53 protein-coding genes and 1 riboswitch (1 of these 54 only partly in view) are annotated in these 56,910 nt (G+C 56.3%); of the genes, 25 read left to right on the top strand and 28 right to left on the bottom strand.

Translation table 11 applies throughout. The features are described from left to right. Positions 1–356, bottom strand: partial view of a sensor domain-containing diguanylate cyclase gene (locus PQR63_RS20590; protein ID WP_408169812.1) — the beginning only. The gene continues 1,210 nt to the left of window position 1, outside the view; only the first 356 of its 1,566 coding nucleotides appear in the window; the start codon lies at positions 354–356; the stop codon falls past the left edge of the window. A 309-nt stretch (positions 357–665) separates the two neighbouring features. On the opposite strand from PQR63_RS20590, the gene PQR63_RS20585 reads away from it, so the two are divergent. Continuing rightward, on the top strand, positions 666–890 hold the full coding sequence (locus PQR63_RS20585) for a hypothetical protein (RefSeq protein ID WP_408169811.1): 225 nt from the start codon (positions 666–668) through the stop codon (positions 888–890). Positions 891–1,197: 307 nt separating this feature from the next. Continuing rightward, entirely contained in the window at positions 1,198–2,898 is a 1,701-nt protein-coding gene (locus PQR63_RS20580; protein ID WP_408169810.1) for a methyl-accepting chemotaxis protein, read from the top strand. A gap of 194 nt (positions 2,899–3,092) precedes the next feature. Here the strand turns inward: PQR63_RS20580 and PQR63_RS20575 are convergent, their stop codons facing one another. After that, positions 3,093–3,569, bottom strand: a complete 477-nt coding sequence (locus PQR63_RS20575) for an Lrp/AsnC family transcriptional regulator (protein ID WP_408169809.1) — start codon at positions 3,567–3,569, stop codon at positions 3,093–3,095. A 139-nt stretch (positions 3,570–3,708) separates the two neighbouring features. On the opposite strand from PQR63_RS20575, the gene mdeB reads away from it, so the two are divergent. Next, the gene (gene mdeB / locus PQR63_RS20570) at positions 3,709–6,405 is read left to right on the top strand and encodes an alpha-ketoglutarate dehydrogenase (protein WP_408169808.1); all 2,697 of its coding nucleotides are present in this window, start codon (positions 3,709–3,711) and stop codon (positions 6,403–6,405) included. Between the two features lie 336 nt (positions 6,406–6,741). Continuing rightward, complete coding sequence (locus PQR63_RS20565) at positions 6,742–7,500, top strand: SDR family oxidoreductase (protein WP_408169807.1); 759 nt, start codon at positions 6,742–6,744, stop codon at positions 7,498–7,500. A 60-nt stretch (positions 7,501–7,560) separates the two neighbouring features. Here PQR63_RS20565 and PQR63_RS20560 read toward each other — a convergent pair whose 3' ends face one another. From PQR63_RS20560 to PQR63_RS20520, 9 genes are all read right to left on the bottom strand, one after another. Then, on the bottom strand, positions 7,561–8,175 hold the full coding sequence (locus PQR63_RS20560; RefSeq protein ID WP_500862133.1) for a UbiX family flavin prenyltransferase: 615 nt from the start codon (positions 8,173–8,175) through the stop codon (positions 7,561–7,563). 4 nt (positions 8,176–8,179) lie between these two features. Continuing rightward, complete coding sequence (gene grxD, locus PQR63_RS20555) at positions 8,180–8,491, bottom strand: Grx4 family monothiol glutaredoxin (RefSeq protein WP_408169805.1); 312 nt, start codon at positions 8,489–8,491, stop codon at positions 8,180–8,182. Positions 8,492–8,811: 320 nt separating this feature from the next. Continuing rightward, positions 8,812–9,165, bottom strand: a complete 354-nt coding sequence (hpf, locus tag PQR63_RS20550) for a ribosome hibernation-promoting factor, HPF/YfiA family (RefSeq protein ID WP_408169804.1) — start codon at positions 9,163–9,165, stop codon at positions 8,812–8,814. Positions 9,166–9,267: 102 nt separating this feature from the next. Continuing rightward, the gene (locus PQR63_RS20545) at positions 9,268–10,749 is read right to left on the bottom strand and encodes an RNA polymerase factor sigma-54 (RefSeq protein WP_408169803.1); all 1,482 of its coding nucleotides are present in this window, start codon (positions 10,747–10,749) and stop codon (positions 9,268–9,270) included. 17 nt (positions 10,750–10,766) lie between these two features. After that, positions 10,767–11,510, bottom strand: coding sequence for an LPS export ABC transporter ATP-binding protein (lptB, locus tag PQR63_RS20540; protein ID WP_050476521.1), 744 nt, complete (start codon positions 11,508–11,510; stop codon positions 10,767–10,769). 1 nt (position 11,511) lies between these two features. Continuing rightward, positions 11,512–12,069 carry a lipopolysaccharide transport periplasmic protein LptA gene (gene lptA / locus PQR63_RS20535; RefSeq protein WP_408169802.1) on the bottom strand — a complete coding sequence of 186 codons (558 nt, stop codon included), beginning with the start codon at positions 12,067–12,069 and terminating at the stop codon, positions 11,512–11,514. 48 nt (positions 12,070–12,117) lie between these two features. Then, the gene (lptC, locus tag PQR63_RS20530; protein ID WP_408169801.1) at positions 12,118–12,720 is read right to left on the bottom strand and encodes an LPS export ABC transporter periplasmic protein LptC; all 603 of its coding nucleotides are present in this window, start codon (positions 12,718–12,720) and stop codon (positions 12,118–12,120) included. After that, entirely contained in the window at positions 12,717–13,268 is a 552-nt protein-coding gene (locus PQR63_RS20525; protein ID WP_408169800.1) for a KdsC family phosphatase, read from the bottom strand. Before PQR63_RS20525 ends, lptC begins: the two co-directional genes overlap by 4 nt. Then, on the bottom strand, positions 13,268–14,296 hold the full coding sequence (locus PQR63_RS20520; protein ID WP_408169799.1) for a KpsF/GutQ family sugar-phosphate isomerase: 1,029 nt from the start codon (positions 14,294–14,296) through the stop codon (positions 13,268–13,270). The genes PQR63_RS20525 and PQR63_RS20520 overlap by 1 nt, the downstream gene beginning before the upstream one ends. A 252-nt stretch (positions 14,297–14,548) precedes the next feature. Here PQR63_RS20520 and PQR63_RS20515 point away from each other — a divergent pair, with 252 nt between their 5' ends. From PQR63_RS20515 to PQR63_RS20505, 3 genes are all read left to right on the top strand, one after another. Further along, complete coding sequence (locus tag PQR63_RS20515; RefSeq protein ID WP_408169798.1) at positions 14,549–16,537, top strand: monovalent cation:proton antiporter family protein; 1,989 nt, start codon at positions 14,549–14,551, stop codon at positions 16,535–16,537. 13 nt (positions 16,538–16,550) lie between these two features. Then, positions 16,551–17,471 carry an AEC family transporter gene (locus PQR63_RS20510; protein ID WP_408169797.1) on the top strand — a complete coding sequence of 307 codons (921 nt, stop codon included), beginning with the start codon at positions 16,551–16,553 and terminating at the stop codon, positions 17,469–17,471. Positions 17,472–17,577: 106 nt separating this feature from the next. After that, positions 17,578–19,317, top strand: coding sequence for a methyl-accepting chemotaxis protein (locus PQR63_RS20505; RefSeq protein WP_408169796.1), 1,740 nt, complete (start codon positions 17,578–17,580; stop codon positions 19,315–19,317). A 122-nt stretch (positions 19,318–19,439) separates the two neighbouring features. Here PQR63_RS20505 and PQR63_RS20500 read toward each other — a convergent pair whose 3' ends face one another. The 3 genes from PQR63_RS20500 to PQR63_RS20490 all read right to left on the bottom strand — a co-directional run bounded on the left by PQR63_RS20500 (position 19,440) and on the right by PQR63_RS20490 (position 25,002). Further along, a complete protein-coding gene (locus PQR63_RS20500) occupies positions 19,440–20,204 on the bottom strand; it encodes a phytanoyl-CoA dioxygenase family protein (RefSeq protein WP_408169795.1) in 765 nt (254 codons plus the stop codon). Between the two features lie 28 nt (positions 20,205–20,232). Next, positions 20,233–23,088, bottom strand: a complete 2,856-nt coding sequence (gene uvrA / locus PQR63_RS20495; protein WP_408169794.1) for an excinuclease ABC subunit UvrA — start codon at positions 23,086–23,088, stop codon at positions 20,233–20,235. A gap of 147 nt (positions 23,089–23,235) precedes the next feature. After that, the gene (locus PQR63_RS20490; RefSeq protein WP_408169793.1) at positions 23,236–25,002 is read right to left on the bottom strand and encodes an ArnT family glycosyltransferase; all 1,767 of its coding nucleotides are present in this window, start codon (positions 25,000–25,002) and stop codon (positions 23,236–23,238) included. Between the two features lie 307 nt (positions 25,003–25,309). Here PQR63_RS20490 and PQR63_RS20485 point away from each other — a divergent pair, with 307 nt between their 5' ends. Both PQR63_RS20485 and ssb read left to right on the top strand, forming a co-directional pair. After that, complete coding sequence (locus tag PQR63_RS20485) at positions 25,310–26,506, top strand: MFS transporter (RefSeq protein ID WP_408169840.1); 1,197 nt, start codon at positions 25,310–25,312, stop codon at positions 26,504–26,506. Positions 26,507–26,547: 41 nt separating this feature from the next. Continuing rightward, the gene (gene ssb / locus PQR63_RS20480) at positions 26,548–27,051 is read left to right on the top strand and encodes a single-stranded DNA-binding protein (protein WP_408169792.1); all 504 of its coding nucleotides are present in this window, start codon (positions 26,548–26,550) and stop codon (positions 27,049–27,051) included. Between the two features lie 136 nt (positions 27,052–27,187). On the opposite strand, the gene PQR63_RS20475 is transcribed toward ssb, so the two are convergent. Beyond that, positions 27,188–28,150: a GlxA family transcriptional regulator gene (locus PQR63_RS20475; RefSeq protein WP_408169791.1), complete on the bottom strand. Its 963-nt coding sequence runs from the start codon at positions 28,148–28,150 to the stop codon at positions 27,188–27,190. A gap of 126 nt (positions 28,151–28,276) precedes the next feature. Between PQR63_RS20475 and PQR63_RS20470 the strand changes: the two genes are divergently transcribed. Further along, positions 28,277–28,684 (top strand): MAPEG family protein, encoded by a 408-nt coding sequence (locus PQR63_RS20470; protein WP_408169790.1) that lies wholly within the window; start codon positions 28,277–28,279, stop codon positions 28,682–28,684. Positions 28,685–28,791: 107 nt separating this feature from the next. Here the strand turns inward: PQR63_RS20470 and PQR63_RS20465 are convergent, their stop codons facing one another. Continuing rightward, the gene (locus PQR63_RS20465) at positions 28,792–29,097 is read right to left on the bottom strand and encodes an ArsR/SmtB family transcription factor (protein WP_408169789.1); all 306 of its coding nucleotides are present in this window, start codon (positions 29,095–29,097) and stop codon (positions 28,792–28,794) included. Between the two features lie 92 nt (positions 29,098–29,189). Further along, positions 29,190–29,954 carry an SDR family NAD(P)-dependent oxidoreductase gene (locus tag PQR63_RS20460; protein ID WP_408169788.1) on the bottom strand — a complete coding sequence of 255 codons (765 nt, stop codon included), beginning with the start codon at positions 29,952–29,954 and terminating at the stop codon, positions 29,190–29,192. Between the two features lie 189 nt (positions 29,955–30,143). Here PQR63_RS20460 and PQR63_RS20455 point away from each other — a divergent pair, with 189 nt between their 5' ends. From PQR63_RS20455 to PQR63_RS20430, 6 genes are all read left to right on the top strand, one after another. Next, positions 30,144–31,058 carry a LysR family transcriptional regulator gene (locus PQR63_RS20455; RefSeq protein WP_408169787.1) on the top strand — a complete coding sequence of 305 codons (915 nt, stop codon included), beginning with the start codon at positions 30,144–30,146 and terminating at the stop codon, positions 31,056–31,058. 321 nt (positions 31,059–31,379) lie between these two features. Beyond that, a complete protein-coding gene (locus PQR63_RS20450; protein ID WP_408169786.1) occupies positions 31,380–32,012 on the top strand; it encodes a glutathione S-transferase family protein in 633 nt (210 codons plus the stop codon). Positions 32,013–32,023: 11 nt separating this feature from the next. Further along, positions 32,024–32,278, top strand: coding sequence for a Clp protease/crotonase-like domain-containing protein (locus tag PQR63_RS20445; RefSeq protein ID WP_408169785.1), 255 nt, complete (start codon positions 32,024–32,026; stop codon positions 32,276–32,278). A gap of 117 nt (positions 32,279–32,395) precedes the next feature. Continuing rightward, positions 32,396–33,031, top strand: coding sequence for a hypothetical protein (locus PQR63_RS20440; RefSeq protein WP_408169784.1), 636 nt, complete (start codon positions 32,396–32,398; stop codon positions 33,029–33,031). Between the two features lie 11 nt (positions 33,032–33,042). Beyond that, positions 33,043–33,657, top strand: a complete 615-nt coding sequence (locus PQR63_RS20435; RefSeq protein ID WP_408169783.1) for a cytochrome b/b6 domain-containing protein — start codon at positions 33,043–33,045, stop codon at positions 33,655–33,657. Continuing rightward, the gene (locus PQR63_RS20430; RefSeq protein ID WP_408169782.1) at positions 33,654–34,430 is read left to right on the top strand and encodes a molybdopterin-dependent oxidoreductase; all 777 of its coding nucleotides are present in this window, start codon (positions 33,654–33,656) and stop codon (positions 34,428–34,430) included. Before PQR63_RS20435 ends, PQR63_RS20430 begins: the two co-directional genes overlap by 4 nt. Before the next feature lie 46 nt (positions 34,431–34,476). On the opposite strand, the gene PQR63_RS20425 is transcribed toward PQR63_RS20430, so the two are convergent. The 6 genes from PQR63_RS20425 to PQR63_RS20400 form a co-directional block, all read right to left on the bottom strand. Then, the gene (locus PQR63_RS20425; protein WP_408169781.1) at positions 34,477–34,698 is read right to left on the bottom strand and encodes a hypothetical protein; all 222 of its coding nucleotides are present in this window, start codon (positions 34,696–34,698) and stop codon (positions 34,477–34,479) included. A 51-nt stretch (positions 34,699–34,749) separates the two neighbouring features. Then, complete coding sequence (locus PQR63_RS20420; protein WP_408169780.1) at positions 34,750–36,183, bottom strand: efflux transporter outer membrane subunit; 1,434 nt, start codon at positions 36,181–36,183, stop codon at positions 34,750–34,752. Between the two features lie 8 nt (positions 36,184–36,191). Beyond that, positions 36,192–39,296, bottom strand: coding sequence for an efflux RND transporter permease subunit (locus tag PQR63_RS20415; protein ID WP_408169779.1), 3,105 nt, complete (start codon positions 39,294–39,296; stop codon positions 36,192–36,194). Then, the gene (locus PQR63_RS20410; protein WP_408169778.1) at positions 39,293–40,414 is read right to left on the bottom strand and encodes an efflux RND transporter periplasmic adaptor subunit; all 1,122 of its coding nucleotides are present in this window, start codon (positions 40,412–40,414) and stop codon (positions 39,293–39,295) included. The genes PQR63_RS20415 and PQR63_RS20410 overlap by 4 nt, the downstream gene beginning before the upstream one ends. A 117-nt stretch (positions 40,415–40,531) precedes the next feature. After that, on the bottom strand, positions 40,532–40,954 hold the full coding sequence (locus PQR63_RS20405) for a MarR family winged helix-turn-helix transcriptional regulator (protein WP_408169777.1): 423 nt from the start codon (positions 40,952–40,954) through the stop codon (positions 40,532–40,534). A 191-nt stretch (positions 40,955–41,145) separates the two neighbouring features. Next, positions 41,146–41,760 carry a TetR/AcrR family transcriptional regulator gene (locus PQR63_RS20400; protein ID WP_408169776.1) on the bottom strand — a complete coding sequence of 205 codons (615 nt, stop codon included), beginning with the start codon at positions 41,758–41,760 and terminating at the stop codon, positions 41,146–41,148. A gap of 206 nt (positions 41,761–41,966) precedes the next feature. Here PQR63_RS20400 and PQR63_RS20395 point away from each other — a divergent pair, with 206 nt between their 5' ends. Genes PQR63_RS20395 through PQR63_RS20360 form a run of 8 tightly spaced genes read left to right on the top strand, consistent with a single transcriptional unit; the run spans position 41,967 to position 48,929 of the window. Then, entirely contained in the window at positions 41,967–43,250 is a 1,284-nt protein-coding gene (locus tag PQR63_RS20395) for an NAD(P)/FAD-dependent oxidoreductase (protein WP_408169775.1), read from the top strand. Beyond that, the gene (locus tag PQR63_RS20390) at positions 43,247–44,068 is read left to right on the top strand and encodes a DUF1365 domain-containing protein (protein ID WP_408169774.1); all 822 of its coding nucleotides are present in this window, start codon (positions 43,247–43,249) and stop codon (positions 44,066–44,068) included. The genes PQR63_RS20395 and PQR63_RS20390 overlap by 4 nt, the downstream gene beginning before the upstream one ends. Before the next feature lie 11 nt (positions 44,069–44,079). Next, the gene (locus PQR63_RS20385; protein ID WP_408169839.1) at positions 44,080–45,300 is read left to right on the top strand and encodes a class I SAM-dependent methyltransferase; all 1,221 of its coding nucleotides are present in this window, start codon (positions 44,080–44,082) and stop codon (positions 45,298–45,300) included. Next, the gene (locus PQR63_RS20380; protein WP_408169773.1) at positions 45,269–45,850 is read left to right on the top strand and encodes a chalcone isomerase family protein; all 582 of its coding nucleotides are present in this window, start codon (positions 45,269–45,271) and stop codon (positions 45,848–45,850) included. Before PQR63_RS20385 ends, PQR63_RS20380 begins: the two co-directional genes overlap by 32 nt. Next, on the top strand, positions 45,847–47,160 hold the full coding sequence (locus PQR63_RS20375) for an MFS transporter (protein ID WP_408169772.1): 1,314 nt from the start codon (positions 45,847–45,849) through the stop codon (positions 47,158–47,160). The genes PQR63_RS20380 and PQR63_RS20375 overlap by 4 nt, the downstream gene beginning before the upstream one ends. Further along, positions 47,157–47,681, top strand: a complete 525-nt coding sequence (locus PQR63_RS20370; protein WP_408169771.1) for a DUF3833 domain-containing protein — start codon at positions 47,157–47,159, stop codon at positions 47,679–47,681. Before PQR63_RS20375 ends, PQR63_RS20370 begins: the two co-directional genes overlap by 4 nt. Positions 47,682–47,709: 28 nt before the next feature. Beyond that, positions 47,710–48,492 (top strand): SDR family NAD(P)-dependent oxidoreductase, encoded by a 783-nt coding sequence (locus PQR63_RS20365; protein WP_408169770.1) that lies wholly within the window; start codon positions 47,710–47,712, stop codon positions 48,490–48,492. Next, the gene (locus PQR63_RS20360; protein WP_408169769.1) at positions 48,489–48,929 is read left to right on the top strand and encodes a nuclear transport factor 2 family protein; all 441 of its coding nucleotides are present in this window, start codon (positions 48,489–48,491) and stop codon (positions 48,927–48,929) included. Before PQR63_RS20365 ends, PQR63_RS20360 begins: the two co-directional genes overlap by 4 nt. Before the next feature lie 5 nt (positions 48,930–48,934). On the opposite strand, the gene PQR63_RS20355 is transcribed toward PQR63_RS20360, so the two are convergent. The 3 genes from PQR63_RS20355 to PQR63_RS20345 all read right to left on the bottom strand — a co-directional run bounded on the left by PQR63_RS20355 (position 48,935) and on the right by PQR63_RS20345 (position 54,074). Beyond that, positions 48,935–49,795, bottom strand: a complete 861-nt coding sequence (locus PQR63_RS20355; RefSeq protein ID WP_408169768.1) for a phosphate/phosphite/phosphonate ABC transporter substrate-binding protein — start codon at positions 49,793–49,795, stop codon at positions 48,935–48,937. Between the two features lie 71 nt (positions 49,796–49,866). Beyond that, positions 49,867–52,209 carry a bifunctional diguanylate cyclase/phosphodiesterase gene (locus PQR63_RS20350; protein ID WP_408169767.1) on the bottom strand — a complete coding sequence of 781 codons (2,343 nt, stop codon included), beginning with the start codon at positions 52,207–52,209 and terminating at the stop codon, positions 49,867–49,869. Positions 52,210–52,448: 239 nt separating this feature from the next. Next, complete coding sequence (locus PQR63_RS20345; RefSeq protein ID WP_408169766.1) at positions 52,449–54,074, bottom strand: OpgD/OpgG family glucan biosynthesis protein; 1,626 nt, start codon at positions 54,072–54,074, stop codon at positions 52,449–52,451. A gap of 307 nt (positions 54,075–54,381) precedes the next feature. After that, a riboswitch (yybP-ykoY riboswitch) is annotated at positions 54,382–54,562 on the top strand. Positions 54,563–54,564: 2 nt separating this feature from the next. Here PQR63_RS20345 and PQR63_RS20340 point away from each other — a divergent pair. Next, the gene (locus PQR63_RS20340) at positions 54,565–55,140 is read left to right on the top strand and encodes a TMEM165/GDT1 family protein (RefSeq protein WP_050476549.1); all 576 of its coding nucleotides are present in this window, start codon (positions 54,565–54,567) and stop codon (positions 55,138–55,140) included. Positions 55,141–55,428: 288 nt separating this feature from the next. On the opposite strand, the gene PQR63_RS20335 is transcribed toward PQR63_RS20340, so the two are convergent. Together PQR63_RS20335 and PQR63_RS20330 are read right to left on the bottom strand one after the other, a co-directional pair. Further along, entirely contained in the window at positions 55,429–55,950 is a 522-nt protein-coding gene (locus PQR63_RS20335; protein WP_408169765.1) for a hypothetical protein, read from the bottom strand. A 22-nt stretch (positions 55,951–55,972) separates the two neighbouring features. Further along, positions 55,973–56,908 carry a glycoside hydrolase family 19 protein gene (locus tag PQR63_RS20330; protein ID WP_408169764.1) on the bottom strand — a complete coding sequence of 312 codons (936 nt, stop codon included), beginning with the start codon at positions 56,906–56,908 and terminating at the stop codon, positions 55,973–55,975. Between the last annotated feature and the right edge of the window lie 2 nt (positions 56,909–56,910).

Raw genomic sequence — 56,910 nt, 5'->3', positions numbered from 1 at the left:
TCTTTGTCGAAAATGGCGAGACCCTGGAGCTGTGGTAACTCTTTGACACGTAGCATCAGCAGCCTGTGCAGCCGTTCCAGCGCCGCAGGCGAAGTACCGTCGACGAGGACGCGCTCGGACAGGCCGAGCAAAGACGTATCGGCGGCTTTGAAAGTGTCGTCGGCGTGGCGGGCCAGTGAGCGCGACATGTTGTCGGAGGTGACTTCCGACTCACTGAGCTGGTCGGCGCGTTCTTCCCAGATGGTCCAGGCGATCAGGCTGGTGAGCGAGATGCACACAAGGAGCAGGAAACTGATGGCTGTGGACGCGACCGTCGCATTTTGTGTCGGTGTCAGAACAGTTGGTGTGGGACGCATTGCCTGTGCTCAATAGAGGGAGTTTTCGGCCGGGTGATTCGTCGGGCTCATTATGTTTATTCTGTCGTATGCCGGTGTTGCGACGCAGTGTTGTGACTCTATCATGCCAATCTGCCACGTCGAACGATGAAAATAGACGGTAAATCTCCGTCTCCAGCCGCGAATCGGCAGATCTGTGGCGAAAATAGCTGTGACAATTTGCCACATTCGCTTTTCGATCGAGTATTTATATACTTGGAGGCTCATTCTGGCTGGCTGTGCATACTGTTTAGCCTCTCTATCTCTGACACCGCTCTTAGGCATTCCCCCATGCAACACAACCCGACCAAAAAAGCACGACCCTCATTCAGCTTGTCGAATTTACAGGTAACGCTGCTTCTGTTGATCGCCGGCGTTTGTCTGATTTCGGCAACGTGGGTGTTTGCCGTCGACATCGGTCGTGTTCCTGTTTCGCTTTGGGATATCTGCACCACCGCACTCTCTTCCACGCCGACGGAAGCTGTGCCATCCAGCACGAGCGCACCGACGAAATAGTGGTCGGTTTGTCTCTCGTGGTATATCCCCTCGCAATGTATTAACCCTCTCTTCCCAGCTGTACTCCCCTTCAGGCTCGTCTTCCGGCGAGCTTTTTTATTGCCTGATTGCATTTCGTTGTCTGCCCGCAATCCTTTGTGCACACTGGGATACGCAGGAGTTCACGCTAAATATTCGTATCATTTTCCCTACTCAGGAAAACCCCGATATTCGCGCTTGAAGATTTGGCAGAAGATTCGTTCACCCACTAGACGTACCCAAAGAAGTACCCACTGAAGTACCTCACTTACCCCACAGGGAGAACAACATGAAAAACTGGAAAATTGGCTTACGTCTCAGTCTTGGTTTCGGTGCAATCCTGGCGCTGCTGGTTGCAGGCGCGGGCTTCGGTCTGAGCCAGGTGTCGAAGTTGAATGATCGGGTGGAATTTCTGACTTCCGTTGATGAAGGCAAGTTGTTGGCATTGAGCAAGGTGCAGTTCGCCATCGGCCTGCGTGCCATCGCAGCACGCAACCTGGTGTTGGTTTCTGATCCTGCAGCACAGAAGGGTGACATCGAATTGGTCACCAAGGCACAAAAAGATATCGATAGCGGGCTGGCGGAATTGTCCAGTCTGATGAAGAACCCTGCGGACTCCAATGAACAAGAACGCAGCATGCTGGCGCAACTGACAGCGCTGGAAGCGAAGTATTTACCGATTGCCAACAACATCGGAAACTTGGCAACAACACGTCAGAATGAAGCGGCTAAAGCTGCGTTGATCGCAGACTGCATGCCGCTGCTCAAGCAAGTCATTGCTCATATCGCTGAATTCAACAGCATGATGCGCGCCAACAGCAAAGCGAATCTGGTTAGTGCACAGGCTGCGTATGAAGTCTCCAAATGGACCATGTTCGCCATCACAGCGCTGTCGCTGGTACTCGGTTCGCTGATTGCCTGGATGCTGACCCGCTCGATTTCCCGTCCGCTGAAAGAAGCTGTTGCCATCGCTCAAAACGTGAGTGCCGGTGACCTGACCAGCGACATCAAGGTGCAAAGCAAGGATGAACTCGGTCAACTGATGCTGGCACTGAAAGACATGAACGACAATCTGCTGCGCATCGTCGGCGATGTTCGCCACGGTACCGACACCATCGCCGCCGCATCGACTGAAATCGCTTCGGGCAATCTGGACCTGTCGTCCCGTACCGAACAACAAGCCGGCTCGCTGCAAGAAACTGCTTCGGCGATGGAAGAACTGACTGCCACTGTCAAGCAAAACGCCGAGAATGCCAAGGAAGCGAATCAACTGGCAGAAACTGCATCGAACATCGCCATCAAGGGGGGCGCCGTAGTGTCCCGAGTAGTTGACACCATGGCTTCGATCAACGAATCGTCGAAGAAGGTTGTAGACATCATCGGCGTGATCGACGGCATCGCATTCCAAACCAACATCCTGGCATTGAACGCCGCTGTTGAAGCAGCCCGAGCTGGTGAACAAGGCCGCGGTTTTGCGGTGGTCGCATCGGAAGTCCGCAGCCTGGCACAGCGTTCTGCTTCGGCTGCAAAGGAAATCAAGGAACTGATCGGCAATTCTGTTGCGAAGGTCGATGCAGGCACCGCACTGGTGGACGAAGCAGGGTCGACCATGGGTGAGATCTTGGAAAGTGTGAAGCGCGTCACCGGCATCATGGGTGAAATCAGCTCGGCCAGCGACGAACAGACTCGCGGCATCGAACAGATCAATCAAGCGATCGCTCAGATGGATCAGGTCACACAGCAAAACGCTGCACTGGTTGAAGAAGCTGCTGCTGCTGCCGCATCGATGCAACAACAAGCCGGCAACCTGGCTGACGTGGTCGCAGTCTTCAAGCTGGATGAGCAACATCAGCACGCTGTCGAAACCAATGTCGTCAACGCAGTGAGCCCGGCACGTGTGAGCAAGACATCGACAGCACAAGTGCATCGTCTGCCGAAGCCAGTCAGCGCACCGGCTCTGGGAATGGAAGAGTTCAGCTATGCAGCCTGATCAGATCCGATCAGAACCATTAACGAATTTGTTGTGGGGGTAGTAAGTAGTGGGGGTGAGGGGATGAGGTGCAGCATGCGCAAGCAAGGCCTCATCAGTTAATGCGAAAGCATTGACGTACAGGCGGTTCACAGCAATGTGAATCGCCTTTTTTATTTTTGTGAAATTTGTGGATGATAGGTGGCGGATTTGATTTAGCGCGGCAACGAATCGCCGATGGGCAGCGCCGTTTTATATTTGACCTGCTTGAGCGCGAAGCTGGAGCGGATATTCTTGATGCCGGGGATTTTGGTCAGGTGATCAAGGATGAAATGTTCCAGCGCCTGCAAGTCGGCCACGACAATGCGCAACAGATAATCTTCGTCGCCGGTCATGAGGTACACCTCCATGACTTCGTCGAAAGCACTGACGGCCGCCTCGAAATTTGCCAGCGCAATCGACTCTTGTTTTTCCAGGCTGACTTTAACGAAGACGTTGACCTTCAAGCCCAGCAGGTGAGGATTGCCGAGTGCGACATAGCGCGAGATGATGCCCTCATTTTCCAGCCGCTTGACACGCGCAAGCGTGGGCGACGGCGACAGGTTAATCTTGGAGGCGAGCTCCAGATTGCTGAGGGCGCTGTTTTCCTGAAGGATGCTCAGGATGCGCAAATCAATGGTGTCCAGTTCCATATGTGGAATTTATCTCCGTTAATTTTTAATTGGCGGCATATTGTGCTGAATATTGTATGTTAAACCATCTATTTCAGTGACTCATTTTGTTTCATCCGGCGTACATTGGTCGTATTGATCAAGGAGATAGAACGTGGAAATGTCATCAGCAAGCGGATTCGCCAAAGACATCGATATCGACGCAGAAGAAACCCAGGAATGGTTGCAGGCGTTGCAAGGCGTACTACAGGAAGTCGGTCCCGATCGTGCGCGCTTCTTGCTGTCGCGTTTGTCGGCGGCCGCGCAGCAATGGGGCATCAACTGGCGTGATGCGCGCAATACGCCCTACATCAATACCATCCGGCCCGAGCAGGAGCCGCCTTTCCCTGGTGGATCGGACGCGCAAGCCATCGAAGAACATCTTGCCACCGTCATGCGCTGGAACGCGCTGGCGATGGTGGTGCGGGCTAATCGCGCCTACGGCGAGCTGGGCGGCCACATCGCCAGCTACGCTTCGGCAGCGGATTTGTTCGAAGTCGGTTTCAACCATTTCTTCCGCGCGCGTGATGCGCAGTTTGCGGGCGATCTGGTGTACTTCCAGCCGCATTCGGCGCCTGGTATCTATGCGCGGGCGTTCCTGGAAGGTGCGCTGAGCGAAGACGACCTCAGTTTTTATCGTCGCGAAATCGAAGCCAAGAAGCACGGCAAGCAGGGTTTGTCGTCGTACCCGCATCCTTGGCTGATGCCGAACTTCTGGCAATTTCCGACAGGTTCGATGGGCATCGGCCCGATCAATGCGATTTATCAGGCGCGCTTTTTGCGCTATATGGAGCACCGCGGTTTGCTGCAGGATCAGGGGCGCAAGGTGTGGGGCGTGTTCGGCGACGGTGAGATGGACGAGCCGGAATCGCTGGCCGCATTGAGCCTGGCCTCGCGCGAGAAACTCGATAACCTGATCTTCGTCGTCAACTGTAATCTGCAGCGTCTGGATGGCCCGGTGCGCGGCAACGGTCACATCGTCGACGAGCTGGAAACACTGTTCGCCGGAGCCGGCTGGAACGTCATTAAACTGCTGTGGGGCTCGGACTGGGATGGCCTGTTTGCGCGCGATAAGGACGGCGAGCTGATCGATGCGCTCAATCGCACCGTCGACGGGCAGTTGCAAACTTTTGCCGCCAACGATGGCGCATTCAACCGTGAGCATTTCTTCGGCCAGACCGCAGGCACGCGCAAGATTGCCGAGACGCTGACCGACGAAGAAATCAATCGCCTGCGTCGTGGCGGTCACGACATGAAGAAGATCCACTCGGCTTATCACGCGGCGGCCAACCATCGCGGCCAGCCTACGGTGATTCTGGCGCAGACCAAGAAGGGCTACGGCATGGGCGCGGCCGGTGAAGGCAAGATGACCACGCACCAGCAAAAGAAGCTGGATGAAGAGGTGTTGATCGCTTTCCGCAATCGCTTCAAACTGCCGATCAGCGATGAGCAGTGCAAGAACCTGGCATTCTACAAACCGGCCGCCGACAGCGCCGAAATGAAGCATCTGCTGGGCCGTCGAGCTACACTCGGTGGTCATATGCCACGTCGTGTCGCCGGCGACGCCAAGCGCACTGTTCCTTCGATCGAAACGCATGCCAAGTTTGCGCTGGATGCCGAAGGTAAGGAAATGTCCAGCACCATGGCGCTGGTGCGTATGCTGAGCAGCATGCTCAAGGATGCCGATTTCGGCAAATACGTGGTGCCGATCGTGGCCGATGAGGCGCGTACTTTCGGCATGGCAAATCTGTTCCGCCAGGTCGGTATCTATTCTTCACAAGGCCAGTTGTACGAGCCGGAAGACATCGGTTCCATCTTGTCCTACCGCGAAGCCAAGGACGGCCAGATTCTGGAAGAAGGCATTACCGAAGCGGGCGCGATCTCATCGTGGACTGCTGCGGCGACCAGCTATTCGGTGCATGGTTTGCCGATGCTGCCGTTTTATATCTACTACTCGATGTTCGGCTTCCAGCGTATCGGTGATCTGATCTGGGCGGCTGCCGATCAACGTGCGCGCGGCTTCCTGATTGGTGCCACATCCGGCCGTACGACGCTGGGCGGCGAAGGTTTGCAGCATCAGGACGGCAGCAGCCACGTGACCGCTGCGGGCATTCCGAACTGCGTGTCTTACGACCCGGCGTACGCTTATGAAATGGCGGTGATCGTTGACGAAGGCATGCGTCGCATGCTGGAACGCAACGAGGACGTGTTCTATTACGTTACCGTCACCAACGAAAACGAAGCACAGCCGAGCATACCGCAAGACGTCGGCCTCAAAGGCGGCATCAGGGACGGTATCCTGCGCGGCATGTATTGTCTCGACGCGAAAGCCGATGCTCAGGTACGTTTGCTGGCGGCAGGTCCGATGCTGAAGGAGGCGTTGTCGGCGGCGCGCATGCTGCTGGATCAATTTGGTGTCATCGCAGAAGTCTGGAGCGTTACCAGTTTCACCGAGCTGGCGCGTGATGGTATCGCCGTCGAGCGTCAGAACCGCCTGACGCCATCGGCACGCACGCAACCCTATGTAACGCAACAGCTGCAAGCCGGCAAGGCGCCTGTCATTGCCGTCAGTGATTACGTGCGCACCTTGTCGGAGAGTATTCGTGCGTATGTGCCTGCACGTTACGTCACGCTGGGCACTGACGGCTTTGGCCGTAGCGATACGCGCGCCAATCTGCGCGACTTCTTTGAAGTCGATGCCCGCTGGATCGCCTATACGGCATTGACTGAAGTATTCGGCGACGATGCCGGGAAATTGCAGGCCGCTGCCGAAAAGCTGGGTATCGACCTGACCAAGCCGCTGTCGACATCGGTCTGATGTAAAGAATCCACTGTTGAGGTCGCCGCCGGACACTGATTGTGCAGCGATAAAAAAGCGCCATCTCCCGTCACAAGCGGGGATGGCGTTTTTGTTTGTTTTGTTTGTTTTGTTTTACTTGATGTGAGGGAATGCATCGTCGCGAAAGTCGGGGAAGAATCCGCTTGCTTGAAAATATCTCATCCGCAGCCGACATCTCAACTGCTATATTGATGATCCGCAAGATGTAGGCGCTATGCGTGCATTTTGCATAAGCACAATCATAAGAATTGAAATACAGACGTTCATCCCGAGCGCATCGAATTCATCAAGTTACTAAATAAAGGAGCGACACAGATGGCAGCACCGAAAAGAATCGCCTTGGTCACCGGCGCAGGTTCCGGTATCGGCAGACAGATCTCGTTAGCGCTCTTGCGTGAAGGCTATGCGGTTGTGCTGGCAGGACGTCGCGCAGAGCCCTTGCAAGAGACCGTGAAGGCGGCCGGCGAATTTGGCGGCAATGCGCTGGTTGTTCCCGCCGATGTGAGCGACCCGACTTCAGTGAAAAATCTGTTCGCAAAGACGAAGGAAAAATTCGGTCGCCTCGATCTGCTATTCAACAACGCCGGTATTTTTGCACCACCGATGTCGATTGAAGAACTGAGCTATGAACAGTGGAAGTCTGCTGTGGATATCAATCTGACCGGTGTATTCCTGTGCACGCAGGAAGCGTTCAAGATCATGAAGGATCAATCCCCGCGCGGCGGTCGCATCATCAACAACGGCTCGATCTCGGCGCACGCGCCACGTCCGTTTTCGGCGTCTTACACCGCGACCAAGCATGCGATTACCGGACTGACCAAGTCGACATCACTCGACGGCCGTCGCTACGACATTGCCTGCGGCCAAATCGATATTGGCAATGCGTCAACCGACATGACCGAGTTGATGAAGAAAGGTACGCTGCAAGCCGATGGTTCGACGCAGGTGGAGCCGACCATGGATGCCGGCCATGTGGCGAAGGCAATTCTTTATATGGATAGTCTGCCGCTGGATGCCAATGTGCAGTTCATGACCGTGATGGCGACCAAGATGCCATTTATCGGTCGTGGTTAAAGACGATTAAGTCACTGAGTACAAAGCAGAACGCGCTACCTGTAACGGAAGCGCGTTTTTTTATGTCTGCGGATTCTTGAGACCATTCCAGCGCGGCGTCAGCGTATGCTGAATGGCGAACAGATCCAGCACGCGACCCAGAGTGTGATCGATCATTTCATCGATGGATTGCGGGCGGTGATAAAAACCGGGCAGCGGGGGGAAGACGATACCGCCCATTTCGGTGACGCTGGTCATGTTGCGCAGATGCGCAAGATTGAACGGCGTTTCGCGCACCATCAGCACCAAGCGGCGGCGTTCTTTCAACACTACATCAGCGGCGCGGCTGATGAGATTGTCGGACAGGCCGTTGGCGATGGCTGCCAGCGTTTTCATGGAGCAGGGGGCGACGATCATCCCGGTGGAGGTGAACGAGCCGCTGGCGATCGATGCGCCGACGTCGCGTACGGGATGCACGACATCTGCCAGCGCTTCAACGTCTTTACGGGTCATGTCGAGCTCCTGGTGCAGATTGAGCACACCAGCTTCCGACACCAGCAGATGGGTTTCGATCTCCGTGTCGCGCAGCACGCGCAACAGGCGCACACCGTAGGCAACGCCGGTGGCGCCGGTGATGGCGACGATCAGACGTTGTGGTTCCGATGCCTTGGGTGCGGCTGTCGTCGCGGCGGACAGAGGATCAGCCCTTGAACAGGGTTTGCAGTTCGCCGGCTTCGTACATTTCGTTCATGATGTCGGAGCCGCCGACGAATTCGCCGTTGACATACAGTTGCGGGATGGTCGGCCAGTTCGAATATTCCTTGATGCCCTGACGGACGTCCGCGCTTTCCAGTACGTTGACGGTGACGATGTTTTCAGCGCCGCTGGCCTTGAGCAGTTGAATCGCTTTGCCGGAGAAGCCGCATTGCGGAAATTGCGCCGTGCCCTTCATGAAAAGGACGACAGAGTTTTGGGTAACGGTTTCTTTGATCCAGGATTGCACTTCGCTCATGACTACACCTTCAAAAAGTTCTCAATGCCGACATTATATGAAAAAGCGAGCCATCGCGTTGAGGTCTGCTGATTCTGCGGATGGAGTGTTGTGAAACGGAAAGCTGTTTTTTAGGCAACTTGAAAAATAAGAAGAAAGATACAAGGAAGAAAAGTAGGTAAATTATTTATCGTTGTCTTGCCGGCAAGAAAAGAAGGGCTGGAGAGAAGCAGAAGCCGCGGCCGCAGAAGGCCGGGAAAGACGTAAATAATATAAAAACAAGAAAGGGCGCTGATGCGCCCTTTTTTTGTTGCCGGTCCAATCCGCCGGCTAGTTGGATATCACGAGGCAGCTGCGGGCGTTGGTTCTTCCGGCAGGCGCTTTGCCATCGAGTGATGGTTCTGTACGCGATCCTTATGCTTGATGACCTGGCGATCCAGTTTGTCGATCAGCATGTCAATGGCGGCATACAGGTCATGTGCAATGCTCTCGGCATGCAAGTCCTTACCCTTAATGTGGACGTTTATTTCTGCTTTCTGGCGTTTTTCTTTTTCTGTCAGCTTATCGACGCTGAGGATCACACTGATGTCGATGACGTGATCGAAATGGCGCTTAATACGCGTCAGTTTGTTTTGCACGTATTCGCGGATTGCAGGGGTCAAATCGAGGTGATGGCCACTAATGGTCAGATTCATACAGCACTCCTATCGTGAGATTGCTGGAGGTTCTTACGCATTGTCCGGTTGTTTGTGGAGCATTACGCCGGAACACAGCAACAGGTGCTACTACAGAAAAACTTACAGAGATTTGCGGAGATTAACTGGCGGTATCTTGAGCACTTCGCGGTATTTGGCGACTGTACGTCGCGCTACCACCATGCCCTGTTCCGCCAACATGTCTGCAATCTTGCTATCAGAGAGTGGGTTCTTAGGGTCTTCTGCTCCTATCAGTTGTTTGATGAGAGCCCGTATCGCGGTGGAGGATGCTTCACCTCCTGCTTCCGTTGCGACGTGGCTGCCAAAGAAGTATTTCAACTCAAACATGCCATGCGGGGTCAGCATGTACTTCTGAGTCGTTACACGAGAAATAGTGCTCTCGTGTAGACCCAGTGTATCAGCTATTTCACGCAACACAAGGGGTCTCATGGCAACTGCGCCATGAGAAAAAAAGTTGCGTTGCCGTTCAACAATTGCCTGAGCGACACGCAAAATTGTGTCGAAGCGTTGTCGCATATTTTTGATAAGCCACTTGGCTTCCTGCAACTGCGAACCCAGCGAACCGTCGCCCTTGGTTTGCTTCATTGCATTGGCGTACATTGCATTGACGCGCAGGCGCGGCATGACGTCGTGATTGAGCAAAACCTGCCAGCCGTCTTTGGTCGCTTTGACAATGACGTCGGGGACGACATAGTCAGAAGTTTCCGACGCGAAAGCGGAACCGGGATGCGGGTTGCACTGACGGATGACGGCTTGTGCTTCTCGCAAGTCTTCATCGTCGCAGCCGAGTGCCTTCTTGATTTTATTGAAATCTCTTTGGGCAAACAGAGGCAGGCATTCTTCCACAATTGTCAGCGCGAGGCGGCGTGTGACAAAGGCAACTTTGGGCAGGCGTTTGATTTGCAAGGCGAGACATTCCGATGCGCTGCGCGCACCGATGCCGGCAGGGTCAAAACTTTGCAGCAGCTTCAGCGCAATGGAAAGTTCTTCCAGCTCGATTTCAAGTTCTTCCGGCAGGCGCGCGAGAATATCCTCCAGCGGCTCTTCCAGATAGCCGTGATCGTCCAGCGCATCGATGATCAGTTCCACCAGCGCGCGGTCGCGCAGCATGCGTACGGTCAGGCGTGCCTGCTCCGCCAGATGTTCACGCAGCGTGACGGTATGCGCTTCCAGTTGGGGGCGCGCATCTTCATCGTCCGGCGTTTTTCCGGTGCGTGCAACGTCGTCGAAACTCCATTCGGCGTCGCCGCTGACATTGTTGTCGTCGCCACCGAGACTGTCGGTGTGTTCAGTCGCCTCTGCTTCGGTCGGTGCGCTGCTGACGACGTTCTCAGCCGGATTGGCCTGCTCGGCGGGCGTCGAACTGATGGCGCCATCGGCCAGCAGACGCACCGAATTGTCGAGCGCGTCGTCGAGGCGTTCCAGCAATGGATTGTCAGAGAGGATCTGCTCCAGTTCCTGATGCAATTCCAGCGTCGACAATTGCAGCAGACGGATCGACTGCTGCAACTGCGGCGTCAATGCCAGATGCTGGGATGTGCGTAACTGGAGAGATTGTTTCATTCAGGTGGCCTGGGGCACTACATGCGGAAGTGTTCGCCGAGATAAACGCGGCGGACGGATTCATTGGCAATGATGTCATCAGGGCTGCCGCTGGCCAGCACGGTGCCCTGATTGATGATGTAAGCGCGGTCGCAGATACCGAGCGTTTCGCGCACGTTATGGTCGGTGATCAACACGCCGATGCCGCGTTCCTTGAGGAAGCGCACGATGCGTTGAATTTCGATGACCGCGATCGGATCGATACCGGCGAAGGGTTCGTCCAGCAGGACGAAGCGTGGGTCGGTCGCCAATGCGCGGGCAATTTCAACACGGCGGCGTTCACCACCGGACAGCGACAACGCCTGGCTCTCGCGAAGCTTTTCGATTTGCAGTTCATGCAGCAAATTGTTGAGGCGGCCTTCGATCTCGTCGCGGCTCAGCGGCTTGCCGTTTTCCCGGCGCAATTCCAGCACGGCGCGGATATTGTCTTCCACGGTCAGCTTGCGAAATACCGATGCTTCCTGTGGCAGATAGGACAAGCCCATCGACGCACGCTGGTGAATCGGCAGGCGCGAAATGTCAGCGCCGTCCAGATCGATTTCACCGCCGTCCGAAGGCACCAGGCCGACGATCATGTAAAACGACGTCGTCTTGCCCGCACCGTTGGGGCCGAGCAAACCGACCACTTCGCCGCTTTCCACTTCAAGCGAAACGTCGCGCACGACCTGGCGCGCACCGTAGCTTTTTTGCAGTCCGCGGACGACCAGAGAACTTGTCGCCATCTTATGGTCCCTTCGGAGAATCAACGCGTGGCTGAATGATCGCAGTGATGCGACCGCCACCTGGTTTGCTTTCGCCGGTGTTGGTGTTGTTGACCGAGTAGAACTCGGCACGGCTGTCATAGGAGATGAACTCGCCGTTGACTTCATCCGTGACGCGGGGGCCGTCCATGCGCTGCATGTGCGCGCGTGTAAACAATTTGGAGATTTCGGTCTTTTCGCTGTACTCGATGCGTTCGGCCTGGCCTTCGATCCATAGGTTCGGGCCACCGTCACGCTTTTGGCGGAAGCTGGCAAGCTGCCCCGGCGCCGCGTACAGGATTGCAAATTCATAGCCGGCCGGATCGGTCGTCAGCACAACCTTGCCGGCTTTGATCAGCAGCGTGCCGCGCGTGAGGATGACGTTGCCGGTGAAGGTCTTCACTTGTTTGACATCGTCGTAGACCATCTGCTCGGCTTCGATGCGTGTCGGCTTCTCGGTGTCCGCTTTTTCAGCGCGGACGATGCCGCTCGCGGTCATCAGAACCAGAGTCAACAGAGGCAATAAAAGATTCGTTTTCATATCATCCTGCGCAAGTATCTCGCTTGGTTATGCCAGCTGGCGGTGAGGCTAGCGTGGACGCGGCTGGTAGGTGCCGCGCACATTGTGTAGTAACTGGAATTCTTGTATTGCATTGTTGGCGATCATGCCGGTGCCGGTCATGATTGATGAACCCATAGTCAGCTCTACCGGTTTGTCCGTCTTTGCAATATCGTCGTCCGGCAGCAGTAGCAGGTATTCGGTTTTCAGATGCATGTTTTCGGACTTGGCGGTAGCGGCGCGATTGCCGTTGACGTCGCCGTACATGTGAATCTTGCTGTTGTCGTCTTCGATTCTTGCCCGTTGTGAATACAGCTTCATCGGGGGCTTATCTTCCGACAGGGTCGTGATGACGGGCAACGTCACCTCGAACGAATCGTCGTCCGGGAAGTGGACCATCTTGGTGCCGGTAATGTCATAACGCGGCTGGCCGGTTTCCGACATTTTGACGTAGCTGAATTGTTCGACGTAATAGTCGGGCTTGCTGTGCGGACGCGGCGCGAGCGAACCGTCGCTATTGCTGCGCAGGACTTGCAACACCCAGAAGCTGGCCAACGCCAGCGCCGCGAGGACGGCGACGATGATGGCCAACCGGATGCGCTGCGCTGCGCGTTCGCCGCTGTGATTGCTCATGCAAGATAACCGGCCAGCGCCGTCTCGTAGTGGCCTTGCGCCGTCAGGATGAAGTCGCACAGTTCGCGTGCCGCGCCATTGCCGCCGAAACCTTCGGTAATGTAGTCAACGCGTTGCTTGACGTCATGGTGACCGTTAGCCACGCAGGCAGTGAAGCCGACTTTGGTCAACACCGGTAAATCGATGACATCGTCGCCGAGATAGCCGCAGGCGGATGCCGGGATGCCGGTCTGCTCCAGCAACTGCGCAAAGGCGATGCGCTTGTCGTGCACGCCCTGGAACACATGAGCGATGCCCAGATCCTTGGCGCGGCGTAATACGATCGGGGACTGGCGGGCAGTGATGATCGCGGTGGCGATGCCGCCAAACTGCTGCAGCATCTTGATCCCGTGGCCGTCGAGCGCGTTGAAGCGCTTGACAGGTTCGCCGTCCGGCCCGTAATACAAGCCGCCATCCGTCAATACGCCATCGACGTCAAAAATCATCAGCCGTACTTGCTTGGCTTTGGCAATGGCGGCGGCGCTGGCCGTACTGAATCGGTCGGCCATCAGATCACCTTGGCGCGAGTCAGATCATGGATATGCAGCGCGCCGACCAGCTTGCCGGCGGCATCTGCCACCAGCACCTGGTTGATACGGAATTCTTCCATCAGTTGCACAGCGTCTACTGCCAGTTGATCCGGCGTGATGGTGCGTGGACCGCGATGCATGACGTCGGCAATCGACGACTTGGTGAAATCGTCACCGCGTTCCAGCAAACGGCGCAGATCGCCATCGGTGAACACACCGATCGGGCGGTAGTCGTCATCGACCACGGCCGTCATCGCCATGCCCTTGCGGGTAATTTCCATCAGCGCGGCCGACAGCGATACATCGGACGTGACCGCCGGGATGGCGTCGCCGGTGCGCATCACGTCGCGCACATGCGTGAGCAGGCGGCGACCGAGGGCACCACCGGGGTGGGAGCGGGCGAAGTCTTCTTCCATGAAGCCGCGCGCATCCAGCAGCGACACCGCCAGTGCGTCGCCCATGGCCAGCGTGGCCGTAGTGCTTGCGGTAGGCGCCAGATTCAGGGTGCAGGCCTCTTTATCTACACCGACGTTCAGATGAATCGCCGACAGTAATGCCAGGCTGGAGTCGTCGTTGCCGGTCATTGCGATCAGATAGGCGCCCATGCGTTTGATGATCGGTACGATCGCCATCAATTCCGCGGTTTCGCCCGAGTTGGAGATGGCAATGAAAACGTCATTCGGCGTGACCATGCCCAGGTCGCCGTGCGCGGCTTCCGCTGGATGCATGAACAGCGCCGGCGTGCCGGTCGAGGCGAAGGTCGCGGCAATCTTGCGGCCGATATGGCCGGATTTGCCGATGCCCGACACCACAACGCGTCCTTTGCATTCCAGCAAGACGCCTACGGCGCGAGCCAATGGTTCATCAGCGTTATCCGACATCCGGGCCTTCATCGCCAGGATGGCGTCGGCTTCGATCTGCAGGGTTTGACGGGCGAGACTCAGCGCGCGCTGTGCGCTTTCGGTAGAAAAAGCTTTTGGCAAGATTTTATGTTCGGTTACACTCATAACCGAAGTATAAACGAATTACGAAAGCAAAAAACTTGCCAGATGTAACCTCGTGTAGCGCCATGGATGAATTTGGTGAACACAACGGTCCAAATCGGCCCTTCCGGTAACCGGATATGAGGCTGAAACGCAGGCGGGACAGGCGTGTCGCGATTATGCACCAAATCAGATCAGTGGCCGCAAGGCAGGCATGGTTCTGGCTTAATGGGTCGTATGGCCTCCACCTATAAAAATTGCTTCGTTTTCTAATCCATGTTTTCTGGTCTAGAGCTCACACTATTTTTACTCGGCGCCGCTGTGCTTGGCGTCGTTGTTTTTCGAATGTTTCACCTGCCGCCGATGCTGGGCTATCTGGTCGTCGGCATCGTCATCGGCCCGCACGGCCTCGGTTTTGCTGAAGATAACGAAACCACTCATGCCCTGGCCGAGTTCGGCGTGGTCTTCCTGATGTTCTCCATCGGGCTGGAATTTTCCCTGCCCAAGCTATCGTCGATGCGGCATATCGTCTTCGGGCTGGGTGTGGCGCAGGTATTGGCGACCATTGCGGTGGCCATGGTGTTCGGCTGGAGCACCGCTTACATTCTTCCGCAACTGCACAATATCAGCTGGCCCGCCGCCTTTGCCCTGGGTGGTGCGCTGGCCATGTCGTCCACCGCCATCGTCTCCAAACTGCTGACTGAACGCCTGGAATTGGAAACCGAACACGGCCGCCGCATCCTCGGCATCCTGCTGTTCCAGGATCTGGCGCTGGTGCCGCTGCTGATCATCGTGCCGGCGCTGGCCAAGAACACCGGCAATCTCGCAGTCACCCTGGCTTGGGCAACCACCAAAGCGGTGGTGGTGCTGGCCTTGCTGTTGTTCTTTGGACAAAAGCTGATGCGCAGTTGGTTCCAGATCGTCGTCAAGCGGCGTTCGCAGGAACTGTTCATGCTCAACCTGCTGATGATCACCTTGGGTGCTGCCTGGATTACCGAAAAAGCCGGCCTGTCGCTGGCACTGGGCGCTTTCATCGCCGGCATGTTGATTTCCGAAACCGAGTACAAGCATCAGGTGGAAGAAGACATCAAGTCCTTCCGCGATGTCTTGCTGGGCTTGTTCTTCATCACCATCGGCATGCTGCTCAACGTGCATCTGGTACTGGAACACTGGTGGCTGGTCCTGTTGCTGCTGATCGGCCCGGTGCTGCTCAAATTCGTGCTGATTGCGGGACTCGCCAAGTTGTTCGGATCAACCACCGGCGTCGCCTTGCGGACAGGCCTCGCGCTGGCGCAGGCCGGCGAATTCGGCTTTGTGTTGCTGAATCAGGCCGGAGGTCTGCAATTGATGGATCCGCTGCTGATTCAAGTGATTCTGGCGTCGATGGTGTTGTCGATGCTGGCGGCGCCCTTCATCCTCGCCAAGTCCGACGCCATCGTCATGAAGTTGTCTGCCAATGAATGGATGCTGCAATCGCTGGCGCTGACGCAGCTCGCCACGCGCACCATGTCGAGCCGCAAGCACGTCATCATTGCCGGCTTCGGCCGTAGCGGCCAGAGTCTGGCCAAGCTGCTCGACGAAGAAGGCATCCCCTATCATGCGCTGGAGATGGATCCGGATCTGGTGCACGACACGCAGGTTGCCGGTGCCAACGTCTCGTATGGCGACGCCGCCCGCCGCGAAAGCCTGGTTGCCGCCGGTATCCACCGTGCCGCCGCGCTCGTGGTGACCTATGCCAGCACGCCGTCAGCGTTGAAAGTCTTGCATCATGCCAACGAGCTGGTGCCGACCTTGCCCGTGATCGTGCGTAGCCACGACGATGCCGATCTCGACAAACTGCTCGCCGCCGGCGCGACCGAAGTTGTTCCCGAAGCGCTGGAGGGCAGTCTGATGCTGGCATCGCACGCGCTGGTGATGCTGGGTGTTCCGCTGCGCCGTGTGGTGCATCGCGTGCAACGAGCCCGCGACGAGCGCTACACCTCATTGCGCGGCTACTTCCATGGCGCATCCGATGTGCCTGAAGACAATGACAACCTTCATGTGCGGCTTGAGTCAGTGGTGCTTGGCGAAGGCGCCAGCGCCATCGGCAAGACCTTGTATCAGGTCGCGCTGGAACAATTCGATACGGAAGTCACCATGCTCCGGCGCGGCAAGTTGCGTGTCGAGTTCGCGCCGGATACGCAGTTGCAGACGGATGACATCCTGGTGTTGCGCGGCACGGCGGAAAATATCCTGAAAGCGGAAAAGCGCTTGCTGAAGAAATAAACAATGGAAATCAATGGAAATTATTGATCGCATCACCGGCATTATCCTTCCCGTTTTCGCCATCATCGCCATCGGGTATGGCTATGCGCGCTGGCGAGGTGAAGTGGTGCGTTCCGACATGGCATCGGTCAACCGCGTATCGATGGAAGTACTGGCGCCGCTGATGGTTTTCAGCGCGCTGGCCGCCAAGGATTTCGACATGGTGCACAACGCCTGGCTGATCCTCGCCAGCGTTTTGATTTCTTTGGGATCGGGTTTGCTGGCATGGCCGGTCGCGCGGCTGTTCGGCTATGACAAGCGCACCTTTCTGCCACCGATGATGTACAACAACGGCGGCAATATGGGCGTGCCGCTGATGCTGCTGGCCTTCGGGCCGGAGAGCCTGTCGGCGGCGGTCGCGTTGTTCACGGCGGCGACCTTCGTCTATTTTTCGTTGGGCATCAAAATGCTGCAGCATGGGCGCGATACCCGGCCCGGCTCATTGCTGCGTTTGTTCAAGAGTCCGATCATGATCGCCATGGTGTTGGGCGTGCTGTTTGCGGCGTTTCATGTGCCTCTGCCTTCGCCGGTTTTTTCTGCAATGAAACTGCTGGGTGAGGCCAGCATCCCCATCATGCTGTTTGCGCTGGGCGTGCGGATGATGGACATCAGCTTCAAGAGTTGGCATATCGGGTTGGTCGGCGCGGCGACGTGTCCGCTGGTTGGTTTGATCGTTGCGTTGTTGTTGGATCAGATCCTTCCGTTGACAGCCGGACAACGTGGCCAGATGTATTTGTTCGCTGCCTTGCCGCCGGCGGTTTTGTGTTTCATGGTGGCCGAACAATATCGTCAGGAGCCGGACAAAGTTGCCTCGATCGTGCTCATTGGAAATCTCGCTGCATTGATTTTTGTGCCGCTTGGTTTATGGATGGGACTGCCACCGTCGATTCGTTGAATTGCGCCCCGAGGAGGGCTTTATTCCGCGCACCTTGGTATGAGAAATGCTTAGAAACTAATAGGGCGCTCTGTGTGCTCAAAAAAGTTATCCTAAGGATGTTTCCATGCTAAAAAATCTCTCCATCAAAGCGCGCCTGATCTTTGTTGTCAGCTTTCTTTCAGTCTTGCTAGCCATCTTTGGCATGGTCGGCCTGGTCAGTTTGCAAAAAACCAATACTGATCTCAAGTCCCTTTATGAAGATCGCGTCATCGCATTAATCCAGCTCGGGCAGGTGACCGATGCGGTGGACGCAGGCCGCTATACGATTTCGACTGCGATCGTCGGCGATTCCGGCGAAATCGACAAGAGCATGGATAACCTTGAAAAGGTTCTGAAGGAAGGCGATGCGGTATGGAAAGCCTATCTGGCGACCTACATGACGCCGTCAGAAACCAAGCTCGCAGAGCAATTCACCGCGCAGCAAAAGAAATTCATCGCCGACGGCGTCAAGCCGGCTATTGAAGCTTTGCACAATCGCGATTTTCAGGGCGCCACCGATCTTTACAACGGACCGTTGCTAGAGCTGTTCAAGCAGATCAACGTCACGATGAAGCAACTGGTGACCTTGCAGCAGAATGTCAGCAAGGATTTGTACGACCAGTCGCAGGCCCGTTATCAAACTTTTCTGACGATTACCATTGCTGCGATCGTTGTCGGCATTGCGGTCGCTATCGTCATGGGCATCTGGCTGGTGCGCGCGATCTCAGGCCCGCTCAATGAAGCCGTCAAGGTCGCCCGCGGCGTTGCTGAGGGCGACCTCACTCAGACGATTGAAGTACATTCGCGCGATGAAGCCGGCCAGTTGATGGAAGCATTGCAAACCATGAATGGACGTCTCCAACAGATCGTCGGCGAAGTGCGTGTCAGCACCGACACCATCACGACGGCATCGAGCGAAATCGCCACCGGCAATCTCGATCTTTCTGCGCGCACCGAGAGCCAGGCAGGCTCGTTGGAAGAGACCGCATCGGCGATGGAAGAACTGACCTCCACCGTCAAGCAAAATGCCGACAACGCACGCCAGGCCAATCAACTGGCGGCCTCTGCATCACAGATCGCCGAAGAGGGCGGCAACGTCGTGAGCAAGGTGGTGGTCACCATGAACAACATTAATGATTCGTCGAAGAAGATCGTCGACATCATCAGCGTGATCGACGGTATCGCTTTCCAGACCAATATTCTCGCCTTGAATGCCGCAGTGGAAGCCGCGCGGGCCGGTGAACAAGGACGTGGTTTTGCCGTCGTCGCCAGCGAAGTGCGCAGTCTGGCGCAACGCAGTGCCGCCGCCGCCAAGGAAATCAAAACGCTTATCGACGACTCCGTACAAAAAGTCGGCGAAGGCAGCAAGCTGGTCGAGCAAGCCGGCGTTACGATGGACGAAGTAGTTGCCAGCGTCAAACGCGTGACCGACGTCATGGGCGAGATCACTGCTGCGAGCCAGGAGCAGAGTTCGGGCATTGAAGAAGTGAACCGTGCGATCACGCAAATGGATGAAACCACGCAGCAAAATGCCGCCTTGGTTGAGCAGGCCGCCGCTGCCGCGCAATCGCTGCAGGATCAGGCGCAGCGTCTGACGCAGGTGGTGAGCGTGTTCAAGCTGGATGGTGCGCAACAGCTGGCCGTTGCTCCGGCGAGAACGGTCAATATCACACCGCGTCCTGCGGCTGTTTCTTCCGCGTCGACGACTGCCGCAACAAAGAAAGTGGTCGCCATTAAACCGGCCAAGTCGACTGCTCCGGCCTTGACAACAAGTAGCGTGAGCCAGGGCGGCAAGCCCAGCGATGACGACTGGGAGCAGTTCTGAGCGTTGCAAGCCCGTCACCGACATGGCGGAAATGAGGACGTAAAAAAGGGGATTGCCGTAACGGTGATCCCCTTTTTCATTTTGCGTCGAAGCAAGCTTCAGATCAACACTTGGTTCAGCACTCAGTCCAGCAAGACATCTTCCGAAGCCGCCGAGCGCGAGCCGGGCACTGGTGGATTGCTTTGACCGTGATAGGCGAACACCACCGATGATTTGATCTGCGCCGAATTGTTCTTGCCTGCGGCATGGAACAAGCCGCTGTGGAATAGCACCACATCGCCTTTTTCCAGCGGTACCGAAATACCTTGTTCGAACAATGCCTGATTGGCCGCGACTTCCGGACGCAGGAAGTCGAGTTCATCCATCTGCTCCGGCTGCAATTGCAACAGATGCGATCCAGGGATGAACTTGAGACCGCCGTTGTCTGCATTTTCCGGACCCAGCGCCAGCCAGACCGAAATCAATTCATTGCGGGGGAACGACCAATAGCGAATATCGCGATGCCAGCCGGTCGCCGTGCCGAAGGTCGGATGCTTGGTCATCACGCAGTTGTGATGCGACAGCGTGATGCATACAGGCTCTTTAAACAACTGATGCAGTGCTGCCACCAGACGCGGATTCGACGCCCACGCGCGAAAGTGATCGTCGCGTTGCCACGCCGCACGCAAGCGGCGGGCAGTGCGGCCGCCCGGCGCATCCAGCGACGACGGTGCGCCGGCATAACCGACGTCGGCTTCGTACTCCAGCGGCGCAACGGCTTGCTGTACATGCTCGCGCGTGACAGCGAGCATGTCGTCACATGCGTCGGCTGGGACAAAGCCCTTCAGCAGCAGATAACCGTCTTTGCGGAAATCCTCAATCTGGGCTGAGGAAAGCAGCGTTTCCATGGCAATCAATCCTAATTTCTAATTCGTTCTATTTTTTCTTTTTGAGCAACGGCGCCAGATAATGCCCGGTGATGCTTTCCGGATTCTTGGCCACCTCTTCCGGCGTACCGGTCGCGATGATCTTGCCGCCGCCTGCACCGCCTTCAGGGCCGAGATCGATGACCCAGTCGGCGGTCTTGATGACGTCGAGATTGTGTTCGATGATGGCCAGCGTATTGCCCTGGTCACGCAGACGATGGATCACCTTCAGCAGCAGGTCGATATCGTGGAAATGCAGACCAGTGGTCGGCTCGTCCAGGATATACAGTGTACGCCCGGTGTCGCGCTTGGACAGTTCCAGCGACAGCTTGACGCGCTGTGCTTCGCCGCCCGACAGCGTGGTCGCGCTCTGGCCCAGCTTGATGTAGCCGAGACCGACGTCGAGCAGGGTTTGCAGCTTGCGCGCGATCAGTGGCACCGGCAGGAAGAAGGTGTGTGCGTCCTCCACCGTCATCTCGAGGATCTCGGTGATGTTTTTGCCCTTGTATTGCACTTCCAGCGTCTCGCGGTTGTAGCGCTTGCCGTGGCAGACATCGCACGGCACGTAGACGTCCGGCAAGAAGTGCATCTCTACCTTGATCACGCCATCGCCCTGGCATGATTCGCAGCGGCCGCCCTTGACGTTGAACGAGAAGCGTCCGGCGCTGTAGCCGCGTTCCTTGGCGGCAGGCACGGTCGCGAACAAGTCGCGGATCGGCGTGAACAGGCCGGTATAGGTCGCCGGGTTGGAGCGCGGTGTGCGGCCGATCGGCGCCTGGTCGACCGAGATAACTTTGTCGAAATGTTCCAGACCGCTGATCGATTCATGCTCGGCCGGTTCGGTTTGCGAACCATACAGATGGCGCGAAGCAGCGAGGTACAGCGTGTCGTTGACCAGCGTCGACTTACCCGAACCTGATACGCCGGTTACGCAGGTCAGCAAGCCGACCGGCAGGTCGAAGCTGACATTCTTCAGGTTGTTGCCGGTGGCGCCGGTGATGGTCAACTGACGCTCAGGATCGGACGGCGTGCGCTTCTTCGGTACGCTGATTTCCAGCGAGCCGTTGAGGTATTTTGCGGTCAGCGATTTCTTGCTCTTGAGGATGTCCTCCAGCGTGCCCTGGGCGATGATGTCGCCGCCGTGCACGCCTGCGCCCAGACCCATGTCGACCACGTAGTCGGCGGTACGGATCGCATCTTCGTCATGTTCCACCACCAGCACGCTGTTGCCGATGTCGCGCAGATGCTTGAGTGTGCCGATCAGGCGATCGTTGTCGCGTTGATGCAGGCCGATCGACGGTTCGTCGAGCACGTACATCACGCCGGTCAGGCCGGAGCCGATTTGCGATGCCAGGCGAATACGTTGCGCTTCTCCACCGGACAGCGTATCGGCGCTGCGTTCCAGCGACAGATAATCCAGGCCGACGTTGTTGAGGAAGGTCAGGCGCGAGATGATTTCCTTGATGATGCGGTCGGCGATTTCTTTCTTGGATCCGGTCAGCTTCAGGTTCTCAAAGAAGGACAAGGTTTCGCGCAGTGGCGTGGCGGCGACTTCATAAATCGCGCGTTGCTGGCGGCCGGTGCCAATCTTGACGAAGCGCGCTTCCACGCGCAGACGCGCACCCTGGCAGGATGGGCATTCTTTTTCGTTGATGAACTTGGCCAGCTCTTCCTTGACCGCCATCGAATCGGTTTCGCGATAACGGCGTTGCAGGTTGACGACCACGCCTTCGAAGGTATGCTCCTTGATCACGGTGCGGCCACGCTCGTTCACGTAAGTGAATGGCACGGTCTGACGGCCGGAACCGTACAAGATCACTTGCTGCGCTTTTTCGGGCAACTGTTCAAACGGGATATCGATGTCGAACTCATAGAACGCCGCCAGATTCGACAGCATCTGGAAGTAGAACTGATTACGGCGATCCCAGCCCTTGATCGCGCCGCTGGCCAGCGACAGATTGGGGAAGGCGACGATGCGCTTTGGATCGAAGAATTCGATATGGCCCAGACCGTCGCATTCCGGGCAGGCGCCCATCGGATTGTTGAACGAGAACAGGCGCGGCTCCAGTTCTTGCAGCGAATAGCCGCAGACCGGGCAGGCGAATTTGTTGGAATACAGATGTTCCTTGGCGGTATCCATCTCCAGCGCAATGGCGCGGCCTTCGGCGATGCGCAGTGCGGTTTCGAAACTTTCCGCCAGACGTTGCTTGATCTCGTCCTTCACCTTGACGCGGTCAATGACGACGTCGATGGTGTGCTTCTCGGTTTTCTTCAGCTTGGGCAGGTCATCGATTTCGTAGACCTTGGCGGTACCCGTACCGCTCTGGATGCGAAAGCGCACAAAGCCGTGCGCTTGCATCTGTTCGAACAGATCAACGTGTTCGCCCTTGCGATTGGCAACCACGGGTGCCAGGATCATGAGCTTGGTGTCTTCCGGCATGGCCAGGACGGCGTCGACCATTTGCGACACCGATTGCGCCGCCAGTGGGTTTTCCGGATGGTCGGGGCAGTACGGCGTACCGACGCGTGCGTACAGCAGACGCAGGTAGTCGTGGATTTCGGTGACGGTGCCGACGGTCGAGCGCGGATTGTGCGAGGTGGCCTTTTGCTCGATCGAGATCGCCGGCGACAAGCCTTCGATCATGTCGACATCAGGTTTTTCCATCAACTGCAAGAACTGACGCGCATAGGAAGACAGCGACTCGACATAGCGTCGCTGGCCTTCTGCGTACAGCGTATCGAATGCCAGCGACGATTTTCCCGATCCCGAGAGGCCGGTGATCACGATCAGTTTGTTGCGTGGTAAGTCGAGGCTGATGTTCTTCAGATTGTGCGTGCGTGCGCCGCGAATGCGAATTTCTTCCATGGATGCCTTCAGCGTAAGTTTTCCATTCCAGGTTCATATGAACATGGAATGGAGGATCAACCTATTACTATATCAGGACTCACCATTTGCGGCTGATGTCGTCAGGCTGGAAGAGATCCCTCCCTATGCAGCGCGTGAGCGGCAAGACTAGTTTGTTGCGGCGGAGGACACAGTTGCAGGCGCAGCTGCCGGCAATTGACGCTCGTAGACGGTGAAGGTTTGTTCATCGCCGTCGCGTGAGCCTTTCCAGAACTGCGTCCATTCGCCTTCCGGCGTGCCTGTGCCGAACGGATGCTGGACGATGACCCAGCGGCAATCGGTCTTTCGCGTCTTGTCGATGGGTTGATGCAGAATCCCGGTGTAATAGAGCAGCATAGGCGCTTCTGTCTCACCCAGGCTGATGCTTGCCATGCAATCGCCCTGACGCCACGCCGGTGTCAGCTCGGCTTGCAGGTCTTCATAGACATATTCATAACTCTTGGCGTAGTCGCCCCACGGCAGGATGAGCGTGAAAGCGATGCCCCACATCATCGTGATGCCCGCAAACCAGCTGAAAGCGCCGCGCCATTTTCCGCAAAGCCGGATCTTTGGCAGGCAGGCCAGCCAGGTCAGTGTGATGACGATGGCGCCGGCCAGCGCGAAGGGTTGCATCGGTGTTACGTAGGCCAGTGGCAGCCATTTGCCGAGATAGGTGAGGTGGTAGTGATATTCCGGCGGCCCGATCGAAATCAGATAGATGGCCCATAGCAAGCCCGTCACGATGCCGAAGAACAAGCGCGAGAACCAGTCCCAGGTCAGGGAAATCCAGAACGGCAGGCGCTCGACGACACCCGAACCCAGCAGGCAAAGCGGCAAGACCAGCGGCAGCAGATATAGTTGGCGAGCCGTCGCGGAAGCTAGCAGGATCGCGATGCAGATGGCGCAAAAGATCACTGGAATGGCAATGCGTGGCTGCCGAACAAGACGCCAGTCGCCAGCGAGCAGCGCCAGGATGGCCAGCGGCGTACCTGGCATGGCGAAGCCGGATAACGCCCGGAAAATCACCGTCGAATCGTTGTCCGATCCCAGCTTGCGGACGGAGAAGCCGAAAAAGCGGCCGACATTGTTGTCCCAGAACCATTCCATGAACAGCGGCATCGCGTGATGCGCCAGCAGCGCCGGCCAGATCAGCAAAAACGGCAGCGCTACCAGAACGGCCAGGCCGACCATGCGCAGATACGACCACGAACGGCATTCGCGCACCAGGATGGCGACCCAGAACGCCGAGGCGGCGTAAATGATCGGTACAAACAGTCCCTTGGACATTTCCGCAATGCCGACACCCAGGCCGAACCAGAGCGCTGCAGACAGCCGGGGCGTGCGCGTCTGTTCGTTGAGTGCAATCCGCAGCAGGCCATACATGGCGATCACGCCGCCGCATACCAGCGATACGTCGGTAAACATATCGTGTGCGTGTTTGACCATGCCAGCTGTCCCCGCAAACAGAGTCAGGGTGCCGAGTACGCGCAAGTTGAAGAAACTGTCTTCGCGCCATGCGGTTTTGGCGATCAAGGCCACGAAGTGAAACGTGACCAGCATGTAAAACACGCTGGTCATGCGTGCGCCATCGGCATAGCTCAGCCACGGATAGAGCGCTTTGGCGAAGATGACTGCCGTCCAGTAATACAGCGGCGGCTTTTCCATGAACGGCTGACCGGCATTGGTCGGGACGAGGTACTCGCCCGTCATCAGCATATGGTGAATCACGCCAAAGCTGTATCCCTCGTCCTGTTTCCAGGGACCGTGACCGACAATGCCGGGAAGCAAGTAAATGCAGGTGATCAGGGCCAGTAGTGACCAGGCGGACCAGGCTGTGCGCGACGCCAGTCTGGTCTGATAGGGCTGTTGATAGGGAGCGCGAACTGGCGAAAGCATAAATGGAAAAACGAGTAAAAACGGAATCAGACCGCGTGGATTAACCCGATATTGTTACATAAACGGCATCTTTGATACATATTGTTACAAATCAAAATGTCTATAAAAGTGCCGAAAACAGTCTTATCTTGCGTGAATAGTTGCCCTGAAGATATGACTTAAAACGCGGTCGGGAGTTTGATTGCTGATACCATATCGGGTTTGGATATTTGCCAAAGCAAGCTGACATCCTTGCTTCGCCCGCTTGCCCAGCCGTCATCTCAAACTCATGAACTCCACCGCTTCCGAATCCATCCAGAAAGCCGGCATGTCCGGCGCTGAAGTCCGCGCCAGTGCGTCGCTGGCGTCGATCTTCGCTTTGCGCATGCTGGGCTTGTTCCTGATCCTGCCGGTCTTTGCCGTACACGCAAAAGGTTTGTCCGGCGGTGAAAACGCGGCGATGGTCGGCCTGGCCATGGGGATCTACGGATTGGCGCAATCCTTTGGCCAGATTCCGTTCGGTATTGCCTCCGATAAATACGGACGCAAGCGCATCATCGTTATCGGACTGATTTTGTTTGCACTTGGATCTTTTGTCGCGGCAGGAGCCAATGATATCGCCTGGGTGATTGCCGGCCGTGCGATTCAGGGCGCGGGCGCCATTTCTGCTGCGGTCACGGCGTTCATCGCCGATTCGACACGGGAAGAGCACCGTACCAAGGCCATGGCCATGGTGGGCGCCTCGATCGGTTTGACGTTCGCGGTATCGCTGGTGGCTTCACCGGTACTGTATAAGCTGATCGGCATGGGCGGCATTTTTTCGCTCACTGGCGTACTGGCATTGGCGGCAATCGGCGTGGTCTTGTTTGTGGTGCCGGATGCGCCCATGGTCAAGGCCAAAAGAGTGCCATTCGGCGAAGTGCTGCGCCATGCCGAACTGATGCGGCTGAACTTCGGCGTGTTTGCGCTGCATATGACGCAGATGGCGATGTTTGTGGTGTTGCCCGCTGCGCTGGTGCAATACGCAGGCCTGCCGGTCGCCGAGCATTGGAAGATCTACCTGCCGGTCGTCCTGGCGTCCTTTGTCTTCATGCTGCCGCCGGTATTCATCGGTGAAAAGCGCGGCATGATGAAGCAAGTTTTTGTGGCCGCCATCTCGCTGCTTTTGATCGTTCAGATCGGCATGTGGGCAACACTGTCGCATTTTGCCGCCCACTGGGGTGTTCTGGTGTTCCTGTTGTTCGCGTTTTTCATCGCCTTCAACATCCTGGAAGCCTGCCAACCGTCGCTGGTGTCGCGCATCGCACCGGCCGCCGCCAAAGGCACGGCATTGGGCGTCTACAACACGCTGCAAGCGCTGGGCTTGTTCTGTGGCGGTGCTCTGGGTGGATGGTTGAAGCAAAACGTAGGCGCATCGTCGGTGTTCGTCATGTGTGCGGTGGCGACCCTGACCTGGCTTATAATCGCGTCTAACATGAAAAATCTGCCGCGCCGTGGAATGCAACCGGCGAGTGCAACTGCTTAGTATTATTTAGTGAAATTATTTAGTGAAATCCAGGAGAAACAATGGCATCGGTCAATAAAGTCATCATCGTCGGCAACCTCGGACGTGACCCGGAAACGCGTTACATGCCCAATGGCGAAGCCGTCACCAACGTCGCCGTCGCTACGACCGAGAGCTGGAAAGACAAGAACAGCGGTGAGAAGAAAGAACTCACCGAATGGCACCGCATCACCTTCTATCGCAAGCTGGCAGAAATCGCCGGTCAATACCTGAAAAAGGGTTCGCAAGTCTACGTCGAAGGCCGTCTGCAAACACGCAAATGGACCGACAAAGACGGCGTTGAAAAGTACACAACTGAAATCATCGCTGACACCATGCAAATGCTCGGTAGCCGTCAAGGCATGGGCGGTGGCGCATCGATGGATGATGGCGGCGGTAGCTACGGCGGCGGTGGTGCGCCGGCACGTCAAAGCAGCGGTGGTGGCGGAGGCGGTGCAGCGCGCCCCCCGGCAGCAGCGCGCCCGGCGCCTAACTTCTCGGATATGGATGACGATATTCCGTTCTAAAACCCGAGTGATCGGATGTTTTAGAAATAGATAAGTAAGACAAGAAGCCCGTAGTCGAAAGATTGCAGGCTTTTTTATTGTTGCCTTTATGTCGATTTGAACGCATTTTGTCGCCAGACATCCAGCGCTCAAGAAATCATCGAATTTCAGCGCGAAGTTCACGCACTCCACGACCCAGCCTGCGACGCAGCAAGGTGCGAAGTGTCGCCGTGTCCGCATAACCTACCTCGCTCGCAATTTTCTCCATACCGACGCCAACGGAAACCAACTGTTGTGCGCGCTCGATTCGCAGGTCTTGAAAAAAGGTCAGTGGAGATTTGCCAAGCACTGCCTCGGTGCGACGCTGCAGCGTTCGTGTGCCAACTGACAATGCTTCGGACGCACCCTTTAAAGAGAATCCCTTTGAAAGATTATCGCGAGCCCAGCGTTCGAATCGTTCAATCAAGGGATCTGCATGCGCGAGATAATCCGGGATGATGTAATGCGCTTGCGAGGCACGCGTATCAATCAACATGAATCGCGCAACCAGTGTCGCCAGCTCTGGGCTGGTTTGCTTCAGCAGCCAAAGTGCAAGGTCAAGATGACCCATGGCGGCACCGGCTGTCACTACACCGTGCGAGGCGACGATCATACGTGAATCGTCCAGCTTGACGGTCGGATAGCGTTGACGGAAAAAAGGCGCCAGCGACCAGGTAGTCGTTGCTTCGCCATGATCGAGAACACCGGCCTCGGCAAGCAAGAACGTCCCAATGCACGCAGCCGCCATACCGATGCCTTCCGCACGCCAGGTCTGCAGATGCGTAATGGCCTTGCGCACGTCACGCCTCGCCAGCGCTTCGGTCAACGGTTCTGGTTGTTTGGCGTTCAGCGCCGGCACGATCACCCAATCAGATCGATGCACTGTATCCGCTGATTCGACCTCAATAGAGAATCCCTGCGCGGTGCGGATGCGCTTGCGTACACCAACAAGTTTGACCTCAAAAGGAGGTGGGGCAGAAGTTTGGGTCGCAGCCAGTTCGTTTGCCGTCGAAAATGTATCCAGCAGAACGGTGAGACCCGTATCAAAAACGCCATCAAGTACGAGAACAGATAGTTTCATGTCACAAATGCCTCTATTAATGTCGTTTGCGACTATAGCGCGCTGAAGATGCGGCGTCTACACTGCGCAGCAATGCAGCCGTGTCGAGACATCGGCCAAGCATTCAATTCACCTGGGCGACTACCGATGAAACTTACCTCCGAACTCTACTATCTGACATTGATATCTCTCATGACGGCCGTGATGTGGATGCCTTATACGGTCGCAAGAATCCTGACCAGAGGCCTGCGTCTGTCATTGGCCAATCCTGATCCATCGCATCCGCCGGATCCCGCCTGGGCGCAACGGGCACAGCGCGCACACGCCAACGCAATCGAGAATCTTGCCGTCTTCGCGCCCTTGGTGTTGATCGCAGCGGCTATGGGGATAAGTACGCCATCGACCGTTTTCGCGGCCAAACTTTATTTGTTCGCAAGGTTGGTGCACTACTGTGTCTATGCCGCGGGAATCCCTGTTGCCAGAACCTTGGCCTTTGTCACCGGATCAGGCGCAACATTGGTGTTTGCGTTTGTTATTCTGGGATTCATTGCGTAGCTCCATCGACGGCAAGTGCTGGAGTCGAGTGCTTGCCGTCAATGCTCCGATACCAATCTCATTGCTATCATCGTTGCCGGACATAACATCTGGGGGGGCGAAATTTTCTACCAGGCTGGAAACTCTTTCAATCCCAGTAGACAGTTTTTAACCAGAAAATCGATCACTTGACCCATCGTTTCAGCCACTGCCGAATAATAAATAGAGGTTCCCTCCCGACGAGGAGAGATCAGGCATGCCCGTGACATTTCTTTAAGATGAAATGAAAGGCTGGACGGCGCAATCTTCAACTGATCGGAGATATCACCGGCGGAAAGTCCGCTTGGTCCCGCCGCTACGAGCACCTGAAAAATGGCAAGCCGCGATTTATGCGCAATCGCGATCAAAGCCACCATCGTGGTGTCCGTATTCATATTGTGGTTCGTCATGATCAATCAGAAGAGCGAAAAAATTCCTGGGCGCCGTGTTCCCTGGGGTATACGGCGCCGTGGCAGAACAGACGAACTTACGCGTTCCAGCCGCCGTCGACGGTCAGATTTTCACCGTTGATAAACGAAGAATCAGGGCGAACCAGGAAGGCAATGGCTGCTGCAATTTCTTCCGGTTTGCCAAAACGTCCAACGCTGGTCAGCTTCTTCATCACATCAGCACCAGGTGCATCTTCAGGGCTTAGTTCCGTGTTGATGGGGCCTGGCTGTACGCCATTGACCGTAACGCCGGTACTGCCGAGTTCACGTGACAGACCTCGAGTGAAGCCGTGCAGCGCAAATTTCGTTGCGATGTACATGGTTACGCCGGCCAGAGGTGCGGCCTCGCCAAACGCAGAACTAATGTTGACGATGCGACCCGAACTGGCTTTCACCATGCGCTTGGCAATCAGTTTGGTCAGTTCGATCGGGGAGCGTACATTCAGGTTGAAATGCTTATCGTAGGATTCGTCAGACGATTCCAGAAACGGGCCAAACTCCACCACACCCGCATTGTTGACCAGGATATCGATACGACCACCGAATTCGCCACCAAAGGCTTGGTCGATCGCTGCATTGAGCGTTTTGACACCTTCAGGCGAGCTCAGGTCTGCGCTAACAGCTTCAGCGCGGCCGCCGGCTTTTTTGATTTCATCAACGACGGCTTTGGCGCGATCAGGGCTGGCCGCATAGTTCACGATGACGGAAGCGCCGTCGGCAGCCAGACGGATAGCTGTCGCCGCGCCAATACCGCGAGACGATCCTGTTACCAGTGCAAGTTTGTTTTCGAGTGGTTTAGACATGTGATTACCTTTAAGTGAGAGTAAGTGCCGACGCCGAACGCGTCGTGGCTCAAACAAGGTAATGGCGAGACATGATCTGCGGTAGACAAGAAAAATGCATACTGACTATTCCAAAATGGAATGTCATGATGCAGAATCAGTATCAGATAATGTCGATACGGGAATTCCCCTCACTACAAAGAGAAGGTTATGGGACGACTTGTTGCCATGGAGGTATTTGTACGCGTGATAGAAACCGGCACTTTTTCTGGTGCGGCCCGTCAGTTGCGCATTGGGCAGCCGGCGGTTTCAAAAATCATCGCGCAGTTGGAAGAACGACTCGGCGTGCATTTGCTTTTGCGTTCGAATCGGGGATTGACGCCGACATTGGCCGGACAGAATTTTTATGAGCGGGCCAAGCGCGTGGTGGAAGATGCCAACGAGGCCGAACTGGTTGCGCGTGGCACAGGTACTGCGCTCTCTGGCCGTCTGAGAGTGTGTGCAACGGTATCTTTTGCGAGACTGCACATCATTCCGCATTTGCCTGCTTTTCTTGCAGAGCATCCTGAGCTGGACATCGAAGTGGTCATGGATGACCGTGCCGTCGACCTGGTCGAGGAAGGTATCGACATCGCGCTGCGCATGGGGCCACTCAGTGACTCCACCTTGACTGCGCGCAAGATCGGGCAGTGCAAACGATTGGTGCTCGGCACCCCGGCGTATTTCAGTCGTGCGGGAATTCCCCTGACGCCTGCCGATCTTGTCACGCATCAGGCTATTGTGTTGGCGCAACCGGCGTTGACATCAGTGTGGAACTTCAAACAGGGAACAACCGAAACATCCGTTACCGCGCAAGGCCGTGTAAGGGTCACCGCAGGAGAAGGAGTTCGCGCAGCCGTGCTGGCGGATATCGGATTGTCCGTGACGTCGGAATGGCTCTTTGCGACGGAGTTAAAAGAGGGCATCGTTGTACCTGTTCTTCAAGACTGGGAATTGGCACCCTTGGATCTCTGGTCGATTTTTCCTACCGGAAGACGTGCAACCGCAAAGGCCAGAGTTTTTGCCGCCTTTGTTGACGAGCTGGTTTCGAACGGAAAAATTATCACCACCCAATCTGCAAGATAAAACACAGAAGTTCCACGCAATACCCATGTGCCGCATCGTTTCAACTGATGACGCGACCGCGGGATATTGCGATGCCGTAGTGTGGATGGATTCCACATAGGGCAAATCGTTCGAGTGGCTATTCCGATCAGGAATTATCACTATCACTTCCAGCTACCTTCTTAATCTGTGCATTTTTCGCCAAGATGACGGCTTGTTCATCGTCGGCGAAATGGCAGAGCAGCCTTGCCTGCATCCCATCTCCGTATTCATCAACGAATTTGCAATAGATGCATTAAATGCACTAATGCAATTCGGCTTTTCTATCACCAGGAAATCATCATGCTGGAAGTTTATGCATTTGCAACACCCAACAGTGTGCGCATTCCCATCGCTCTTGAAGAGCTTGGTCTGCCCTATGAACTGAAATCTGTGAACGTCCGAAAGGGCGAACAAAAGACGGCGGCATTTCTCGCGCTGAATCCAAATTCAAAGGTGCCGGTACTTGTCGACACCGAAGGGGCGAATGGAAGACCATTCGTGCTGACGGAATCCGGTGCAATCCTGATTTATCTTGCTGAAAAAACCGGCAAGCTTTTACCTGCGCATGGCGCAGGGCGCTATCGCGTCTTTGAGCAGATTCTGTTTCACGGTACCGGCATTGGTCCCTCCTTTGGGCAAGCGGGGTACTTCCAGCGCCAGGCTCCCGAGGTGGTTCCTTTTGCGATTGAGCGTTTTCGTAACGAGGCTGCACGCACGATGCGTGTGCTGGATGGCGTTCTGGGAAGTTCAGCGTATGTTGCCGGAGACGAATACACCATTGCGGATATTGCTCACTTCGGTTGGATGTGGCGTCGCGAATTCGCAAATGTCGAGTTCACCGAAACGCCCAACATTGCACGTTGGTATGAGCGAATGATGGCAAGACCGGCCGTGATCCGCGCAATCGAACGTGTGACTGCCCTTGCAGAATGAGTGAGCATCCCATGCGTTCAATCAATCAATCGAGCGCAGAAGCAGCGTTGCAGCTCGCTGTCACAATGGCAAACAAGATCGCCGCATGTGCACCGTTGTCGATCAAAAATACACTCGTATCGGCGCATCTGGCGATCAATGAAAGCGAGGAGAAAGCCTTTGCGCAATTGCCGTTGCAGCGGGCCACGTTATACGCAACCGAGGATTTTAAAGAAGCCTTGATGGCGGAAAAGGAGCGCAGAGTGCCGAAATACCGTGGCCGGTGAGACGCAACGCAGAGTGTGCCAAAAAGCGAAACTGACAATTTTGTCATTTAAATGTCATGCAGATGTCTCCTCCATCTGCGCAGAATATTCGTCTCCCCACTCTCCGGTATCGAATCCATGAACGCCCCCATTCAGAAATTCATTCGTAACACCGTTGTCTCGGCCATTCTCGCAAGTGGCTTCATCGGTTCTGCTGTCCTCGCGCAGACACCAAAGGCACCTGCTTTAGTCGGTATCCGCGGCGCCATCGTCTCCGTCAGCAGCGACAAGCTGGTTGTCAAAAATAATCGTGGTGCTGAGCAGACAGTTGCGCTCGACAAGGACACGCGTGTAGCAGCCATCTCCATCGCCAAGATCGAGGACATCAAACCTGGCAGCTATATCGGCACGGCGGCGATTCCGCAACCGGACGGTTCGCAGAAGGCGCTTGAAGTGCATGTGTTCCCTCCAGCCATGGCCGGTACCGGCGACGGCCACCGACCTTTTGACCTCGCACCCAACAGCACCATGACCAACGGTACCGTCGGTGATATGGTTGCCAGCAACGGTCGCACGCTCACTCTGAAATACAAAGGCGGCGAAAAGAAGATCATCGTTCCTGAAGACGTACCTATCGTCAATATTGAAGCTGGGGAACGTTCCATGCTGGTTGCCGGTGCCAAGATCGTACTGCGCGCCCGCAAGAACGCGGATGAGAGCCTGACGGCCGTGTCGGTCAGCGTGGGCAAGAACGGCATCACGCCGCCGATGTAAAAAGGTCTGCCATGCCCAAGAAGATTCTTCTCCATCCGCTGGCCGTTCGCATTGCCCATTGGATCAATGCTTTGGCCATCGGCGTCATGCTGATGAGCGGTTGGGCTATCTACAACGCGTCGCCGATTTTCGGTTTCAAATTTCCCATCTGGGCGACGCTGGGCGGATGGTTGGGCGGCGCGATTGCATGGCATTTTGCAGCGATGTGGCTGGTGGCGGTCAACGGTCTTTTCTATCTGATTTATGGCCTCGCCAGCGGCCACTTTCGCCGACACTTTTTACCCTTGCGTGCACGCGATGTGGTGTCCGACGCCTATCAGGCCATGCGTTTTAAATTGCCTCATCAGCCAGGTATCTATAACGCTGTGCAAAAACTGTTGTACTGGGGCGTGATGTTCCTCGGTGTCATCGTCGTGCTGTCTGGATTGTCGATCTGGAAACCGGTGCAATTAGATTGGCTTAGCGACTTGTTCGGCGGGTTTGATTTCTCACGCAAGGTGCATTTCGCCGCCATGGCCGGCATTGCTGCGTTTGTCGTGGTGCATCTGCTGCTGGTCGCCATCGTGCCGAAAACCTTGGTGCCCATGGTGACAGGGCGGGGAAATGCGAAAGAGAGCGCATCATGAGCGAGCAAGACGAAATGCCTGTCCGCAAGCCGGAGAAGATCAAGCTTGCTGATCACCGTACCGCGCTGGTGAAAGTCGAGCGGCGACTTGTGTTGCGTTCGGCACTCTCGCTGGGTGCGTTATCGATGCTTGCCGGTTGCGATTTGCAAGACAATGACAGCGTCGATAAAGTGCTGTGGTCCATGTCGCGCTGGAATGACCGTGTGCAGGCTCTGCTGTTTCGCGGAGACAAGCTTGCGCCAACTTATGCGGCGAGTCAGATCACCAATCCGTTTCCTTTCAATGCTTTCTATGATGAAGTCAATGCACCGGACATCGATGTCAGCGATTGGCGTCTCGAAGTATCGGGTTTGGTGCGAGACAAGCAGCCATGGACCATCGAGCGCTTGCGCGCACTACCGCAGGCCGAGCAAATTACCCGGCACATTTGCATTGAAGGCTGGAGTGCGATCGGGCAATGGTCTGGCGTTCCTCTGAAAAAATTCCTCCAGGCCGTCGGTGCCGACACGTCCGCGAAGTATGTCGGCTTCAAGTGTGCAGACCGTTATTACTCCAGTCTGGACATGCCGACGGCATTGCACCCGCAGACGATTCTGGCGCTGGACTTTCGCAAGGAACCGCTGCCGACATCCTACGGTTTTCCACTCAAGGTACGCGTACCTACCAAGCTCGGGTTCAAGAATCCCAAGCACGTCGTTGCCATCTACGTGACCAATGAAAATCCGGGCGGATATTGGGAAGATCAGGGCTACAACTGGTTCAGCGGTGTTTGATTTAATTGTGGGACAGATCTTCGCTCAGAGTGAGAACGTGTCTGTATCACGGATGTTCATCAATCACCTGTAACTCGCCGTCATCTCTGTCCGGCCGGTCGCCGATGAGCAGGAGAAGCCGCTGAAGATAGCGTACGTCTTCCTGCTCGCTTCTCTCTTCTTCATATTCCATCAGCGCCAGATGCTTGCGGATCATCCAGCATGCCCATAGCATGAGCGCGTCGAGAAGGATGAGGCCGACGCCGGCAAAACTTATTTCGTATTCCATGATGGGCCTCATCTTCTGTTTAATTGCGATGCTGATACCGGTCAGCGGGTATCAAGGCGTTGGCGCTTTCCAACCGCCACCAAGTACCTTGTAGAGCGTGATCCGATTTTGCAGCTCGGCGAGTTGCACCTGGATGGATTGCTGCTGCACCGAGAACAAGGAACGCTGTGCATCCAGATACTCCAGATAGCTGGAATAACCGGCTTCGTAGCGGCTCTTGGCGAAGCCGTAGCGGGCGGTCTCGGCGTTCTCCTGTGCCTTCACGGAACTGACTTCTTCCGCCAGCGTGGCGCGCCCGGCCAGCGCATCGGCAACTTCACGGAAGGCAACTTGCACCGTTTTTTCGTACTGGGCGATGGCGATCTTTTTGTCGGTTTCCGCGACTTTCAGATTGGCTACATTCCTTCCTCCCTCAAAGATCGGTATGGAAATTTGCGGGAGGAATGCCCACGAGCGCGAACCGGAATCGAAGAGGCCGGACAGCTCGTTGCTCGCCGATCCAAAATTTCCTGTCAGCGAAATACGTGGGAAGAACGCCGCCCGTGCCGCGCCGATATTGGCGTTCTGAGCCCGCAGGATGGCTTCCTGCTGGAGAATGTCCGGTCGGGCGGTGATGAGTTCCGACGGCAGTCCTGTCGGCAGATCCGGCAAGCTGCGCGCGCCAGAGGTCGAGCCCGATACACCGATGCCGGACGGCAGCGGTTGGCCCACCAGCACCGTCAACGCATTTTCATCCTGCGATTTGCGTCGCTCTTGCTGCGCACGCGCTGCCCTGGCTGCTTCAAAAAGAGACTCCGATTGCCTGAGATCGTATTCGGCGCTGGCGCCTTCGGCATACAGCTTCTTCTGCCGGTCATAGGAATCGACACGGCTGGCCAGCGTTTGTTCGGTGAGGCGCAGCAGCCGCTGATCCGCCACCAGTGTTTCGTAGGTGGTGGCGACTGCGGCGATCAGGCTGATCTGAGCACTGCGCTGTGCCTGCTCGGTGGCGAGATAGCGTTGCAGCGCAGCGTCGCTCAGGTTTCTGACGCGGCCGAACAGATCGATTTCAAAGGCGGCCATGCCGACACCGGCGAAGTAGCTGGTGTTGACACCGGTCTTGCCGGTCGGGTTGACGTCCGCCGGCAAGCGTTGGCGCGAGCCGTTGCCGATGGCGGCGATGTTGGGAGCCTGATCGGCTGTCTGGATGTTGTACATCGCCCGCGCACGTTCGATATTGAGCGTGGCCATGCGCAGGTCGCGGTTGTTGTCCAAAGCGATGGCGATCAGCGACTTCAGTTGTGGATCCTGAAAGAAGTCGTTCCAGGCAATGGCTGATGCACGTGGCGCATCGGATTGTTCATCGACACCGCTGCCCGCATTCCAGTGCGCGGCAACCGGCAGCACGGGCTGTTCGTAGGATGGTGCCAGAGAACAGGCGGACAGCAATGCGCTGATCACGGAGATACCGGCCAGTGTCCGCAGGGATGAGAAAGTCGTTTTCATTTTTTTCCTCAGATAGGGGAGTGACTGATTGCGACCGTCGGTGTTACTGGCGCAGCAGGCGTCGTTGGACGCTTCACCTTGAACCAGATGGCATACAGCGCCGGCAGGAACAGCAGCGTGAGCACGGTACCGACACCAACGCCGCCGATAAGCACGTAAGCGAGTGGGCCCCAGAAAGCAGAGTGGGTCAGCGGGATGAATGCCAGCATCGCTGCCACCGCCGTCAGGATGACCGGGCGTGCACGTCGCACGGTCGATTCGATGATCGCCTGATAAGGCGTCAATCCGGATTGCAGGTCGCTGCGAATCTGATCGACCAGGATCAGCGTGTTGCGGATCAGGATGCCGGCCAGACCGATCAGGCCGAGGATGGCGTTGAAGCCGAACGGCTGGTTGAAGATCAGCAACGTCGGCACCGCACCGACCAGACCCAGTGGCGCGGTAGCGAACACCATCCACATCGTCGCGAAGGAACGTACCTGGAACATGATCACGGCCAGCATCAGAATGATCATCAGCGGGAACATCGCCGCCAGCGCAACGTCGGCCTTGGCGCTTTCTTCCACCGAGCCGCCGGTGTCGATGTGATAGCCGGCTGGCAAGGCGGCCTTGAGCGCCTCAAGTTTCGGCAGCAGCGCATGCGTGACATCCGGTGGCTGCACGCCGTCGCGCACGTCGCCCTGAACCGCAATATAGAGTTCGCGGTTGTAGCGCTTCAGTACGGCATCTTCCACACTCGCCGACAGCTTGCTGACCTGCGACAGCGGAACGGCGACGCCGTCTTGCGTGGTCAGCGTCAGGTTGCCGATGTCGGCCAGGCTCTTGCGGTCGTGCTTCACGCCACGGACGATGACGTCCACTACGCGCAGGCCTTCACGCACTTGTGTCGTCGAGGCACCGTTGAGCAGTGTCTGCAATTGCAAGGCCGCATCCTTGGGATTGAGGCCGACCTGGCGCAGACGTTCCTGATCCAGCTCGAGGCGCATGGTCGGTGTTCTGTCGCCCCAATCCAGATGCACGTCGCGCATGTTCGGATTGGCTTGCATTACGTCCCTGACTTTGAAGGCGATGTCGCGTGCGGTATTGAGGTCGGGACCAACCACGCGGAACAGGACGGGGAAAGGCACCGGCGGGCCAAACAGGAACTGGCTGACGCGTACGCGTGCATTGGAAAATTTGCCGCTCTCGATCATTTTTCTGACTTTGATCTTGAGCGCGTCACGGTCTTTGGAGTTGTCGGTCAGGATAATCAACTGGCCGAATGCCGGGTTCGGCAATTCAGGATTCACCGAGAGGAAGAAGCGTGGTGCGCCCTGGCCGATGTAGCTCGAGACGATCTTGGCTTCCGGTTCCTTGCGCAGTGCGTCTTCGATCGTCTTGATGGTGGTGTCGGTGGTGCTGAAGGCGCTGCCTGGCGGCAGGTTGACTTCAATGGTCAGTTCCGGACGTTCGGAGTTGGGGAAGAACTGCTTCTGCACGAAGCCCATGCCAAAGATCGACAAGGCAAACATGCCGATGGTGATGGCCGCGGTGATCCATTTGCGGTCGACGCACCAGCGCACCAGTGCGCGGAAGCGTTGATAGTTCTTGGTTGAATAGATGGCATCCTGGCCGCCTGCGTGTACCGGGATATTCGGCAGCATCTTGACGCCGAGATAGGGAATGAACAGCACCGCCACGAACCACGAAGTGATCAGCGAAAAGGCGACCACCCAGAAGATGTTGCCGGCATATTCTCCCGCAGTGGAGCGGGCGAAGCCGACCGGCAGAAAGCCGATGATGGTCACCAGCGTGCCGGACGCCATCGGCGCAGCGGTGGCGCCCCAGGCGAAGGTGGCGGCCGAGATGCGATCCATGCCTTCTTCCATCTTCACGACCATCATTTCAATCGCGATGATGGCGTCGTCGACCAGCAAGCCCAGAGAGAGGATGAGCGCACCCAGCGTAATGCGATCGAAGTCGCGGCCGGTCGCCATCATGATCAGGAAGACCGCCGACAAGGTCAGTGGAACCGCTGCCGCGACGACGATACCGACACGGAAGCCGAGGGTTAGCAGACTGACGACAATCACTACAGCCAGCGCCATGACGAACTTGATCATGAACTCATCGATCGCCGCTTCAATCGCTTCCGCCTGATCCGATACCTTGGTCAGGGCCATGCCCAGCGGCAGAGACTTCTGGATGTTTTCCCGTTCTGCTGCCAACGACTTGCCCAGCGTCAGACCGTTGAAACCCTTTTTCATCACGACTGCCAACATCAGCGACGGTTCGCCTTGGGTGCGGATCAGGAAGGATTTTGGATCTTCGTAACCGCGCTTGATATCGGCGATGTCGCCCAGCTTGAAGCTGCGGCCGCCGGCGGCAATCGGGATCGCCTTGACGACGTCGATGTTGTCGATGGCGCCATCCAGTCGCAGATAGACGCGTGGACCGGCGGTTTCGATGAAGCCTGATGGCGTGACGTCGTTCTGACGGTTCAGTACGTCGAAAATGGTCTGCGCCTTTACGCCCAATGTTGCCAGGCGTTGGTGAGAAATTTCGACGAAGATCTTTTGCTGTTGCTCGCCGAGGATGTTGATCTTCTGTACGCCATGGACGTGCAGCAAGCGCTGGCGCAGGGTTTCTGCTTCGGCGACCAATGTCCGGTGCGGCAGGCCTGGTGCGTTGAGTGCCAGCAGGCTGAAGTAGACATCGGAATATTCGTCATTGATGACCGGGCCGATGACGCCGCGTGGAAGATTGATGACTTCGTCACCCAGCTTCTTGCGAACCTGATAGAACTGTTCCGGCACGAGTTCTGGCGGCGTCGAATCCTTGAAGAACAGCTTCATCGTGATCAGACCGGGGCGGGCTGCGGTTTCGACCCGGTCGTAGTACTCGAGTTCTTGCAGCCGCTTTTCCAGGCGATCACCGACTTGCTGTTGCATTTCCTTCGCTGTCGCGCCCGGCCACAGCGCGGTAACGGTCATGATCTTCACGGTGAAGCTGGGATCTTCTGCGCGCCCCAGTTTGAAAAAGGCGAAGACGCCGGCCACCGCAATCGCAATGATCAGGAACAGTGTGACCGCACGCTCTCGCACGCCAAAGGCGGAAAGGTTGAAGCCGCTCATGATGCACCGCCATCTTGGGTAGCAGACGCGGTAGCTGATTCAGTAGCCGATACCAGCGAGACCTTGTCGCCTGCCTTGAGCAGATGCACGCCGTAGGCAACGATGACATCACCGGCTTTCAATCCTGCACTGATGGTTGCGAACTCTTCACCCAACTGAGAGACCTTGACGGGGACAAGCTTGACGGTCTGGTTCTGGATCATCCAGACGCTGGCGCCATGTCCCTTGTCGATCAGCGCGCCAACGGGAACCTGTGTCTGCGATGAGGATGCATCACCAGTGAGTCTGACGGTAACCGTGGCGCCCAGCGGTGCTTGCTCGCCCTTGCCGGACAAGACATAACGCGCCTGATAAGTGCGGGTCAGTGGATCTGCCATCGCGGATAACTCACGCAGTTTGGCCGAAAACTTTTCGCTGTCGTCGGTATAGAGATTGGCCGTGGCCTGGCGGCGCGCCTGATTCAGTGCATTTTCAGGAATGCTGACCACGGCTTCGCGTGCGCCTTTTTGCGCCAGTCGCACAATGGTTTGACCGGCATTGACGACTTGTCCGGCATCGGCAAGCACGTCCATGACAACACCATCGGCATCCGCGCGCAGCAGGGAGTAATCGGCTTGATGTTCAACCTGATTGGCGCGGGCGCGTTCGGCGTCGAGTTGCGCTTTGGAAGAGTCGGCAAGTGCCTTGCTTTGTTCGTAGGCTTGTTTGGAGACAGCGCCCGAGCTCAGCAGATTGCGCAGGCGAACTTCGTCCGCGCGCGCCTGAACATCGCGTGCCTCGGCGGCGATCACGGCGGCGCGTGCGGCATTTTGCGCCAGGGTGTAGTCGATGGCATCGAGCTTGAACAGCGGCTGCCCGCGTTTTACCTGTTCACCTGGATCGACCAGTCTTTCCACGATCTTGCCTGGCACCCGGAACCCCAGATTGCTCTCCGTACGTGCATGCACCACGCCGGTATAGCTGGCGGAATCGTGCTCTGCGGTCTGGACGGTAAAGGAGGCGACTTTCGGTGTAGCGGATGGCACCGGTGCCGGCTTGCTGCATGCCGCCAGTGCTGTGAGTGCGGTAAGAGCAGCACCAGACAGTGCAACTCTCAGGTATTTCTTGTTCAAGCCCATGATAACCCCTCGTTAAAGTATAGTTAAGGCATATTGTGCATATGCACTATTTAAGTTTTAAAAATAGCGAGGACCAGCCTCGCTACGACAAAATAAGCCCAATAAACCCTGTAAAAATCAGCGCTGTGTAATCGCCATCAGCTCGTGCCGCAACATCCTGGCGCGTTCTTCGCCGATCATGGCTTCATATTCCTTCTGCGCTGCATCCCAGTGGGGCAGAGCATCGCGATACTTCTGTGTGCCGGACTTCGACAAATACAAAGTGATCTTCTTGGATCCGGGCTCCGACTTCTGCAGCACATATCCATCACGGTTCAAGGGCTGGATGGCACGGACAAGACTGGTTCTGTCCATCACAACCGCTTTTGCCAGCTCGGTCATAGTTATGCCGGGCAGATTGTCGATCACTGCAAAAATCGTCACTTGCGAGCTGGTGACATTGACTGCTGCCAGATGACGCTCATAAAGCTGCGTGACAAACCGCGCAGCTTGTTTGGTCGCGAATAAATTGCAGTCCACAAGTTTTGGAATAGTGTCCATGGATTCAACCTTAGCATGTGCATATGCACTCGTCAAGGCGTCGATAGATTAAATTTGACGAAAAGCGAGCAGGAGGGGTTGGGTGTGCTCCGGTCGAACTCGGCCAGCAAGAAATTGTCGGGAAGATCGACGATGTCCTCGGCCGCAAGGTCACCTAATTTCTTGAGCGATGTCTATCGCCTTATCCAAGGTCACCCCAGAGGCGTAAAGCCATCAAATGAGACCTGCAGCATGTGGCGCACGATGTCGTCGTTCTTCATCTTGCTGAACCGTTGCAAATATTCCACTGCCGGGTCGCAGGTGCGGGCGTAGTAGCTGAACAGGATGACGTCGCTTGGCATCGTCGCATTCAGTTCGCCGTTCTTTTGCGCGGCGAGCACCAGCTTTTCTATCTGGCCGTTGAGCTTGAGCACGCGCGTGACATATTTGAGGTTACGCATCAGCATCTCGCGCACATGTGCGCTGGTCGACGGCAGAAAGGGCAGGCCGCCATCCAGGCGCACGCGCAAGGCCCATTCCAGCAATGCTTTCAGTTTTCCTACGGGCGTCAGGCTCTCATCGATCTGCGCCAGATAGTCGACGGCGCCGTCAATCAGGCGGATCAGCGCTTCACCGACCAATTCTTCCTTGGATTTGAAGTGCTTATAAAGGCTCGGCTTGGAGATGCCGACCGCGCCCGCAACATCATCCATCGTCATCAAGTCATAGCCCTTGCTGCCCAATATGGAGGTGGCAGCATCCAGGATCGCGTTCTCGCGCAGCTTGAAGGCTTGGTCTTTAAAGCTTAATTTGCCAAAGATACTCATTGGTAGCTTTCGATACTAACTAGTAGATTTTATTTTAGATTGGTAGTAATCTTAGCACTGAAGCGGATAAATCAATAGTTATCGATAGTGAATCGACAGCAAACCGCTAATAAATCTCGTCGGCCGATGTTGCAACAGATGTTGGACGCAAAGCAGATACGATAGACGCAGACGCGCGCAGAGCGCTCACCCTGGGATAGCAGACAATGGCGCAACAACGGCAAAAGATCGCGGTAATCGGGGCTGGTATCTCAGGCCTGGCCAGCGCCTACTTTCTTGCGCGAGAGCACGATGTCGTCTTGTTCGAGGCGGGAGCATACGCAGGGGGGCATACCAATACGGTCGATGTGACGCTCGAAGGCAAAACGTTTCCGGTCGACACCGGATTCCTGGTGTTCAACGAAGCAACGTATCCCAATCTGATTGCCTTGCTGGACGAACTCGGCGTTGCCAGCTACGCGACGGATATGTCGTTTGGCGTATCACTCGACGAGGGACGTTTTGAATGGGCCGGTACCAATCTGGATACCGTCTTCGCGCAGCGCGCACGATTGATGTCGCCTTCCTTTTTAGGCATGCTCAAAGACATCTTGCGGTTCAATCGGGCGGCGCAAAGCAATCTGAAGTCTAGTCTTGCGACGCCGACGACATTGGGAAAGTTGCTGGCTGTCGGCGGTTATGGCGCCATGTTTCGCGACTCCTATCTGTTACCCATGGCTGCGGCGATCTGGTCAAGTTCTCCCACCGATATCCTGCAATTTCCGGCAAGTACTTTTTTACGCTTCTGCCTCAACCACGGTCTTTTGCAAATCAGCAATCGTCCGAAGTGGCGCACAGTGCAAGGTGGCGCGCGCGAGTACGTGAAGAAGATTCTCTGCACCTTGCCCGATGTTCGTCTCAACACCGGTGTTCAACAAGTCTTCAAGCGCGGCAAGACAATCTGCCTACGCACGGAAAAAGTTGAAGAGGAATACGACGCCGTCGTCTTCGCCACTCACGCCCCGCAAACCTTGCGCATGCTGGCCGATGCGACCCTCGAAGAGCGACGCTTGCTAAGCGCCGCGCGCTATCAGGCCAATACCGCCTACTTGCATACCGACCTTCAACTGATGCCGCGCCAACGCAAGGTGTGGTCTTCCTGGAACTATCTGGGCGGCCTCTCCGCCAGCGGCGAGCGTTCCGTATGTGTGAGCTACTGGCTCAATCAACTGCAGGCGCTGCCATGCCGTACGGATGTCATGGTGACGCTCAACCCGGATACACCACCGGCTGCCGGCAGCGTGATAGCAGAGTTCGATTACGAGCATCCGGTATTCGACCAGGCGGCAATCTCTGCACAGCAAAAACTCAAGGACGTACAAGGCAAGCGCGGTATCTGGTTTGCCGGTGCATGGACTGGTTATGGATTTCATGAAGACGGTTTGAAGTCGGCTTTGCGCGTAGCGACGGACTTCGCTGTGGCCCCTGCGTGGGCCAGGGTGACATCGTGAATGTGCCCGCCTACCTGATTCGGGGGCAGGTGATGCATGAGCGCCTGCGTCCCGTGCATCATCGCTTCGTGTACCCGGTGTTTTGTCTTCGCTTGAATCTGGCACGCTTGCAGGAAACCGGAAGTCTTTGGTTCGGCGTAAACCGATTTCGTCTGATGTCGCTGCGCACGCGCGACTATGGCCCGCGTGATGGCAGCGATCTGGATAGCTGGATGCGGGCGCAACTCAAGGCTGCCGATTTACCGCACGATGGCGAGATCTGGTTGCAAACTTTTCCACGCCTGTTCGGTTTCGTATTCAATCCGGTGAGCTTCTGGTATTGCCATGACAGCAGCGGTGCGCTGCGGGCGGTGATGGCCGAAGTCAACAATACCTTTGGCGAAACGCATCGATATTTATTGGCTGAACACAGCAACAAGGAAATCACTGCCGACTCCCGCCTTGTCTGCGCCAAGGCCATGCATGTCTCACCGTTTTGTGAGGTGCGGGGCAGCTACCGTTTTCGGTTTCGTGACACGAATGTGACGACGTTGGTCGGCATCGACTATTACGACGCGCCTGCATCCGGAGATAAAAAAATAGAAAAAGACGGTGTTTTGATGCACACCACCGTCGGAGGCCGTCTGCAGGCGCTGACTGCGCGCTCGGCTTTGCGTGCCTTGCTGACGCAGCCACTGCTGACCTTCGGAATTGTCGCAAAAATTCACTGGCAGGCCTGGAAGCTTTGGCGCAAGCGCGTGCCGTTCTTTCGCAAACCTGATCGTGCAACGGATAGCGCGGCCGCGACCGCCAATTTCAAGAAGGAGATTTCATCGTGAACCAGTCCGAGATGAACCATTCGCCCGGAGCGTCCGCTACGGCCTCGCCCCCAGCCGGTGCCCCGCCTGCGACACGCCTGTTTCTGCGTCTGCTCAATTGCCTGGCGCATGGGCATCTGCAACTGACGACGCCGCATGGCAACACGCTGACTTTCGGCGACCTGCATCAGCCGCCGAGTGCACAAATCCACATCAACGACTGGCGTGCCTGCGCGCGCATCCTGCAAGCCGGCGACATCGGTTTTGCTGAAAGCTATGCCGCGGGATGGATCGATACGCCGGATCTGGCCGCGCTGTTGCGCCTGTGTCTGCGCAATCAGGCAGAGCTGGATCGCGTGATGTTCGGCGGCAAGCTGGTCGGACTGTGGTACCGCCTGCGTCACTGGATGCGTTCCAACACACGCGAGGGCAGCCGCAAGAATATCCATGCGCACTACGACATCGGCAATGATTTCTATCGTCTGTGGTTGGACAATAGCTGGACTTACTCAAGTGCGATCTTCGACGGTGACCATACGCAAAGCCTGGAGGCAGCGCAAGCGTGCAAGTACCAACGTATCGTAGATCAACTGGGGCTGAAGGCCGGTGATCGCGTACTCGAAATCGGTTGTGGTTGGGGCGGTTTTGCAGAACACGCGGCGCAGCAAGGTATCCACGTACACGGCGTGACGATCTCGCCGTCGCAGCTGCAGATTGCACAGCAGCGCATCGCCGGACGCGGACTCGACCAGCTCGCAACGCTGGAATTGTGTGACTACCGTGATCTGGGCGGCAGTTATGACGCGGTGGTCTCGATCGAAATGTTCGAGGCCGTCGGCGAACGCTACTGGCCGGAGTATTTCAATACCGTGTCGGCGCGGCTCAAGCGCGGCGGCAAAGCGTTGATTCAGTCGATCACGATCGACGAGCAGTATTTTGAGCGCTATCGCAGCAGCTCGGATTTCATCCGCCAATACATTTTCCCCGGAGGCATGTTGCCGAGCCCGGAACGTTTCTGCGACAAAGCGTCCAAGGCCGGTCTTGTGACGCTGGATCAATATCGCTTCGGTGCCGATTATGCCGAAACGCTGCGGCGCTGGAACAGCACCTTCCAGGAGCAGCGCGAGGCGGTCACCGCGCAAGGATTCGACGAGCGCTTCATGCGTTTGTGGCAGTTGTATTTCGCCTATTGTGAAGTCGGCTTCGATGAGGAGCGTACTGATGTCATCCAGTTCCTGCTGCGAAAAGACTAAGAAGGCAAGGTACGCGCAGGCGCTGCGCGTCACGGTTGGAGTCTGCTGCCTGCTGGCCGGACTGTCGCTGACGCAATTCGCCGATGCAGCAGGATGGCGCGCGGATGTGCCGCAGGCGCGTCTGCGGGGCGAGGCCGACTTTCGCTTGTTCGGGTTCAAGGTTTACCACGCGGCGCTATGGAGTACAGGCGCAACCTTCGATCCTGCGCAGCCATTTGCGCTGGAGTTGACCTATCAACGCAGTATCGGCCGCGCGCGCATTGTACGCAGCAGCATCGATGAAATACGCCGTTTGTTTGGTGAGCGTTACAGCGAGCAGCAATTGCAGCGCTGGGAAGCCGAGATGAATGCCGCTTTCACCGATGTCGAAGAAGGCGACCAGCTCACCGGTGTCTATCTGCCCGGCATCGGCTGCCGCTTCTACAACAGCAAACAATTGCTGGCGGAAGTGCGTGATGTGGAATTTGCACAGGCATTTTTCGCCATCTGGCTTGATCCGCGCAGCAGGGATGCGCAACTGCGCCGACGTTTGCTTGGCGCATCGCCATGAGCGGCGCAACGCGTGGCGCCACGCGCCTGAGCTATGCGGCATACGGCTTGCTGGGTTTGCCGCTGGCGATGTCGGCGTTGCCGATTTACATACAGGCACCGGCCTATTACACCGGTCATCTTGGGCTGGCGTTGGCAGGTACTGGTTGGGTGCTGTTTCTCTCGCGCCTGGTCGACACGCTGCAGGATCCGTGGCTGGGACGCTGCATTGATCGTCTCCATGGCCTGCGTCTGAAGGTGTGGCTGATGGCTGCGGCGCTATTGCTGGCGCTGGCGTTCTTTGGACTGTGGTTGCCGCCGACAGCGGTGCGTGGTTCGGGCACCGCTTTGCTGGCATGGCTTGGCGCGATGCTGATTGTGACTTACACGGCGCACAGCATGCTTAACATTGCTTACCTGGCATGGGGTGCGCGTTTGTCACAACGTGACGAGGGCTTGCTTGGTGCATCGGCGCTGCGTGAGTTGGCGGGGTTGGTTGGAGCGGTGATCGCCAGCGTGGCTCCCGCCTATATTTTCGCCGGCGGCGGTTCGGGCGCATCAAATCTTGAATCATCGCTGAGTATTTATGCGCTCGGATTTGCGATCTGCCTGGTCATCGCACTGGCGGCATTGCTGTTGCTGGCGCCGCCGTGGAACAGGGCCGGCGATGTCGCACTCGGATGGCGTGAGGTGTTGACGCGCATGCAATCGAACCGCAGCTTTCGCCGCTTGCTGCTGCCATATTTCTTCAATGCAGTTTCGGTGGCGATTCCGGCCACGCTGGCCTTGTTTTTTATTAACGACCGCTTGCAGTCATCGCAGTACGCCGGCGCTTTTCTGGCGTTGTACTTTCTGTCGACTGCCTTCGGCTTGCCGCTCTGGGTTGCGCTTGCAAAACGCCTGGGTGTGCTGCAGGCGTGGCGTTTGGGCATGCTGCTGGCGATCGTGGCGTTCGGCGGTGCGGCGTTGCTACAGGCCGGTGATGTCTGGCTGTACGCAAGCATCTGTATCGCCGCCGGCCTGGCGCTCGGTGCGGACCTGGCTCTGCCACCCGTGTTGCTTGCCGGTGTGATCGGCAAGAACGAAAGTCCGGCCGCTTACTACGGCGTGTGGACCTTGCTGGCCAAGCTGGCGCTGGCGGTCTCGGGTCTTGCTTTACCGTTGCTGGCGGTGCTCGGCTATCAGCCAGGCATGGGTGACACTGGCGGGATCGCTGCGCTGGGCTGGGTATATGCCGCGGTGCCTTGCCTTTTCAAATTGCTTGCGTTGTTGCTGCTGAGGTCGATGCAGACATTCGCCCCGGATCATTCTTTGCTGGAGACACCGTCATGAAATCCTTTGTCGCGCTTTTATTCGTTGCTCTGCTGGCCGCATGCTCTTCGCCGGATGTATCGCGCTATGCCGCGAATCAGCCGGTGTTCGATCCAGCGCAATTTTTCCTCGGCAAGACTGACGCGTGGGGCATGTTTCAGAAACGTGGAGGCGAAGTGGTCAAACGCTTTCATGTGGAAATCACCGGCAGTAATAGCGACGGCAAACTGATTCTCGATGAACGTTTTCGTTACGACGATGGCACCACACAGCAACGCGTATGGACGCTGGTGCGGCAAGCTGATGGCAGCTGGCGCGGTACCGCCGGGGACGTTGTAGGAGACGCAGTCGGCGAGGCGGCAGGCAATGCGCTGAACTGGCGCTATACCTTGCTGTTGCCCGTGGACGGCAAGACCTATGAAATGAAAATGGACGATTGGATGTACCAGATGGATGACCGCACCATGATCAATCGGACTGCGATGAGCAAATTCGGATTTGAAGTCGGACAGGTGACGCTGTTCTTTCGCAAGCGGGACTAACGTAGCAAATGGAGCACGGAGAATCATCATGTTCGGTCCAATGAATACCCCCGTCGGCAGCTGGAAAGACAAGCGCATCTGGCTTATCGGCGCCTCCAGCGGCATCGGCGCCGCGTTGGCGAAACAGGCGTTGGCGATGGGGGCCAAAGTGGCCTTGTCGGCACGCCGGCTCGACGCACTGGAGGAGGTTGCCGGCGAGGCGAGCAACGCGTTGATCGTGCCGTTCGATGTGCTTGACCATGCTGCATGGCGTACCCGCCACGCGGAGATCTGCGCAGCGTTTGGCGGCGTCGACCTGCTGTTGTTCTGCGCAGCCGACTACCGTCCGGAACGTAGCTGGGAAGTCAGCGACGACGTGGCGGAACAGACCTTGAAGACCAACCTCGTCAGCGTGTACTCCGCCTTGTCCAGCGTGCTGCCCACCATGCTGGCCGAAGGCAGTGGCGGCATTGCGCTGGTCGCCAGCGTGGCGGGCTACATGGGTTTGCCCAACGCCAGCGTCTATGGCCCCGGCAAGGCGGCATTGATCAATCTGGCGGAGATTCTCTACAGCGATCTCCATGCCAAAGGACTCAGCGTGTACCTGATCAATCCGGGTTTTGTCAAAACCGGGCTTACTGCCAAGAACGACTTCGCCATGCCCGGCTTGCAGACCCCGGATGCGGCTGCGGAAAAGATCTGGAAAGGCATCGCCGAAGGCAAGTTCGAGATCCACTTTCCCTATCGCTTTACGCGTATCCTGAAGCTGATTCAGATGTTGCCTTATCGTTGGCGCTTTGCGCTGTTTCAACGCTTTCTCCATCCCACATGACAACAACTGCACAGACCAAAGAACGACTCGATTTGCTGATGGACTGGTATTGCACGCTGACGCGACAAAGCGTGCGCCACATCGGCCAATTTTATGCGCCGGAGGTGCACTTCAAGGATCCCTTCAACGACGTGCAGGGTGTTCCCGCGATGATGGCCATTTACGAGCATATGTTCGATACCACTGATGATCCGCGCTTTGTCATCGAGGATCGCGTGGTCGACGGTGATCAGGCTTTCATTACCTGGGCTTTTCAGTTCGGGCTCAAGGGTAAGCCGTATGTGATTATCGGGAGCACGCATCTGAAGTTCAACGCCGACGGACTGGTCGTCCTGCATCGTGATTACTGGGATGCTGCCGAAGAGCTTCTGCAGAAGCTCCCGGTAGTCGGCGGATTGATTCGTTGGCTTTGCAGCCTGTTCAAGACACGGGTTTAAGAGGCTTAAGGAAGGTCGCGAATGATGTTGTAGTTCTTGTCCACAGCAGGAACGAATTCCTTGGCATGAATAGCGCTCAGCGTGCTTTGCACGTTGGCGCTTTTTTTATTGAAGAACACCGCGCGGATCTTCTTCTTGATGTCCTCGCACAGCTGCCCCCGATAGACGAAGGGATCAAAAGGAATCGGCGCCGATTTCCACAGCACGCGGATATCGGAGCGTTTGACCTTGCCTGCGGCGATCAGCGAACCGAGATTGGCGCTGGCGATAAAGGCCGCGTCAACTTCTTTGTTCAAGACTGCGGCAACCGACTGTTCATGGTTGCCGGAGTAGCCAATGCGCGAGAAATACTTGTCCAGCGACGTGCCGAGCTGGCGTGAGAATACGTGCAATGGAATCAGTGCGCCCGACGTGCTATCGGGATCCGCCAGCGCAAGGCGCTTTCCTTTGAGTCCGGAGATTGAGGTGATTGGACCGTGTTGAAGGACGATCAGCATGGAGTAATACGCGGCGGTGTTGCCGTCGCTGAAGCCGTCTGCCATGCGCAGCAAGGTGGCGAACGGCGTAATTTGCGGGTCGTTCTTGTGCGCAGAAACATACGTCGCAGGGCCAAGACGGGCGACGTCCAGCGCACCTGCCAGCAAACCTTCCGTCACCGCACCGTAAGAGGCCGGGGTGATGATCTCCACGGGCATACGCAAGACGTGCTCCAGATCGTCGAACAAGGGTTTCATTGCAGCGCCATCGTCTTGCAATTCGCCTTGAGGGACAAATGCAATGCGCAGTCGCGCAGGGCGCTCACATTCTGCCGCTTTGGCTGCAGTCGTGCTGGAGATGACGGCGGTGGACGCGATTGCGAACGACATCGCCACAGTGATCAGCCATCGCAGCAGCCTGCGCTTCTTGTATCCGGCTTTTTTCAATTTTCCATGAGCTGTCATAGCGGGTCGAATTTCCCTTTTTGGAGTATCGTCTCGATCTGTTCCGCCGAGACGGGGCGTTGCAAATAAAAACCTTGTACTTCATCGCAGCCGATGACCTTGAGATGCATCAACTGCTCTTTGCTTTCCACGCCTTCCGCGATGACCTTCAGTCCCAGGTTACGTGCCAGCGAGACAGTGGAAGCAACGATCATGGCGTCGCTGTTGTCATTGCGGATATCACGGATGAATGAACGATCGATCTTGAGCGCATAGACCGGCAAGGTCTTAATATGGCTCAGGCTGGAATAGCCGGTGCCGTAGTCGTCGAGCGAAATGCGCAGGCCTTCATCACGCAGCTTTTCAAGTACGCTCTTGGCGCTGTCGATGTCACCGATGAAGCAGCTTTCCGTGACTTCGATTTCCAGCAGGAAGGGAGGCAATTTGTATTTCTTGAGTGCGCTGAGTATGGTTTCAAGCAGCAATTCGTCTTGCAATTGCTTGACCGAGACGTTGATCGCGACCGGCACCGGGGTGATGCCGCGTTTGCGCCATTCAGCCAGTTGGCGACACACTTCCTTGATGATCCAGTGGCCGAGCGGGATGATCAGGTCGTGATCTTCTGCAAGCGGGATGAAGTCATTCGGGAAGATCAGGCCGTGTTCGGGATGTTCCCAGCGGATGAGCGCCTCGAGGCCGACGATTTCAAAATTCTGCAGCGCCACCTTGGGCTGGTAATGCAGGCGGAACTCATCCGCCTTGATCGCTTGCCGGAACCGCGCCAGCAATTCCAGCCCGCGCGCCGCGGAGGCGTTCAACGACGCATCGTAGAAGCGATAAGTGCCGCTGCCGGCCTTTTTGGCGGTATACATCGCCGCATCGGCGCTGGTCAGCAACTCATCGACACTCTGGCCGTCGCGTGGATATAGCGCGATGCCGATGCTCGGGGTGGTCTGGACTTCATGCCCTTCCAGATCGGGATACGGCTCGCTGATCGCCGTGAGCAGCGTGCGGGCGATCTCGGCGATGCGTTCTTCAGCGGCAATCTCGGAAACCAATACGACGAATTCGTCGCCGCCCAGCCGTGCTACCAGATCGTATTCACGCAGCACGCTACGCAGGCGTTTGGCGACGTTTTGCAGCAGAGCGTCACCGACGGCGTGGCCGAGCGTGTCGTTGATGACCTTGAATTTGTCGAGGTCGAGGAAGAACAGGGCATACAGTTTGCGGCTACGGCGCGCACGCGACAACTCGGTTGCTGCGATCTCGTGAAACAGCATGCGGTTAGGGATGCCGGTCAGGTAGTCGTGCGAGGCCAGCTGGTAGGCCCGTGATTTTTCCATCTCCAGCTGATCGATCAGGCCGCTCTTCTCGCGTTCGGAATAGAGCAGCTTTTCATACAAGCGCTTGCGCCGATGCGCGATGTGGACCAGCGCGTAGCAGAACAACAGCACGATGACGGAGATTATGACGGCCTGGTAGCGGTATTCGCGATGGGGTTCCGTCAATTTGCCGAGTACGTAGTCCGGATCGCGGCTGACGATCACGGCCAGCGGATAGCGCTCCAATTTGCGCGATACGCCGATCTGTTGTTCCCGTTCGCCAGGACGCACGGCATGAATTTCTCCATCGGTTTTATTGTCGACGAGGAAAAGCGCATACTCTTCGCCGGCAAAATTGCTGCCACCCGACAAGGTGCTGCCGCTCAGTTCGGCCAGTTGAAAGCCGGTGGCGTTGAGGATCTCGATCCGGCTGCCGCTGCTGATGCTGACGTCTTTGTAGGTGCGTAAAAAATAGCCGAGATCGAGGATCGCAGTGAAGAAACCTTGCAATTCATCCTTCTTGTTTTTAATCGGAATCAGCAAGGGCACGCGCCAGGTGTAGCCATCTTTCTTGAGCGGCGGGCTGATGATCATGCCGCCCTGACGCTGTGAATACATCAGTGACGACACGTAGGCCGCATTGATGAGTTGAGCGAATTCGGGTTCGTCTTTCTGGCGGGCGGAGGAATACACCAGTCTGGCGTTGGCGTCGAAGATGGCGACGCGCAAATAGGCGGAGTCGCCCAAAAATAATGGCGACAGATAGCTGGAAGCATGGGCGTCGCCATCCAGTACCGATTGGCCGATGCGGGAATACAGCAAGGCCTTGCTGAGCACTTCTTCCAGATTGGAGGAAATGATGGCGGCGACGTTCTTGCTGTCGGCAACCGAACTTTCGACGGCGAGCGCCTTTTCGTTGTGGATGCGTGTGAAGGTGATGGTCCAGATCACGATCAGCAAGAAGCACGACAGCAACACGTAGGCCAGCGACAGGCCCCGGCCATTTTGAAATGCCGTATTCAGCCAGGTCGGCCGCATCGATAATCGTAACTGCAACGTTGTGCCTCAATTCGGGATATCTCTGCGCTGTTCGCAAAGCTTTTTTGAAGAGTAAGCGGAAAATGTGTCGAATTGATGACAAGGCCGCATTTGTCGCGGCTGTGTTGCATCGGGGACAAGGCATTGCGCCGGCACGATGGCCGGCGCAATGGAGAGGGAGCAGAGAGGGCAGAGAGCCAGCGCCAGCTTATCGGGACGTAGCGAAGCGCGTTGCTCTATCAGTAGACGTTGCGAGTCTTGAATGGTTGGTATTGGTAAAGCCAGGTTTCCGACAGCGTCTGGTTCTTGTGGCGCAGATAGAGGCGCAGGTCAACCGGATCGTCGCCGTCGACGGTGAGATCGAACTGGGCTCGCCAGTGGCCCGCAACGCCGTTCGGCACTGCTTCGGTGAATACATACGAGAAAGTTCCGCGCGAACTCGACAGCACGGCTTCCGGTAACTCGCCGAAGGCCAGTTTTTCCAGCGGAGCACCTTTGAACTCGACCATGAACTTGCGCACATTGGGCGGACGTGGCTGACCAGGTTGGCCGCCGTTGCCAAGACGCGTGGCGACGCAGCGCGCCAGCGGTGACGGATAAGGCTCATCCTTGAGCCAATGCAAGCGATAACGCAGGCGATAGCTGCTGCCTGCGGCGGCCTTGGCTTTGGGGACCCACATAGCGACGATGTTGTCGTGGATTTCATCGTCGGTTGGGATTTCGATCAGTTGCACCGATCCTTCGCCCCAGCCTTCCAATGGCTCGACCCAGAGACTTGGGCGGCGCTCGTAATGCACGCCATCCTGATAATGGTCGAAGTTGCGGTCACGCTGCAACAGGCCGAAGCCGCGTGGATTGTTGTCGCCGAAAGCCGAGGCGGTGATGCGGGCCGGGTTGTTGAGCGGACGCCAGATGTGTTCGCCGTTGCCGTTCCAGATTGCCAGGCCGTCGGAGTCGTGGACTTCCGGACGCCAGTCGGCGCCGGTGCCTTTGACCGCTTCAGAGAACCACAGCATCGAGGTCGCCGGCGCAATGCCGAGGCGGCCTACGTCCTTGCGCAGGAACAGCGCGCAGTCGACATCCATGATCACTCCGGGCACGCCGCCCGCACCGCGCCGCATGATGAACTTGTAGGCGCCGACGATGCTCGGGCCGTCCAGCACGGCATACACCACGACGGTGTCGCTTTTATCGACAGGTGCTTCGAAGTAGAAGTGGGTGAAGTTCGGGAATTCTTCCGACTTGCCGGCCTGGGCAACGTCGATGGCGATGCCGCGTGCCGACAAGCCGTATTGATATAAATCCCCGATGGCGCGGAAATAGGAGGCGCCGAGGAAGGCGACCCAGTCGTTCTTGCGCCAGTCGAGCTTGGCCTGATCGCCGGTACGGCTTTCCTGGAAGCGGAAGCCGGCGAAACCGCTGCCGCGCGGCAGCTTGCGTGCCGGGCTGTCGGCAGGCATGTCGAAGTAGCTTTCGTCATACAGGATCTCGCGCGCTTTGGCGTTGCTGCCGGCACCTTCGAGCGTGTACATGTGCACCGGCGCCTGGAAGAAGCGGCCGAGATGGAAGAAGGTTACGGGGAATTGTCCCGGGCCATCGGCAAACAAGGATGAATCGGTATTGAATTTGATCTTGCCGTGCGCCTCATAGTCGATTTTGTCGAGGATATCGGCAGGCGGCTTGTTCTGGGCTTTATAAGGCGACTGCGCGGCAGTGCGCACTTGTGCAATCAGGGTGTCGAACGAGAAGGGCGCGGGATTGCCGAGTTTGATGCGGTTGGCGGCGAGCGCTTCGGGAGGAATGCCGAGGGCGGCGAGAGCGGCGGTCGCGGTGGCAGAGCTCAGGAAGGTGCGTCGATTGATCATAGGCGAGATGTCGAATGATTAATGCTGTGCAAAAACAGCAACGGTTGGTCGGGAGTGCGGCCGGATTCAGGTCGAGGTTGGTGTCACCTGCATCATTGGCTCCATTCTTGTCATCGATGAATGAAGGCGCGGCTGCAAAGGCGGAAATCCTAGCATGACAGAGGCTTGCCGGCGCAAGTACCTGGCGCCGGAGTCGTAAAGCTTGCCGTGCGTCTACTAGCTAGTTAGTAAAGAGTCTCGTTACCGCGCTTGGTTCCTGTCTCCTTGTGTATTTTCTATGGACGCCTAAAAACTAATTGAGTAAAATGCGCGGGTCATTGGGGAGTAGTCGCCTTCCACCCTGAGGAGGGGCTTATGTCAACATACTTGATCCACACGATCATGGCATAAGCGGTCCTAAGCGCTTGACAAGACCTTTGACCACGTTGCCCTCCGGAATGGCCGGGGAGAGGCGTGGTCATTGTTTTCTGTCCGGCCATGGAGAACCCAATTGGATGCATTTCTCATTTCTACCGGCGTAGTCGCCTTAGCTGAAATCGGCGACAAGACGCAACTGCTGGCCTTTATCCTCGCTGCAAAATTCCGTAAACCGATTCCCATTATTCTGGGCGTTCTGGTGTCGACCATTGCCAATCACGCTTTTGCCGGCGCGCTGGGCGCATGGATCACTTCACTGGTTTCGCCTGAAACCATGCGCTGGATTCTTGGCGTGTCCTTCATCGGCATGGCGATCTGGACGCTTATTCCCGATAAGTTTGATGAGAGCGAAGCCAAGTTCGCGCGTTTCGGCGTATTTGGCACCACCGTGATCGCCTTCTTCCTCGCGGAGATGGGCGACAAGACGCAGGTGGCGACGGTCGCGCTGGCGGCGCAGTATCACGCTTTTGTGCCGGTGGTTGCCGGAACGACGCTGGGCATGATGATCGCCAACGTTCCTGCCGTGTTGCTGGGTGACCGTATCGCCGGTAAGATCCCGGTGCGCATCGTGCATGCTATCGCCGCACTGATCTTCGCGATCATTGGCGTAGCGACGTTGCTGGGAGCGGGCAAGTCGCTCGGTATCTGAGTCTGGCGGCAGCGTTTCAAGGCACCAGGAACCTTGAACTTGCTCATCGCTTCGCAATAAAAAACGGCCCGCGTACTAATGCCGTTCAGTTAAGAGCAATCAAGCCCGATTTTTGGTATTGATGTAGCTGCAAAATCAAGAAAAATGCCGCTTCGAATGACTTCGGAGCGGCATTTTTTTTGCTTAACTGAACGGCACATTACCGCGTACGGGCGTTTTTTTCACTGCACATCAAGAATTAAGAAATAGATTTCATTTTTTGCGATGTGTGCCGGAACACTAATTTCGTCAACCGCCACGATCATTAGCAACCGGAGTACATCCGATCATCTTTACTACGGCCCTAATTGCAGCAGCAGTCTTTGCTTTTTTCTGTTGAAGAAGTTCGTTGATTGAGTCGTCTTGCTTGCACTTATAAAATCCGTCTTTTGTAATTTTCACCAATTGATAGGACGAAGTGAAAACTTTCTTAGGATCTTCAACGTCATATCTGTACGTAGCATAATAATCATTACCAATTTTGGCGATAATCGGCTTCCAGATTTTATTGCAGTTGGGGTATTCCATTTCCTCCGGCGACATTATTTCCAATAGGTTACTTTGGTTTTTTCTGTCAACAAGTGAGCATGTCGGGGTGCTTTGGTCTTTCTTTATGAAGTGATAAGCGTTAGGCGTGTAAATATTGTTCGTGATTTTTTCCGCATCTATTTTGTGAATCACTTCATCGGCAATATTTTCATTTATCTTTAGGCCGGCAGAAATAGCAAAATTTGACGCGAAACATAGGAGAAATAAAACAAAGAATTTCATACACCTGCCTTTAATAAAAATTTTATCGTAATTCGCTTACACGCTTCTCCGCGTGCTTCTTCATATTGATTCGTGTTATGCCAAATCTTCCCAATTTCGACTTTGATGGGTGTATTTCGAGCAACTCCAAGTATCGACTGTAGCCAATCTTTGCCTGTGTCGAGTCCTTCTTTACACCTTCCATCGTCGACTTCGGGTCGTGCCAATATCCCCAAGCAAATGACATGTCATGCACGTAATACGCATTACTCTTTTCCAAGGGATAAGAACCATAGTCGAATTTCTCAGCCTCAGGGAATGCCGTAAACAACGCGTCAAGTTGTGGGCAAGCTTTAACATGCAGCGCAGCGACAGCGTTTTTCAACAACTTAAGCCTAGAAGTTGATTTACCTTCGTATCCGTTAAATCCACCATTGATCGCAGCCGATATATAAACAATATCGTTCTGGTCACCAAAAGGATTTAAATCGATATCATGAGCACTTCCTGCGTGTCTCCAATACCAACCCGCGGAGTCTGTTGCCCACTTCACTTCCTCAAGCTTTACCTTGTTTGCATCGAGAAAATCAGTTTTAACAGCAGCCCCGTAGGCGGTATAGTTTTTTTTCCACGTCAATTGGACTAAACCTCGGCCTTTATAGCCATCGTATACGTCCTTTTCATCAACACCTTTCTTCAGTATTTCCGCCGTGAACAAAAATTCTGAAGATTCGTGTCCTACCTGTGCCAGAAAATGTGCCTTCTTCAAACAGCTAGTAATTTCATAATTCGAAAATGTCGCATTCAAATCAGGAAGAAATTTTTCCAGAATTTCTTTCTTTCTCTCTGGATACGCTTCGCGTAATTCATCCAGTGTGATATCTCGATTACATGCACAAACGATTACTACTTCCTCAACTTTTGTATGATCTTTGTCTGCCGTGGTTGTGCCTAGCGGTTTATTCGTCGAATTCATCATGG

It is taken from the genome of Herbaspirillum rhizosphaerae, assembly GCF_046025915.1.
GTDB classification, from domain to species: Bacteria; Pseudomonadota; Gammaproteobacteria; order Burkholderiales; family Burkholderiaceae_D; genus Herbaspirillum; species Herbaspirillum rhizosphaerae_A.
Note: the sequence above shows the minus strand (reverse complement) of the source record. Positions and strands in the feature narration are given on the sequence as shown.

Bases quoted from the DNA above. Each gene is read 5' to 3' on its own strand.
- PQR63_RS20585 (WP_408169811.1), top strand. From the start codon at position 666: ATGCAACACAACCCGACCAAAAAAGCACGACCCTCATTCAGCTTGTCG.
- PQR63_RS20580 (WP_408169810.1), top strand. From the start codon at position 1,198: ATGAAAAACTGGAAAATTGGCTTACGTCTCAGTCTTGGTTTCGGTGCA.
- PQR63_RS20575 (WP_408169809.1), bottom strand. From the start codon at position 3,569: ATGGAACTGGACACCATTGATTTGCGCATCCTGAGCATCCTTCAGGAA.
- mdeB (WP_408169808.1), top strand. From the start codon at position 3,709: ATGTCATCAGCAAGCGGATTCGCCAAAGACATCGATATCGACGCAGAA.
- PQR63_RS20565 (WP_408169807.1), top strand. From the start codon at position 6,742: ATGGCAGCACCGAAAAGAATCGCCTTGGTCACCGGCGCAGGTTCCGGT.
- grxD (WP_408169805.1), bottom strand. From the start codon at position 8,491: ATGAGCGAAGTGCAATCCTGGATCAAAGAAACCGTTACCCAAAACTCT.
- hpf (WP_408169804.1), bottom strand. From the start codon at position 9,165: ATGAATCTGACCATTAGTGGCCATCACCTCGATTTGACCCCTGCAATC.
- PQR63_RS20545 (WP_408169803.1), bottom strand. From the start codon at position 10,749: ATGAAACAATCTCTCCAGTTACGCACATCCCAGCATCTGGCATTGACG.
- lptB (WP_050476521.1), bottom strand. From the start codon at position 11,510: ATGGCGACAAGTTCTCTGGTCGTCCGCGGACTGCAAAAAAGCTACGGT.
- lptA (WP_408169802.1), bottom strand. From the start codon at position 12,069: ATGAAAACGAATCTTTTATTGCCTCTGTTGACTCTGGTTCTGATGACC.
- lptC (WP_408169801.1), bottom strand. From the start codon at position 12,720: ATGAGCAATCACAGCGGCGAACGCGCAGCGCAGCGCATCCGGTTGGCC.
- PQR63_RS20525 (WP_408169800.1), bottom strand. From the start codon at position 13,268: ATGGCCGACCGATTCAGTACGGCCAGCGCCGCCGCCATTGCCAAAGCC.
- PQR63_RS20520 (WP_408169799.1), bottom strand. From the start codon at position 14,296: ATGAGTGTAACCGAACATAAAATCTTGCCAAAAGCTTTTTCTACCGAA.
- PQR63_RS20515 (WP_408169798.1), top strand. From the start codon at position 14,549: ATGTTTTCTGGTCTAGAGCTCACACTATTTTTACTCGGCGCCGCTGTG.
- PQR63_RS20510 (WP_408169797.1), top strand. From the start codon at position 16,551: ATGGAAATTATTGATCGCATCACCGGCATTATCCTTCCCGTTTTCGCC.
- PQR63_RS20505 (WP_408169796.1), top strand. From the start codon at position 17,578: ATGCTAAAAAATCTCTCCATCAAAGCGCGCCTGATCTTTGTTGTCAGC.
- PQR63_RS20500 (WP_408169795.1), bottom strand. From the start codon at position 20,204: ATGGAAACGCTGCTTTCCTCAGCCCAGATTGAGGATTTCCGCAAAGAC.
- uvrA (WP_408169794.1), bottom strand. From the start codon at position 23,088: ATGGAAGAAATTCGCATTCGCGGCGCACGCACGCACAATCTGAAGAAC.
- PQR63_RS20490 (WP_408169793.1), bottom strand. From the start codon at position 25,002: ATGCTTTCGCCAGTTCGCGCTCCCTATCAACAGCCCTATCAGACCAGA.
- PQR63_RS20485 (WP_408169840.1), top strand. From the start codon at position 25,310: ATGTCCGGCGCTGAAGTCCGCGCCAGTGCGTCGCTGGCGTCGATCTTC.
- ssb (WP_408169792.1), top strand. From the start codon at position 26,548: ATGGCATCGGTCAATAAAGTCATCATCGTCGGCAACCTCGGACGTGAC.
- PQR63_RS20475 (WP_408169791.1), bottom strand. From the start codon at position 28,150: ATGAAACTATCTGTTCTCGTACTTGATGGCGTTTTTGATACGGGTCTC.
- PQR63_RS20470 (WP_408169790.1), top strand. From the start codon at position 28,277: ATGAAACTTACCTCCGAACTCTACTATCTGACATTGATATCTCTCATG.
- PQR63_RS20465 (WP_408169789.1), bottom strand. From the start codon at position 29,097: ATGAATACGGACACCACGATGGTGGCTTTGATCGCGATTGCGCATAAA.
- PQR63_RS20460 (WP_408169788.1), bottom strand. From the start codon at position 29,954: ATGTCTAAACCACTCGAAAACAAACTTGCACTGGTAACAGGATCGTCT.
- PQR63_RS20455 (WP_408169787.1), top strand. From the start codon at position 30,144: ATGGGACGACTTGTTGCCATGGAGGTATTTGTACGCGTGATAGAAACC.
- PQR63_RS20450 (WP_408169786.1), top strand. From the start codon at position 31,380: ATGCTGGAAGTTTATGCATTTGCAACACCCAACAGTGTGCGCATTCCC.
- PQR63_RS20445 (WP_408169785.1), top strand. From the start codon at position 32,024: ATGCGTTCAATCAATCAATCGAGCGCAGAAGCAGCGTTGCAGCTCGCT.
- PQR63_RS20440 (WP_408169784.1), top strand. From the start codon at position 32,396: ATGAACGCCCCCATTCAGAAATTCATTCGTAACACCGTTGTCTCGGCC.
- PQR63_RS20435 (WP_408169783.1), top strand. From the start codon at position 33,043: ATGCCCAAGAAGATTCTTCTCCATCCGCTGGCCGTTCGCATTGCCCAT.
- PQR63_RS20430 (WP_408169782.1), top strand. From the start codon at position 33,654: ATGAGCGAGCAAGACGAAATGCCTGTCCGCAAGCCGGAGAAGATCAAG.
- PQR63_RS20425 (WP_408169781.1), bottom strand. From the start codon at position 34,698: ATGGAATACGAAATAAGTTTTGCCGGCGTCGGCCTCATCCTTCTCGAC.
- PQR63_RS20420 (WP_408169780.1), bottom strand. From the start codon at position 36,183: ATGAAAACGACTTTCTCATCCCTGCGGACACTGGCCGGTATCTCCGTG.
- PQR63_RS20415 (WP_408169779.1), bottom strand. From the start codon at position 39,296: ATGAGCGGCTTCAACCTTTCCGCCTTTGGCGTGCGAGAGCGTGCGGTC.
- PQR63_RS20410 (WP_408169778.1), bottom strand. From the start codon at position 40,414: ATGGGCTTGAACAAGAAATACCTGAGAGTTGCACTGTCTGGTGCTGCT.
- PQR63_RS20405 (WP_408169777.1), bottom strand. From the start codon at position 40,954: ATGGACACTATTCCAAAACTTGTGGACTGCAATTTATTCGCGACCAAA.
- PQR63_RS20400 (WP_408169776.1), bottom strand. From the start codon at position 41,760: ATGAGTATCTTTGGCAAATTAAGCTTTAAAGACCAAGCCTTCAAGCTG.
- PQR63_RS20395 (WP_408169775.1), top strand. From the start codon at position 41,967: ATGGCGCAACAACGGCAAAAGATCGCGGTAATCGGGGCTGGTATCTCA.
- PQR63_RS20385 (WP_408169839.1), top strand. From the start codon at position 44,080: ATGAACCATTCGCCCGGAGCGTCCGCTACGGCCTCGCCCCCAGCCGGT.
- PQR63_RS20380 (WP_408169773.1), top strand. From the start codon at position 45,269: ATGTCATCCAGTTCCTGCTGCGAAAAGACTAAGAAGGCAAGGTACGCG.
- PQR63_RS20375 (WP_408169772.1), top strand. From the start codon at position 45,847: ATGAGCGGCGCAACGCGTGGCGCCACGCGCCTGAGCTATGCGGCATAC.
- PQR63_RS20370 (WP_408169771.1), top strand. From the start codon at position 47,157: ATGAAATCCTTTGTCGCGCTTTTATTCGTTGCTCTGCTGGCCGCATGC.
- PQR63_RS20365 (WP_408169770.1), top strand. From the start codon at position 47,710: ATGTTCGGTCCAATGAATACCCCCGTCGGCAGCTGGAAAGACAAGCGC.
- PQR63_RS20360 (WP_408169769.1), top strand. From the start codon at position 48,489: ATGACAACAACTGCACAGACCAAAGAACGACTCGATTTGCTGATGGAC.
- PQR63_RS20355 (WP_408169768.1), bottom strand. From the start codon at position 49,795: ATGTCGTTCGCAATCGCGTCCACCGCCGTCATCTCCAGCACGACTGCA.
- PQR63_RS20350 (WP_408169767.1), bottom strand. From the start codon at position 52,209: ATGCGGCCGACCTGGCTGAATACGGCATTTCAAAATGGCCGGGGCCTG.
- PQR63_RS20345 (WP_408169766.1), bottom strand. From the start codon at position 54,074: ATGATCAATCGACGCACCTTCCTGAGCTCTGCCACCGCGACCGCCGCT.
- PQR63_RS20335 (WP_408169765.1), bottom strand. From the start codon at position 55,950: ATGAAATTCTTTGTTTTATTTCTCCTATGTTTCGCGTCAAATTTTGCT.
- PQR63_RS20330 (WP_408169764.1), bottom strand. From the start codon at position 56,908: ATGATGAATTCGACGAATAAACCGCTAGGCACAACCACGGCAGACAAA.